The 57,671-nt window shown below is 71.2% G+C and carries 48 protein-coding genes and 1 pseudogene (1 of these 49 cut by a window edge); 24 read left to right on the top strand and 25 right to left on the bottom strand.

The features are described 5' to 3' along the window. Window positions 1-367: 367 nt before the first annotated feature. The 3 genes from murQ to O7617_RS18270 all read right to left on the bottom strand — a co-directional run bounded on the left by murQ (window position 368) and on the right by O7617_RS18270 (window position 3,328). Entirely contained in the window at window positions 368-1,324 is a 957-nt protein-coding gene (murQ, locus tag O7617_RS18280; protein ID WP_282256989.1) for an N-acetylmuramic acid 6-phosphate etherase, read from the bottom strand. Then, complete coding sequence (locus O7617_RS18275) at window positions 1,321-2,235, bottom strand: MurR/RpiR family transcriptional regulator (RefSeq protein WP_282256988.1); 915 nt, start codon at window positions 2,233-2,235, stop codon at window positions 1,321-1,323. The genes murQ and O7617_RS18275 overlap by 4 nt, the downstream gene beginning before the upstream one ends. 76 nt (window positions 2,236-2,311) lie before the next feature. Then, window positions 2,312-3,328, bottom strand: coding sequence for an NAD-dependent epimerase/dehydratase family protein (locus O7617_RS18270; protein WP_282256987.1), 1,017 nt, complete (start codon window positions 3,326-3,328; stop codon window positions 2,312-2,314). 226 nt (window positions 3,329-3,554) lie between these two features. Here O7617_RS18270 and O7617_RS18265 point away from each other — a divergent pair, with 226 nt between their 5' ends. Next, window positions 3,555-4,244, top strand: a complete 690-nt coding sequence (locus tag O7617_RS18265; protein ID WP_282256986.1) for an SDR family NAD(P)-dependent oxidoreductase — start codon at window positions 3,555-3,557, stop codon at window positions 4,242-4,244. Here O7617_RS18265 and O7617_RS18260 read toward each other — a convergent pair. Beyond that, the gene (locus O7617_RS18260; RefSeq protein ID WP_282256985.1) at window positions 4,229-4,915 is read right to left on the bottom strand and encodes a thymidylate kinase; all 687 of its coding nucleotides are present in this window, start codon (window positions 4,913-4,915) and stop codon (window positions 4,229-4,231) included. The genes O7617_RS18265 and O7617_RS18260 overlap by 16 nt on opposite strands. 164 nt (window positions 4,916-5,079) lie before the next feature. Here O7617_RS18260 and O7617_RS18255 point away from each other — a divergent pair, with 164 nt between their 5' ends. The 5 genes from O7617_RS18255 to O7617_RS18235 all read left to right on the top strand — a co-directional run bounded on the left by O7617_RS18255 (window position 5,080) and on the right by O7617_RS18235 (window position 7,512). Continuing rightward, the gene (locus tag O7617_RS18255; protein WP_282256984.1) at window positions 5,080-5,664 is read left to right on the top strand and encodes a nucleotidyltransferase; all 585 of its coding nucleotides are present in this window, start codon (window positions 5,080-5,082) and stop codon (window positions 5,662-5,664) included. Beyond that, complete coding sequence (locus tag O7617_RS18250) at window positions 5,661-5,936, top strand: hypothetical protein (RefSeq protein WP_282256983.1); 276 nt, start codon at window positions 5,661-5,663, stop codon at window positions 5,934-5,936. Before O7617_RS18255 ends, O7617_RS18250 begins: the two co-directional genes overlap by 4 nt. A gap of 10 nt (window positions 5,937-5,946) precedes the next feature. Then, complete coding sequence (locus O7617_RS18245; protein ID WP_282256982.1) at window positions 5,947-6,723, top strand: metallophosphoesterase; 777 nt, start codon at window positions 5,947-5,949, stop codon at window positions 6,721-6,723. Next, complete coding sequence (locus O7617_RS18240; RefSeq protein ID WP_282256981.1) at window positions 6,714-6,857, top strand: GPGG-motif small membrane protein; 144 nt, start codon at window positions 6,714-6,716, stop codon at window positions 6,855-6,857. Before O7617_RS18245 ends, O7617_RS18240 begins: the two co-directional genes overlap by 10 nt. 160 nt (window positions 6,858-7,017) lie before the next feature. Next, window positions 7,018-7,512: a TspO/MBR family protein gene (locus O7617_RS18235; RefSeq protein WP_282256980.1), complete on the top strand. Its 495-nt coding sequence runs from the start codon at window positions 7,018-7,020 to the stop codon at window positions 7,510-7,512. Between the two features lie 54 nt (window positions 7,513-7,566). Here the strand turns inward: O7617_RS18235 and O7617_RS18230 are convergent, their stop codons facing one another. Continuing rightward, window positions 7,567-8,340, bottom strand: a complete 774-nt coding sequence (locus O7617_RS18230) for a peptidoglycan DD-metalloendopeptidase family protein (protein WP_282256979.1) — start codon at window positions 8,338-8,340, stop codon at window positions 7,567-7,569. 251 nt (window positions 8,341-8,591) lie between these two features. Here O7617_RS18230 and O7617_RS18225 point away from each other — a divergent pair, with 251 nt between their 5' ends. From O7617_RS18225 to O7617_RS18205, 5 genes are all read left to right on the top strand, one after another. Next, the gene (locus O7617_RS18225) at window positions 8,592-9,938 is read left to right on the top strand and encodes an ABC transporter substrate-binding protein (RefSeq protein WP_282256978.1); all 1,347 of its coding nucleotides are present in this window, start codon (window positions 8,592-8,594) and stop codon (window positions 9,936-9,938) included. 70 nt (window positions 9,939-10,008) lie between these two features. After that, window positions 10,009-11,055 carry a sugar ABC transporter permease gene (locus O7617_RS18220; protein WP_278147686.1) on the top strand — a complete coding sequence of 349 codons (1,047 nt, stop codon included), beginning with the start codon at window positions 10,009-10,011 and terminating at the stop codon, window positions 11,053-11,055. Between the two features lies 1 nt (window position 11,056). Next, entirely contained in the window at window positions 11,057-12,025 is a 969-nt protein-coding gene (locus O7617_RS18215) for a carbohydrate ABC transporter permease (RefSeq protein ID WP_282256977.1), read from the top strand. A gap of 67 nt (window positions 12,026-12,092) precedes the next feature. Further along, complete coding sequence (locus O7617_RS18210) at window positions 12,093-13,139, top strand: LacI family DNA-binding transcriptional regulator (RefSeq protein ID WP_282256976.1); 1,047 nt, start codon at window positions 12,093-12,095, stop codon at window positions 13,137-13,139. Window positions 13,140-13,172: 33 nt separating this feature from the next. Further along, window positions 13,173-14,849 carry a glycoside hydrolase family 13 protein gene (locus tag O7617_RS18205; protein WP_282264780.1) on the top strand — a complete coding sequence of 559 codons (1,677 nt, stop codon included), beginning with the start codon at window positions 13,173-13,175 and terminating at the stop codon, window positions 14,847-14,849. Window positions 14,850-14,970: 121 nt separating this feature from the next. On the opposite strand, the gene O7617_RS18200 is transcribed toward O7617_RS18205, so the two are convergent. The 3 genes from O7617_RS18200 to xylA form a co-directional block, all read right to left on the bottom strand. Next, window positions 14,971-16,404, bottom strand: coding sequence for an MFS transporter (locus O7617_RS18200; protein WP_282256975.1), 1,434 nt, complete (start codon window positions 16,402-16,404; stop codon window positions 14,971-14,973). A gap of 93 nt (window positions 16,405-16,497) precedes the next feature. Then, window positions 16,498-17,925, bottom strand: a complete 1,428-nt coding sequence (gene xylB / locus O7617_RS18195) for a xylulokinase (protein WP_282256974.1) — start codon at window positions 17,923-17,925, stop codon at window positions 16,498-16,500. Window positions 17,926-17,934: 9 nt separating this feature from the next. Further along, entirely contained in the window at window positions 17,935-19,122 is a 1,188-nt protein-coding gene (gene xylA, locus O7617_RS18190; protein ID WP_282256973.1) for a xylose isomerase, read from the bottom strand. Between the two features lie 78 nt (window positions 19,123-19,200). Between xylA and O7617_RS18185 the strand changes: the two genes are divergently transcribed. Then, window positions 19,201-20,433, top strand: coding sequence for an ROK family transcriptional regulator (locus tag O7617_RS18185; RefSeq protein WP_282256972.1), 1,233 nt, complete (start codon window positions 19,201-19,203; stop codon window positions 20,431-20,433). 179 nt (window positions 20,434-20,612) lie between these two features. Further along, window positions 20,613-22,223 (top strand): PP2C family protein-serine/threonine phosphatase, encoded by a 1,611-nt coding sequence (locus O7617_RS18180; RefSeq protein ID WP_282256971.1) that lies wholly within the window; start codon window positions 20,613-20,615, stop codon window positions 22,221-22,223. Between the two features lie 60 nt (window positions 22,224-22,283). On the opposite strand, the gene O7617_RS18175 is transcribed toward O7617_RS18180, so the two are convergent. After that, window positions 22,284-22,928, bottom strand: a complete 645-nt coding sequence (locus O7617_RS18175; protein ID WP_282256970.1) for a MarR family winged helix-turn-helix transcriptional regulator — start codon at window positions 22,926-22,928, stop codon at window positions 22,284-22,286. Between the two features lie 57 nt (window positions 22,929-22,985). Between O7617_RS18175 and O7617_RS18170 the strand changes: the two genes are divergently transcribed. Next, complete coding sequence (locus tag O7617_RS18170) at window positions 22,986-24,116, top strand: PP2C family protein-serine/threonine phosphatase (RefSeq protein ID WP_282256969.1); 1,131 nt, start codon at window positions 22,986-22,988, stop codon at window positions 24,114-24,116. 9 nt (window positions 24,117-24,125) lie between these two features. On the opposite strand, the gene O7617_RS18165 is transcribed toward O7617_RS18170, so the two are convergent. The 7 genes and pseudogenes from O7617_RS18165 to O7617_RS18135 form a co-directional block, all read right to left on the bottom strand. Further along, a complete protein-coding gene (locus O7617_RS18165) occupies window positions 24,126-25,607 on the bottom strand; it encodes a sugar transferase (protein WP_282256968.1) in 1,482 nt (493 codons plus the stop codon). A gap of 210 nt (window positions 25,608-25,817) precedes the next feature. After that, complete coding sequence (locus O7617_RS18160; protein WP_282256967.1) at window positions 25,818-27,575, bottom strand: substrate-binding domain-containing protein; 1,758 nt, start codon at window positions 27,573-27,575, stop codon at window positions 25,818-25,820. A 157-nt stretch (window positions 27,576-27,732) separates the two neighbouring features. Continuing rightward, window positions 27,733-28,770, bottom strand: a complete 1,038-nt coding sequence (locus tag O7617_RS18155; protein ID WP_282256966.1) for a lactonase family protein — start codon at window positions 28,768-28,770, stop codon at window positions 27,733-27,735. An 87-nt stretch (window positions 28,771-28,857) separates the two neighbouring features. Further along, on the bottom strand, window positions 28,858-29,460 hold the full coding sequence (locus O7617_RS18150; protein ID WP_282256965.1) for an ATP/GTP-binding protein: 603 nt from the start codon (window positions 29,458-29,460) through the stop codon (window positions 28,858-28,860). Next, window positions 29,441-29,830 (bottom strand): DUF742 domain-containing protein, encoded by a 390-nt coding sequence (locus tag O7617_RS18145; protein WP_278147699.1) that lies wholly within the window; start codon window positions 29,828-29,830, stop codon window positions 29,441-29,443. Before O7617_RS18145 ends, O7617_RS18150 begins: the two co-directional genes overlap by 20 nt. Continuing rightward, window positions 29,820-30,242 carry a roadblock/LC7 domain-containing protein gene (locus tag O7617_RS18140; protein WP_282256964.1) on the bottom strand — a complete coding sequence of 141 codons (423 nt, stop codon included), beginning with the start codon at window positions 30,240-30,242 and terminating at the stop codon, window positions 29,820-29,822. Before O7617_RS18140 ends, O7617_RS18145 begins: the two co-directional genes overlap by 11 nt. Window positions 30,243-30,565: 323 nt before the next feature. After that, window positions 30,566-32,884, bottom strand: a pseudogene (locus O7617_RS18135) (nitrate- and nitrite sensing domain-containing protein); the annotation flags it as partial. 326 nt (window positions 32,885-33,210) lie between these two features. Here O7617_RS18135 and O7617_RS18130 point away from each other — a divergent pair. The 5 genes from O7617_RS18130 (at window position 33,211) to O7617_RS18110 (ending at window position 37,352) form a co-directional block, all read left to right on the top strand. Next, window positions 33,211-33,804: a hypothetical protein gene (locus O7617_RS18130; RefSeq protein ID WP_282256963.1), complete on the top strand. Its 594-nt coding sequence runs from the start codon at window positions 33,211-33,213 to the stop codon at window positions 33,802-33,804. A gap of 11 nt (window positions 33,805-33,815) precedes the next feature. Beyond that, window positions 33,816-34,730 (top strand): hypothetical protein, encoded by a 915-nt coding sequence (locus O7617_RS18125; protein ID WP_282256962.1) that lies wholly within the window; start codon window positions 33,816-33,818, stop codon window positions 34,728-34,730. Window positions 34,731-34,904: 174 nt separating this feature from the next. Continuing rightward, window positions 34,905-36,563: a sodium:solute symporter family protein gene (locus tag O7617_RS18120; protein WP_282256961.1), complete on the top strand. Its 1,659-nt coding sequence runs from the start codon at window positions 34,905-34,907 to the stop codon at window positions 36,561-36,563. Between the two features lie 15 nt (window positions 36,564-36,578). Further along, the gene (locus tag O7617_RS18115) at window positions 36,579-36,887 is read left to right on the top strand and encodes a hypothetical protein (RefSeq protein WP_282256960.1); all 309 of its coding nucleotides are present in this window, start codon (window positions 36,579-36,581) and stop codon (window positions 36,885-36,887) included. 78 nt (window positions 36,888-36,965) lie between these two features. Further along, the gene (locus O7617_RS18110) at window positions 36,966-37,352 is read left to right on the top strand and encodes a hypothetical protein (protein ID WP_282256959.1); all 387 of its coding nucleotides are present in this window, start codon (window positions 36,966-36,968) and stop codon (window positions 37,350-37,352) included. A 149-nt stretch (window positions 37,353-37,501) separates the two neighbouring features. On the opposite strand, the gene O7617_RS18105 is transcribed toward O7617_RS18110, so the two are convergent. Then, entirely contained in the window at window positions 37,502-39,283 is a 1,782-nt protein-coding gene (locus O7617_RS18105; RefSeq protein ID WP_282256958.1) for a glycoside hydrolase family 6 protein, read from the bottom strand. Window positions 39,284-39,902: 619 nt separating this feature from the next. Between O7617_RS18105 and O7617_RS18100 the strand changes: the two genes are divergently transcribed. Beyond that, a complete protein-coding gene (locus tag O7617_RS18100; RefSeq protein ID WP_282256957.1) occupies window positions 39,903-41,063 on the top strand; it encodes a hypothetical protein in 1,161 nt (386 codons plus the stop codon). Window position 41,064: 1 nt separating this feature from the next. After that, a complete protein-coding gene (locus O7617_RS18095; protein WP_282256956.1) occupies window positions 41,065-41,754 on the top strand; it encodes a class F sortase in 690 nt (229 codons plus the stop codon). Between the two features lie 73 nt (window positions 41,755-41,827). On the opposite strand, the gene O7617_RS18090 is transcribed toward O7617_RS18095, so the two are convergent. Then, a complete protein-coding gene (locus O7617_RS18090; protein WP_282256955.1) occupies window positions 41,828-46,909 on the bottom strand; it encodes an NAD-glutamate dehydrogenase in 5,082 nt (1,693 codons plus the stop codon). Window positions 46,910-47,198: 289 nt separating this feature from the next. Here O7617_RS18090 and O7617_RS18085 point away from each other — a divergent pair, with 289 nt between their 5' ends. Further along, window positions 47,199-49,163 carry a penicillin-binding transpeptidase domain-containing protein gene (locus O7617_RS18085; RefSeq protein WP_282256954.1) on the top strand — a complete coding sequence of 655 codons (1,965 nt, stop codon included), beginning with the start codon at window positions 47,199-47,201 and terminating at the stop codon, window positions 49,161-49,163. A gap of 180 nt (window positions 49,164-49,343) precedes the next feature. Here O7617_RS18085 and O7617_RS18080 read toward each other — a convergent pair whose 3' ends face one another. From O7617_RS18080 to O7617_RS18060, 5 genes are all read right to left on the bottom strand, one after another. Then, on the bottom strand, window positions 49,344-50,681 hold the full coding sequence (locus O7617_RS18080; RefSeq protein ID WP_348774139.1) for an arginase family protein: 1,338 nt from the start codon (window positions 50,679-50,681) through the stop codon (window positions 49,344-49,346). 66 nt (window positions 50,682-50,747) lie between these two features. Then, window positions 50,748-51,662, bottom strand: a complete 915-nt coding sequence (locus tag O7617_RS18075) for a tetratricopeptide repeat protein (RefSeq protein WP_282256953.1) — start codon at window positions 51,660-51,662, stop codon at window positions 50,748-50,750. A gap of 171 nt (window positions 51,663-51,833) precedes the next feature. After that, window positions 51,834-53,522 carry a methylmalonyl-CoA mutase family protein gene (locus O7617_RS18070; protein WP_282256952.1) on the bottom strand — a complete coding sequence of 563 codons (1,689 nt, stop codon included), beginning with the start codon at window positions 53,520-53,522 and terminating at the stop codon, window positions 51,834-51,836. Window positions 53,523-53,623: 101 nt separating this feature from the next. Continuing rightward, window positions 53,624-54,025: an Asp23/Gls24 family envelope stress response protein gene (locus tag O7617_RS18065; RefSeq protein WP_282256951.1), complete on the bottom strand. Its 402-nt coding sequence runs from the start codon at window positions 54,023-54,025 to the stop codon at window positions 53,624-53,626. A gap of 150 nt (window positions 54,026-54,175) precedes the next feature. Beyond that, the gene (locus O7617_RS18060) at window positions 54,176-54,592 is read right to left on the bottom strand and encodes an Asp23/Gls24 family envelope stress response protein (protein WP_282256950.1); all 417 of its coding nucleotides are present in this window, start codon (window positions 54,590-54,592) and stop codon (window positions 54,176-54,178) included. Window positions 54,593-54,823: 231 nt separating this feature from the next. Between O7617_RS18060 and O7617_RS18055 the strand changes: the two genes are divergently transcribed. Beyond that, entirely contained in the window at window positions 54,824-55,222 is a 399-nt protein-coding gene (locus O7617_RS18055) for a hypothetical protein (RefSeq protein ID WP_282256949.1), read from the top strand. Between the two features lie 103 nt (window positions 55,223-55,325). On the opposite strand, the gene meaB is transcribed toward O7617_RS18055, so the two are convergent. After that, window positions 55,326-56,330, bottom strand: a complete 1,005-nt coding sequence (gene meaB, locus O7617_RS18050) for a methylmalonyl Co-A mutase-associated GTPase MeaB (protein WP_282256948.1) — start codon at window positions 56,328-56,330, stop codon at window positions 55,326-55,328. Beyond that, a complete protein-coding gene (locus O7617_RS18045) occupies window positions 56,327-57,511 on the bottom strand; it encodes an acetyl-CoA C-acetyltransferase (RefSeq protein ID WP_282256947.1) in 1,185 nt (394 codons plus the stop codon). The genes meaB and O7617_RS18045 overlap by 4 nt, the downstream gene beginning before the upstream one ends. A gap of 62 nt (window positions 57,512-57,573) precedes the next feature. Here O7617_RS18045 and mce point away from each other — a divergent pair, with 62 nt between their 5' ends. Then, on the top strand, window positions 57,574-57,671 hold the 5' end (the start) of the coding sequence (mce, locus tag O7617_RS18040) for a methylmalonyl-CoA epimerase (protein WP_282256946.1). 379 nt of this gene lie beyond the right edge of the window; the window shows 98 of its 477 coding nt (coding positions 1-98); it begins with the start codon at window positions 57,574-57,576; the stop codon falls past the right edge of the window.

Here is a 57,671-nt window from a genome sequence, read left to right as displayed (position 1 = left end):
CCCCTGGTAACTTCTGCTGTGCCCAGCGGTGCTGACACCTACACAACAGATGAGACGTGTCGGGGATTCCGTCTCGTGAGTCGAAAGTGTCACGAATGCCTGAGTAGTAGCTGAGAGCACGGTCCATGTTTGCTGTCAGCACCCCACCGGGCGGCTCTCCGCCAGGCACCACAGGACTGGTTACCGCACCATGGCAACACCGCCAGTCGCGGGGGCACAGCGACCCGGGTCACCACCACGCTGCGATCCTGGTCACTGGCAGATACGCAGCGGCGGACCGGTCGGTTCATCCATCGGGAGTGTTATTACCCCCCGGCCAGGTGAACAATCCGCCGGCGCTTTCGCTTCCCGCCCCCTGAGGGCGGCGTCAGCGGGCGAGCAGGGCGAGGGCGCCGCGTACCTGGTGGGCGGATCGGGCCAGCGCGGCCCGGGCGGCGTCGACCTCGGCCCCGGAGACCAGGGAGACGAGCGCCGTCTTCAGATCACCGTCGGCGTCGACGAGGGCCTGCTGGGACACCTGCTCGGAGCAGCCGGTCGCCTCGACCAGAATCGAGATCATTCGCCCACGGAGCTTCGCGTTGGTGGCGACCATATCGATCATGAGGTTCGAGTAGACCCGCCCCAGTCGCACCATGACGGCGGTGGAGAACGCGTTGAGCACCAACTTCTGCGCCGTGCCCGCCTTCATCCGGGTCGAACCGGTGACCACCTCGGGTCCGGTGTCCACCCCGATGAACACGTCGACCGACCGGGCGGCCTCGGCCTCCGGATTGGCGCACAGCAGCACCGTCGAAGCACCCTTGGCGCGGGCCGCGGCGAGCGCCCCGAGGACGTACGGGGTGCGCCCGCTGGCCGCCAGACCGACCGCCAGGTCACCGGCGCGTACACAACTGGCCGCCTCGACCGCACCGCCCCGCTCGTCGTCCTCGGCGTCCTCCACGGCCCGCCACATGGCGTCCGGGCCGCCGGCGAGGTGGGCGCAGAACCAGTGCCGGGGCGAGTTGAAGGTGGGAGCGAGTTCGGCCGCGTCGAGCACACCGAGGCGGCCGGAGGTGCCGGCGCCGAAGTAGTGCACCCGGTGACCGCCGCGCAGTGCCGCGACCGCCAGGTCGACGGCGGCGGCGATCTCGTCGAGCACCGCGGCGACCGCCGCCGGCACCCGCCGGTCCGCGTCGTTGATCACGGTGAGGACGTCCCGGGTCGACATCAGGTCGAGGTCGACGCTGAGCGGGTTGCGCCGCTCGGTGGGGGCACCCACCCGGATCGTCGGGCGGGCGGGTGGCGCTGACATGTCCTTGTCCGGCTCCACCGCGCCGGCCGTCATGCCCGCCTCCGGTTGGCACCCACCCGGTGCGACTGGACCGCCTCGGCGGTCGCCTCGAGTGCCTTCCGGGCCCGGGCGCGGTTGCGGGCCGCCACCCCGACGAAGAGGCAGTCGACCACGGTGAGCTGGGCCAGCCGGCTGGCTGTCGCGCCGGAGCGGTAGGTGGTCTCACGGGCCGCCGTGGTCAACACGAAGTCCGCCACCTCGGTGATCGGCGAACGGGGGAAGTTGGTCAGCCCCACCGTGACGGCACCCCGCGTACGGGCCTGCTCCAGCACCTCGATCACGTCGGAGGTGGTGCCGGTGTGCGAGATGCCGATGGCCACGTCTCCCCGGCCGAGCAGGGCCGCCGAGGTCAGCGCGGTGTGCACGTCCGGGAAGTAGAAGGCGATCCGGCCGATCCGGTGCAGTTTCTGCTGGAAGTCCGAGGCGACGAACCCACTGGCGCCGGCACCGTAGATGTCGATCCGACCGGCGCCGCTGATCGCCTCGACCACCTGCTCGCAGACGGCGGGATCGAGTTGCTCGGCGGTCTCCTCGACGGCACGGGCGTCGTTGAACGCGATGGTGGCGATGATCTGGGCGAGGTCGGCGCCGGGCGGGATGTCACCGCCGACCACCCGGGCGTCCGGCGGCTCGATCCGGCGGGCCGCCTCGGCGGCGAGGCGGATGCGCAGTTGGGGGTAACCGTCCATGCCCACCGAACGGCAGAACCGGATGACTGTCGCCTCGGATGTCTCCGCGGCGGTGGCGAGGTCGGTGATGGTCCGCCGGGCGGCGGCGGCCGGATCGGACACGACCAGCCGGGCGACCCGCTGCTCGGCGGGCGACAACGACGGCAACAGCCCGCTGATGTGGACGATCAGCCCACCGGGCTCCTGACTCGCAGAAATCTTCGGACTCTTCGCCACGGATGAAACTTACTTTCACCAGGCGTGAGCGTCAACTACGACTGTCCGGGTGGGGGAAAGTGTTCGACTGCCGGGATCACCGGTCCCGCACAGCCTGCCACTCCCACAGGATCGCCGCCTCCTCCGCCGGGTCGAGACCACCCTGCCGTACGGCGGCCGGGTGTGCAGCCATCCAGGACGCGGTCGCCCGAACGGTGTCGGACAACGGACGGACCGCCAACCCGGCGGCCAGAGCCGGTCGGGCGTCGCGGGCCATCAGGCCACCGGACTCCGGCAGTCGCACCCAGAGCGGCAGTGCCCGCTCCCCGGACCACTCGCGCACGTCGTGGGCGGCCAGGAACTCCTGATCCACCCAGGTCAGGGCGGGGTCGGCCACGTCCAGCCCGGCGGCCACCCCGGCCAGGAAATCGGCCCGGGTCATCGCCGACCCGACGCCGTCGTACGTGCCAGCGAGGCGAGTGCCGGCGGCGTGCAGCAACCAGCCCGCCAGGTCGGCGACGTCCACGAACTGCACCCGGTCGGTGGGACGCCCGGGCGCGAGGACCTCACCACCGGCCGCCAGCCGCCGCACCCAGTACGGGAAGCGGTCGCTCGGGTCCTCGACACCGACGATCAGCCCCGCCCGGCAGATGAACGACCGGTCCACGCCGACCCGCTCCCGAACCGCCTGCTCGATGCTCACCTTGCACTCGCCGTACCAGGTGTGGTCCGGGCCCTCCGGCCCGTCCACGTCCGGCGGGGCCGCCGCCAGCACCGGTGCGTCGACAGCGGCCTGACCGGGTGTGGTGTTGTCGGCGTACACCGAGATCGTCGAGACGAACGACCAGTGGCCGACCTTATCGGCGAGCGCGGCGAGCGCGTGCCGGGCATGGCTGACCTGTCGGGTCACGTCGACCACGGCGTCGAAGCCGTCGCCGGCGAGCGGCACCAGCGCGTCGGGGTCGTCCCGGTCGACCGGCACGAACCGGACCCCGTCCGGGACGGCGCCGGAGACACCACGAGCGGCGCATGTCACGTCGTGCCCCTGCGCGACGGCGAGCTGCGCCACCGCCCGACCGAGGAACCGCGTCCCACCGAGAATCAGAATCCGCATCCGCCGATCCTGCGCCCCCGACCGCCCAAGATCCCAACCAATCTGCCCACGGCAGACCGTGATCATGACGTTGTCACCACTCAGGTCGGCGTGTCATGGCGACAACGTCATGATCAACGGGGGCGGGAGGCGGGAGGCGGGGGGCGTGGGGCGGGGGGCGTGGGGCGGGGGCGGGGCAGGGGCGGGGGCGGGGAGGGGCGCGGGGGTGGGGTTTAGCGTGGGGGGCATGGTGGGGCGGAGTGTTCTGGTTACCGGCGGAAGCGGCGGGCTCGGTGGGGCGGTCGTCTCCGCGTTCGTCGAGGCGGGCTGGCGGGTGGTCGTACCCGAGCGGAAGGCCCGGCCCGGATCGGAGCCGGCGGCGGACGTGGTCCGACTCGTCGCGGACCTGAGCGATCCGGCGGACGTCGCGCGGGCGGTCGAGGTCGCCGCCGGCGAACCGGCGGCGCCACTGCGGGCCGTGGTCAACCTGGTCGGCGGGTACGCCAGCGGTGGCCTGGTGCACGAGACGCCGGTCGAGGACTTCGAGCGGATGCTCGCCGTCAACCTGCGGCCGACCTACCTGGTCACCCAGGCCGCGCTACCCCACCTGATGTCGGCCGGTGACGGCGCGGTGGTCTGCGTCTCGGCGCGGGCGGCGGTCGCCCCGTTCGCCGGCGCGGCCGGCTACGCGACGGCCAAGGCGGCGGTGCTGGCCTTCGCCAACACGGTGGCGGTGGAGTACCGGCACCGTGGGGTGCGCTGCAACACCGTGCTGCCCAGCGTCATCGACACCCCGGCCAACCGGGCCGCCCAGCCGGATGCCGACCACTCGCGCTGGGTGACCCCGGCGGAGATCGCCCCGGTGATCCGCTTCCTCGCCTCGGCGGACTCCGCTCCGACGAGCGGCGCCACCGTGCCGGTCTACGGGCGGGCCTGAGCCGCCAACGGGCCCGCGTCCCGGGGCTCGGTGGAGGACGACGGCAGCCAGGTCTCCAGGTGCGCCTGGATCTGCTCGCTCACCTCCTCGGCCGGGCGGCCCGCGTCCACCAACACGAAGGTGGGGTATTCGGGGAGCGTCCGGTAGGCGGTGTCGGCGGCGGTCAGCCAGCCCATCGTCTCGTGGTCGGTGCCGCGTTCCTCGATCCGCCGGTACGCCTCCGCCGGGTCCACGGAGAGCAGGAAGGTCACCTGCGGCGTCGGGAAGAGCCGGTAACCGGCCCGCGCCAGCCGCTCCCAGCGTTGCCCGCCGTTCGCGCGGATGCTCGCGTACTGACAGGCCGAGTAGCGGTCCATCACCGCTGTCCGGCCGGTGAGCAGGCAACTGATCAGAGCTACGGCGATGGCGAGCCAGCGCAGCACGGACTCCACCGCCAGGACCCCGTCCCGCCCGACGAGCCGCTGGGCGTCCGGGCGTCCGAGCCGGTGGGCGAGACGGGCGAGCCAACGCCTGCCGCTGGCGTTGCGGCGGTACTTCGCCGGGCGGCCGGCCGCGGTCAAAGCGTCGGCCAGCCGGTGCGCCTGGGTGGTCTTGCCGGAGCCGTCGATGCCGATCAGGGCGACGGTGCGCAACCGGGCCTTGCGTCGACGCATCCCCGTTGATCTGGCCACCTTCCACAGGTTATCCGACCCACGCACCTCCTCCGCGTGGTTTGTGGAGGTTCATCCCTGTTGACGCCCGACCGCGACGACAGCAGGTGTGGCCGACCGGAATGCCGGGTACCGGAGTTCGAAATCCAACCGCCGGTCCACCGATACGAAGACGGGAGAACCAGATGGCTGAGCGCGGGGACGAGAGTCTGGTGCACACCCTGAAGAAGGTCGCCGCCGTGCTCAAGCAGTCCGAGATCCCGTTCGCCCTGGGCGGCAGCTTCGCCGTCTACGCCCACGGGGGCCACTCCAGCGACCACGACGTCGACTTCCTGATCCGGGAGGCCGACGTGGAGCAGGCCCTGGAGGCGTTGGTCGCCGCCGGGTTCGTGGCCGAGCGTCCGCCGGAGGACTGGCTGGTGAAGGTCTTCGACGACGACCGGATGGTGGACCTGATCCACCGCCCGATCGAGACGCCGGTGACGGAGGAGACGTTCGCCGAGACGGTCGTCCGGCCGGTGGACGCGATCCACATGCCGGTGCTGTCCGCCACCCAGCTGATGGTGCACAAGCTGCTCAGCTTCTCCCAGCACTACTGCGACTTCGCCCGCGGCCTGCCGTTGGCCCGATCGCTGCGGGAACAGATCGACTGGGAACGGGTACGCAAGGAGACGCAGCACTCGCCGTACGCGGAGGCGTTCCTGGTGCTGCTGGACCGGCTGGAGGTGGTGCCGGCCACCGGCAGCCCGACCGGAGAGGGGACATCGTGACCCACCAACGCGACATCGACGCCGGGCCGCCCGACGAGTACGTCGAAGCGGAGATCCAACGGCTCCTCGCCGAGGACCCCTCCGTCGCCGAGCAGGGGATCACCGTCGTCCGGCGGGAACGCGCCATCGTGCTCTACGGCGAGGTGGAGAGCACGCACCGGCGGGAGGAGATCCTGCGCCGGGTGTCCGAGCGCTTCCCGGACGTGCCGGTCACCAGTGACATCGGAGTGATCCGCGCCCAGGCGCCCACGGAGATCGAGCAACTGCCCTGAGGGAGGTTCCATGGTGATCCGGATCGCCGCCGTGGGCGACGTACATCTGGACGAGGACGTGGTCGGTCGGTTCCGCCCCGCGCTGGAGGAGCTACCGGACTGCGCCGACGTGTTGCTGCTGGCCGGTGACCTGACCCGGCACGGCACCGAGGCCGAGGCGCGCTGCGTGGCGGAGGAGTTCGGTGGCCTGGCCGTGCCGGTCGTGACCGTGCTCGGCAACCACGACCACCAGTGTGACCAGGTGCCACAGGTGGTCAAGGTGCTGGAGGACGCGGGCATCACCGTCCTGGAGGGCAACGGCGTCGTGCTGGACTGCGCGGGCGGCCGGCTCGGCATCGCCGGTGTGAAGGGCTTCGGTGGCGGGTTCGCCGGGCGGTGCGCGAGCGACTTCGGCGAGCCGGAGATGAAGGCGTTCGTCCGGACCACCAACGAGAGCGCCGAGAGCCTCGGTGCGGCGCTCCGTTCGCTGGAGTGCGACATGCTCGTCGCCCTCACGCACTACTCACCGGTACCGGACACGTTGGCCGGCGAACCGCTGGAGATCTACCCGTTCCTGGGGTCGTACCAGTTGGGGCAGGCGATCGACTCGGCCCCCACGGCCCTGGCGCTGCACGGGCACGCGCACGCCGGGACCGAGCGCGGCACGACCCCCGGTGGGGTACGCGTGCGCAACGTCGCGCACCCGGTGATCAAGCAGGCGTACAGCGTCTTCCACGTCGGCGATCAACTCGACACGGACCAGGTTTCCCCGATCGGCCAGTCGGGTAGTCAGAGGTCATGGAGCTGATTCTCTGGATTCTCGCAGTCATCCTCGTGGTCGCCGGCATCCTCGCGCTGTTCCGCCGGCAGATCCTGTGGGGCATCGTCCTCATCGTTGTCGGGCTGTTGGTCGGCCCGGGTGGTGTCAGCATCTTCAATTGACGCGCACACGTCGTAACACGCGCGCACGTCATAACACCGGGACCCGCCGGGGTCGCCGCGACCGGAGCTCCGTCCTCCCGACAGGAGCACCGATTGCGGCGATCCCGGCGCCTTCTTTTCCGGGCGGTTTGAGCCGGCCCCACACGGAAACATCTTGATTATGGAGACATCTCAGGACGCTCCGACGACCTCCGGGCGGCGACAGTGGTGGGCCCTCGTCGGCTTCGCGGCGGCCGTCTTCGTCGCCGCTGCCATCGGCGGGCTGGGCGTGCAGGGCACCACCGACGAGTACGCGAGCCTGCGGCAGCCCGAGTGGGCGCCGCCCTCGTGGCTGTTCGGCCCGGTCTGGTCGCTGCTGTACGCCCTGATCGCGGTGGCCGGTTGGCTGGTGTGGCGGCGGGTCGGCTTCTCCCCGGCGCTCTGGGCGTGGACCGCCCAACTGGTGCTCAACGCCGCCTGGACCCCGCTGTTCTTCGGTGCGGGGCGGTACGGGCTGGCGTTCGCCGAGATCGTGGTGATGTGGTCGGCGATCGGCCTCACCGTGGCGCTGTTCGCCCGGGTGTCCCGGGTCGCGGCCGCGCTGCTCCTGCCGTACTGGGCCTGGGTCACCTTCGCCGCCGCGCTGAACCTGTCGATCTGGCGACTCAACTCCTGATCCGGGGGTCTCCGACGGGCGGTCCGCCCGCCGGAGACCGTCGTCCGGTCGCGGTCAGCAGCGGGGTACGCCCGGGATGTAGCCGTCGTGCCCGGTGTACACGTAGGCGTCGGCGATGTACCTGCCGGAGCCGATCCGGTCCCAGATCGAGCTGGTGCCGTACGTGCCGGTGACCGTGGTGCCACTGGTCTGGCAGGCGATCGTCACCCGGGTGCCGTCGGCGACGGTGCCCACCGAGGCGTACCCGGTGCCGGGGCCGGAGCGGACGGTCAGCGGGGTGCCGCTGGTGTCGACGGTGCCGTTGCCGCTGCCCGAGGAGCACCCGTTGTCGCTGGTGTAGGTCTTGGTGCCCCAGTAGAGGGCGAGGGTGCCGTTGAAGCGCGCCTGGATGTCGCCGCCGTTGAGGCGCTGCTCGTAGTGCAGGTGCGGGCCGGTCGAGCCACCGGTGCTCCCGACCCAGCCGAGCACCTTGCCGTACCCGACGGTCTGGCCGACCGAGACGTTGAAGCCGTTCAGGTGGGCGTAGTACGTGCTGTAACCGCCCCCGTGGTTGATTCGGACATATTTGCCGTAGCTGGTGCCGCCCAGGTCGGTCACCCGGTCGACGGTGCCGGGGGCGCTGGCCACGACCGGGTCGCCGAGGTCGTCGGTGCGGTTGAAGTCGATGGCGTTCGCCGGGCTGTGGCCCGTCCGGGTCTGCCCGGACCAGGACTGACCGCACGGGAAGGGCACCTTGAAGGTCGGTGCGGCCAGCGCCGGGCTCGCCGGCGTCAACACGCCCCCGACGAGCAGACCCGTCACCAGCAGGCCGATCCACCGCTTTCGCATACAGCTCCTCCTATGTCGAAAACCTTCGATGAGGTGGCTACAGCCTGACAGATATCGTCAATCTTCGAAAGAGGTCGGGATTCCGGCCGCAACTGCGCCCACCAGGCAGCCCGCAGGTTTCCGGATTGTTACTCGCTCGTGTCTGACTGGGGGTGGACCGCGCCGGATGCAAGCGCTTACATGTGTGGCACGGCCAATCGGACCGGCGAGGGTCACCTGCAAAGACCGCGCCGGCTAGGAAGGAGGACGGCATGGCGGTCTTCACCAGACCACGCCAGGCCTTCGTGATCGCCGGCGTACTCGGGCTGGCGTTCAGCGCCACCGCCTGCGGCACCGGCGACGACAAGAAGAGCAGCAACGCGGGCTCCGCGGAGTGCGCGGCATACGAGAAGTACGAGGGTCACGACGGCAAGAAGGTCTCGATCTACGCGTCCATCCGTGACGCCGAGGCCGACCTGCTGGAGCGTTCCTGGTCGCAGTTCACCGACTGCACCGGCATCGAGATCGCGTACGAGGGCAGCGGCGAGTTCGAAGCGCAGCTCCCCGTCCGGGTCGACGGTGGCAACGCCCCCGACATCGCTTTCGTGCCGCAGCCCGGCCTCGTGAAGCGGTTCGCGGACGCCGGCAAGCTGAAGTCCCTGAGCGCCGACACCAAGGCCCTCGCCGAGCAGAACATGCCGGCCGACTGGCTGAAGTACGGCACCGTGAACGGGACGCTCTACGGCGTGCCCCTCGGTGCCAACGTGAAGTCCTTCGTCTGGTACTCGCCGAAGACGTTCAAGGAGAAGGGCTGGGAGGTCCCGACCACCTGGGATCAGCTCATCGCCCTGAGCGACACGATCGCCGCGAGCGGCATGAAGCCGTGGTGCGTGGGCGTCGAGTCCGGTGACGCCACCGGCTGGCCGGCCACCGACTGGATCGAGGACGTCATCCTGCGGACGCAGGGCCCCGAGGTCTACGACCAGTGGACCACGCACGGCATCCCGTTCAACGACCCGAAGATCGTCGACGCGGTCGACCGCGCCGGCAGCATCCTCAAGAACGAGAAGTACGTCAACGGCGGCTTCGGCGGCGTCAAGAGCATCACCACCACCTCCTTCCAGGAGGCGGGCGTGCCGGTGACCAACGGCAAGTGCGCGATGCACCGGCAGGCGTCGTTCTACGCCAACCAGTTCCCCGAGGGCACCAAGGTGGCCGCGGACGGCGACGCGTTCGCCTTCTACTTCCCGGCCATCGACCCGGCCAAGGGCAAGCCGGTGCTGGGCGCCGGCGAGTTCGTCGTCGCGTACGCCGACCGTCCCGAGGTCCAGGCGGTGCAGACCTACCTCGCCTCCGCGGAGTACGTGAACAGCCGGGCGAAGCTCGGCAACTGGGTCACGGCGAACAACAAGCTGGACATCGCCAACGTGGCCAGCCCGATCGACAAGCTCTCCGTCCAGATCCTGCAGGACAAGACCGGCACCTTCCGCTTCGACGGATCGGACCTCATGCCGGCCGCCGTCGGCGCGGGAACGTTCTGGAAGGGCATGGTCGACTGGCTGAACGGCAAGCAGACCGGCCCGGTGCTCCAGGGCATCGAGAGCAGCTGGCCTAAGTGATCCCGGCGGTGGCCCGGCCCGCGTTCGCGGGCCGGGCCACCGGCCGAGGTTGACCCGAGAGGGAGGGTTGATGGGGTTCGACTTCGCCGATGAGCAGCCGAAGCTCCTCATGCTGATGTACGGGCTGGTCGCCTTCGTGGTGGTGGTGGGCGGTCTGCTCCTGCTGCTCGACGTGGTGCCGGCCTGGTTCGCCCGGAGACGGGAGGCGCAACTCGTCGCCGCCTCGGCGAGTGGGGCTCCGCTCCCCCGCCGGACCAAGCCGCGGGAGGGCCTCTTCGCCCTGTTCTTCCTGCTGCCGACGCTGTTGTTGCTCCTCATCGGCCTGGTCGTGCCGGCCATCCGCACGATGCTGCTCTCTCTGATGGACGGGAGCAGCACCAACTGGGTGGGGCTGCGCAACTACGGCTGGATGTTCTCCGACGACTCGATCGTCCGAGTCTTGATCAACACCCTGGTCTGGGTGCTCCTGGTCCCGCTGGTCGCGACCGGGTTCGGCCTGCTCTACGCCGTGATGGTGGACAAGGCCCGGTTCGAGGCGGTGGCCAAGTCACTGATCTTCCTGCCGATGGCCATCTCCTTCGTCGGCGCCAGCATCATCTGGAAGTTCGTCTACGCCTACCGGGGCGAGGGCGACCAGATCGGTCTGCTCAACCAGATCGTGGTCAGTCTCGGTGGTGAGCCGAAGCAGTGGCTGCTGGAATCACCGCTGAACACGCTGCTGCTGATCGTCATCATGGTCTGGATCCAGGCCGGCTTCGCCATGGTGGTGCTCTCCGCCGCGATCAAGGCGATCCCCGGCGACATCGTGGAGGCCGCCCGCCTCGACGGGGTCAGCCCGTGGCAGATGTTCTGGCAGATCACCATGCCGAGCATCCGGCCGGCGCTGATCGTCGTGGTGGTGACCCTCACGATCGCCACGCTCAAGGTCTTCGACATCGTCCGGACCTCGACCAACGGCAACTACGACACCAGCGTGATCGCCAGCGAGATGTACAACCAGGCGTTCCGGTACGGCCAGAACGGGCAGGGTTCCGCACTCGCGGTCTTCCTGTTCATCCTGGTCATCCCGGTCGTGATCTACCAGATCCGCAACCTCCGTCAGCAGCGGGAGGGCTGAGATGACCACCGCAACGCCCACCGTCGCCGCCGGCACAGAGAAGACCGCCGGGACACCGTCCACCACGGCCGGCCGGGTCCGCAAACGGCTCAACAGCCGCACCGCGACGCTCGTCTCGATCGTCATCGCGGTGGTCTGGACCGTCCCGACCTTCGGTCTGTTCATCTCGTCCATCCGACCCGAGGACGAGATCAAGACCACCGGCTGGTGGACCGCGTTCACCAACCCGCAGTTCACGTTGGAGAACTACGAGCAGGTCCTGTTCGGACGGTCGTCGTCCTCGGGGCAGCTCGCCAGCTACTTCATCAACTCGCTGGCCATCACCATCCCGTCGGTGCTCTTCCCGCTCGCCTTCGCGGCCCTGGCCGCGTACGCGCTGGCGTGGATCAACTTCCGCGGCCGGGACTGGCTCTACATCGCGATCTTCGCGTTGCAGATCGTCCCGTTGCAGATGGCCCTGGTGCCGCTGCTGAAGTTCTTCTCCACCGGCGTCACCCTCGGCGGCATCACCGTGATGCCGGCCTGGGACCTGGTCGACGAACAGAAGTTCGCCCAGGTGTGGTTCGCGCACACCTGCTTCGCGCTCCCGTTCGCCGTCTTCCTGCTGCACAACTTCGTCTCGCAACTGCCCGGAGACCTGATGGAGGCGGCCCGCGTCGACGGCGCCACCCACCCGAAGATCTTCCGGACCATCGTGCTGCCGCTGATCACCCCGGCGCTGGCGGCGTTCGGCATCTTCCAGTTCCTCTGGGTCTGGAACGACCTGCTGGTGGCGCTGATCTTCGCCGGTGGCGGCAACGAGACCGCCCCGCTCACCGTCCGCCTCGCCGAGATGGCCGGCACCCGGGGCAACGAGTGGCAGCGGCTCACCGCCGGGGCGTTCGTCTCGATCGTCGTACCCCTCGTCGTCTTCCTGTCCCTACAGCGCTTCTTCGTGCGAGGTCTGCTCGCCGGCAGCGTCAAGGGCTGACCCGTTCGCCCGCCGCCGCCTGGCCCCTCGGGCGGCGGCGGGCGAACGGGCACGAGCGGGGGAAACCGTGACGAGGATTGATGATGTGGCCCGGTTGGCCGGCGTGTCCACGGCCACCGTCTCGCGGGCCCTGCGGGGGTTGCCGACGGTCTCGGCCGCCACCCGACGGCGGGTGCTCGCCGCCGCCGAGCAGCTCGACTACGAGGTCTCGCCGAGCGCGTCCCGGCTCGCGGGTGGCCGGACCGGCACCGTGGCGGTGGTGGTCCCCCGGATCACCCGCTGGTTCTTCAGCACCATCGTGGAGGCCGTCGAGGAATACCTCCACCAGTCCGGCTACGACCTGCTGCTCTACAACCTGGGTGGTCGGGAGCAGGTCCGCCAGCGAGTCCTGCGCACCGCCAACCTGCACAAACGGGTGGACGCCATCATGCTGGTCGCCACCCCGTTGCGGCCGGCCGACCTGACCGCGCTGGCCGCGCTGGAACTGCCCGGGGTGACGATCAGCTCGGGCAGCAGGGTGCCCAACTGGCCCTGCGTACGCATCGACGACGTGGCCGCGGCCCGGGCCGCCACCCGACACCTGATCGACCTCGGCCACCACCGGATCGCGCACATCTCCGGCGACCCGGACGACGAGTTGGCGTTCACCACCCACCTCGACCGCCGCCGGGGCTACCAGGCGGAGTTGCGGGCCGCGGGTCTGCGGCCCGATCCGCGCCTCGACGTCGAGTCCACCTTCACCATCGACGGCGGCACCCGGGCCACCGTCGAGTTGCTGGCCCGCGGCGACCCACCCACCGCGATCGTCGCCGCCTGCGACGAGATGGCGATGGGCGCGATGACCGCGCTGCGCGACGCCGGGCTGCGGGTGCCACACGACGTCAGTGTCATCGGCATCGACGACCATGACCTGGCCGGCATGCTCGGGCTCAGCACCATCGCCCAGCCCGCCGCCGAGCAGGGCCGACTGGCCGCCCGGATGCTGCTCGACCCCCTCGAGACCCGACCCCCGGGCCCCATCCCGGGCCAGCAGAGCGCCGACTGCGACACATCGGTGATCCTGCCCACTCGCCTGGTGGTTCGGGAGTCGACCGCACCACCCCGGGCACACTGAAAACCTGACCACAGCGCGACACGGGAGAAGACCCTGAACACCGATCCGACGCAGCAGAGCCCCTCCGGCCACCCGGCCACCGGCTGGTGGACCGAGGCGACCATCTACCAGATCTACCCCCGCTCGTTCGCCGACTCGGACGGTGACGGCATCGGTGACCTTCCCGGCATCACCGCCCGCCTCGACCACCTGGTCGAGCTGGGCGTGGACGCGGTGTGGCTCTCCCCGTTCTATCCGTCGCCGCAGGCCGACGCCGGCTACGACGTGGCTGACTACCGCGACGTCGACCCGCTGTTCGGAAGCCTCGCCGACGCGGACAAGCTGATCGCCGAGGCCCGGTCCCGCGGCCTGCGGGTGATCGTGGACCTGGTGCCGAACCACACCTCCTCGGCACACCGCTGGTTCCAGGAGGCCCTGCTCACCCCGCCCGGCAGCCCGGAACGGTCCCGGTACGTCTTCCGCGACGGCGTCGGCCCGGCCGGTGAGCAGCCGCCGAACGACTGGCAGAGCGTCTTCGGCGGCCCCGCCTGGACCCGCACCGTCGACCCGGACGGGCGGCCCGGCCAGTGGTACCTGCACCTGTTCGACACCGGCCAGCCGGACCTCAACTGGGACAACCCGGAGGTGCACGCGGAGTTCCTGGACGTGCTCCGGTTCTGGTTGGACCGTGGGGTGGACGGCTTCCGGGTCGACGTGGCGCACGGGCTGGTCAAGCAGGCCGACCTGGCCGACTGGCAGGAACCGCAGGAGATCCTCTCCGGCAACGAGATCGACAAGCCGCGCCCACCGATGTGGGACCAGGAGGGCGTGCACGAGATCTACCGGCAGTGGCGGCAGGTCCTGGACAGCTACCCCGGCGAGCGGGTGCTGGTCGCCGAGGCGTGGGTGGAGCCGGCCGAGCGGCTGGCCCGCTACGTCCGGCCGGACGAGATGCACCAGGCGTTCAACTTCGAGTACCTGCTCGCCGCGTGGACCGCACCCGCCCAGTACGCGGTGATCACCCGCTCGTTGGAGGCGACCGACTCGGTCGGCGCACCGACCACCTGGGTGCTGTCCAACCACGACGTGGTGCGGCACGCGTCCCGCCTCGGCCTGCCGATCAGCGGTGGCCGGCCCAACGGCATCGGCATCGGCGACCCGCAGCCGGACGCCGCGCTCGGCCTGCGCCGGGCCCGAGCGGCCACCCTGCTCATGCTCGCCCTGCCCGGCTCGGCGTACCTCTACCAGGGTGAGGAGCTGGGGCTACCCGAGCACACCACCCTGCCGGACGAGGCCCGCCAGGACCCGACCTGGGCGCGTACCGGGCACACCCAGCGCGGCCGGGACGGCTGCCGGGTGCCGATCCCGTGGGAGGCGGACGCCCCGTCGTACGGCTTCGGGCCCACCGACGCGAGTTGGCTGCCGCAACCGTCGCTCTGGGCGGAGTACGCGCTGGACCGCCAGCGCGACGTGCCCGGCTCGACGTACGAGCTGTACCGCACGGCGCTACGGCTGCGCCGCGCTCACGGGCTGGGTCGCGGCACCCTCGAATGGTTGTCCTCCGGCGACGAGGTGCTGACCTTCCGCAACGGTGAGCTGACCGTGTTGACCAACTTCGGTGAGGCCGCGGTGCCGGTCCCGGCCGGTGCCGAGGTGCTGACCACCAGCGCCCCGTTCGACGACGACGGCGCGGTCCCCACCGACGTCACGGTCTGGCTGCGCTCCGCCTGACCCGAGCCTGGGAGGGGCCAAGATCCGCGCAACATCAGGGATGTTGGCCCCTCCTGCTCGCCCGAGGCAGCAGTTTCCCTGATGTTGCGCGAATCTTGAGGCGCGGAGCGCGGGCGGGCTGTCAAAGGCGGTCGGCTCGGGTGTGTAGGAGGTCGTGCACGTTCTCGATGTCGGTTGGTGAGGTTCGCGACGCGAGCCAGTACATGACACCGGTGGGAATGAAGAAGAGCTGGAACGCGGCCAGCCCGACGGCGAAGTTCAACGGCGGCGGGAAGGCCGCCCGCAGGGCCTGGAACGCCACCCCGACCAGCCCGTTGCCGGCCGCGCGACCGACCCCGTTGACCAGGTTGCCCAGGCTGTAGACCGTGCCCCGGTGCTCCGGTGGGTTGACGTCGGCGATCAGCGCGAACCAGTTCGGCGAGTTGGCCGAGGTCAGCGCGAGCGCCACGATCGCGGTGAGCAGGCTCAGCCCCACCGACGGCTCGGAGAACACGCTGGCCAGCACCGCGCCGACGACCGCGCCGCCGCCCGCGCCGTCCGGCACGTCGATCGTCACCGGGACGAAGAACAACACCAGGTAGAACGGCAACGCCGCGAGGATGCCGATCGCGGCGACCAGGGCCCGGCCTCTCGGGGTACGCCGCTGCAGCGCGTCACCGACCAGCCCACCGACGATGGAGAGCACCCCGCCGAGTTGGAACAGCGTGGCGAAGACGCTGCCCACCACCACCGCCGTGGACGTCGAGTAACCCTGCGCCTCGGCCCGTTCGGCGAAGAGCACCGGCAACCACACCAGGGACCCGAAGGCGGCCTGCGCGGTGAGGCCCTGCAGGATCAACCACCGGTTGGTACGTCGGGCCAGGATGCGCGGCAGGTCGGCGCGACTGATCCGGTAGTCGTACTCGGCGCCGGCGTCCAGCCGGTCGGCCAACTCCGGCTCGCTCTGGCCGCGCCGGATGTCGTACGTGAACAGGTACGCCACGGTGGCGACCAGGCCGACACCGGTCAGGATCAGGAACGGCCGCCGCCAGTCGGTGGCACCGAGCAGCCCTCCGACGAGGGTGCCCGCCAGGGTGCCGACCCCCTGGGAGAGCCCCCAGAAGCTCATCACCAACCCGCGCCGGGTCGGTGAGATCAGGTCGGTGACCACCGAGAAGCCGACCGAGCCGACCGCACCCAGGCCGACCGCGGCGACCAACTGCCCGGTGAAGAACGTCAGGTAGCCGCCGGCGAGGGCGCTGCCGCCGGTGCCCGCCGCCCACAGCAGCGTGCCCACCATGAGCAGGGGCTTGCGGTTGGTCCGGTCGCCGACGTACGCCCAGCCGACCGCAGCCACCGCGCTGACCAGGAAGCTGACGGCGGTGACCAGACCGAGCAGTCGCCCGGACACGTCGAACGCGTCGGAGATCGGGCCGTACAGCGGCGGGACCAGCCCGATCGCCACGTTGTCCAGTGAGGCGAGCAGCACGAACACCACGACGCTGTACAACCGGTGCGCCGGGCCGCCGCCCCGGCCGTGCGGGCATCGGCCAGACCCGCCACTGGTCACCGTCATGACCGGCAGCCAACCAGACGCGGCTGAGGACGTCGTCACGCGGGTGGGTGCCGGTCAGCTGTCCCCGGCACCCACCCGCGTCGATCCCGACGGTCAGCGCCGGTCGAGAACCAGTCCGCGAGCCGCCGCGTACTGCTCACGCACGGCGGGGACGGGCTCGGCCGCGTACTCCTCGGTGCCCTCGACCGCCCAGACCGGCGGCGTGGGACCACCCAGGGCGACCCAGGCGGCCTGGCGGGCGGCCCCGTCGGCGACGTACTCCCCCGCCGGCGGGACGACGACCGGGCAGCCGAAGACCTGCGGCGCGATCCGACGCACCGCGGCGGACCGGGCCCCGCCGCCGACCAGGATGACCCGGCGGGCGGTGGCGCCCTGTGCGGTCAGCGCGTCCAGACCGTCGGCGAGCGCGCAGAGCATCCCCTCCACGGCGGCCCGGGCCAGGTGCGCTGGGGTCGACGTGCGCAGGGTCAGGCCGTGCATCGCTCCGGTGGCGAGCGGACGGTTGGGGGTCCGCTCCCCTTCCAGATAGGGCACCATGACCAGCCCGCCCGCCCCGGCCGGTGCGGAGAGCGCCAGGTCGGCCAGCTCGTCCAGGCTGACGCCGAGCATCGCGGCGGCCGCGTCCAGCACCCGGGCCGCGTTGAGCGTGGCGACCAGCGGAAGGAAACGACCGGACGCGTCGGCGAAGCCCGCCACCGCGCCGCTCTCGTCGCCGGCCGGCACGTCGGCGACGCTGAACACCGTGCCGGAGGTGCCGATGGAGACGATCACGTCACCCGGGCCGGCGCCGACGCCGAGCGCGGCGGCGGCGTTGTCACCGGTGCCCGCGCCGAGCAACGCGCCGCCCGGCCCACCCAGATCGTCGGCGAGCTTCCCCGCCGACTCCGCCGGCCCGAGCACCTCCGGAACGATCAGTCGCCGCCCGAAGCCCTGCTCCAAGAGGTCCAGCCGGTATTCGCCGGTGGCCGGCGACCAGTAGCTGGTGCCGCTGGCATCCCCCCGGTCGGTGCGCAGCGCGCCCAATCCCGGCGTGCCGGCCAACCGCCAGGTCAGCCAGTCGTGTGGCAGGCACACGGCGGCCACCCGGGCGGCCTGCTCCGGCTCGTGCCGGGCCAGCCAGCGCAGCTTCGTGAGGGTGAAGCTGGCCACCGGCACACTGCCGGTGGCCTCCGCCCAGAACCGACGCCCGGCCGCACCGCCGCCGGCCTCTTCGACGAGGTCGGCGGCGGCGTCGGCGGACCGGGTGTCGTTCCACAGCAGTGCCGGGCGCACCACCCGGCCGTCCTCGTCGAGGCACACCATGCCGTGTTGCTGGCCGGCGACGGAGATCGCGGCCACGTCGGCCAACCCGCCGGCCTCGTCGGCGGCGCTACGCAGCGCCTGCCACCAGGCTTCCGGGTCGACCTCGGTGCCATCCGGGTGCGCGGCGCGACCCTGCCGGAGCAGGGCACCGGTCTCCGCGTCCCGGATGACCACCTTGCAGGACTGGGTGGACGAGTCGACGCCCGCGACCAACGGCATGGCGGGGCCTCAGCGGGCGCCGAGCAGGTGCTCGACGGCGAGCTGGTTGAGCCGGACGAAGGCGAAGCCCCGGGCGGCCACCGCGTCGACGTCGACGTCCTCGAACGCGGACCGGTCCGCCAGGAACTCCTCGTAACCTTCGCCGTCGTTGAGCGTCGGCGTGTTCAGGTCGCCGACCTTGCTGGCGGCGAGCGCCTCGACCACCTCGGGGTCGGCGCGGAACGCCGCGGCGCGCTCCTTGAGCAGCAGGTAGGTGCTCATGTTGGCCGCCGCGGAGGCCCAGACACCGTCCATGTCCTCGGTGCGGGAGGGCTTGTAGTCGAAGTGCCGGGGCCCGTCGTAGGCCGGCCCGCCGTTGGGGCCGCCGTTCTCCAGGAGGTCCACCAGGGCGAACGCGTTCATCAGGTCGCCGTGGCCGAAGACCAGGTCCTGGTCGTACTTGATGCCGCGCTGGCCGTTGAGGTCGAGGTGGAACAGCTTGCCCTGCCAGAGCGCCTGGGCGATGCCGTGCGCGTAGTTGAGCCCGGCCATCTGCTCGTGCCCGACCTCCGGGTTGAGGCCGACCAGCTCCGGGTGCTCCAACTGGGAGATGAACCCGAGCGCGTGCCCGATGGTGGGCAGCAGGATGTCGCCCCGCGGCTCGTTGGGCTTGGGCTCCAGGGCGAAGCGCAGGTTGTAGCCCTTGTCGACGGAGTACTGGGTGAGCAGGTTGACGGCCTCGCGGTAGCGGTCCAGGGCGGCGCGGACGTCCTTGGCGAGGTCGTACTCGGAGCCCTCGCGGCCACCCCACATCACGAAGGTGCTCGCACCCAGCTCGGCGGCCAGGTCGACCTGACGCAGCACCTTGCGCAGCGCGTAGCGGCGGACGTCGCGGTCGTTGCTGGTGAAGCCGCCGTCCTTGAAGATGGGGTGGGTGAAGAGGTTGGTGGTCACCATCGGCACCACCAGGCCGGTTTCGTCGAGGGCCTTACGGAACCGGGCGATGTGCTGGTCCCGGGTGCCGGCGTCGGCCCCGAACGGGATCAGGTCGTCGTCGTGGAAGGTGATGCCGTACGCGCCCAGCTCGGCGAGCCGGTGCACTGCCTCGACCGCGTCGAGCTCGGGGCGCGTGGCGTCACCGAACGGGTCGCGGGCCTGCCACCCGACGGTCCAGAGCCCGAAGGAGAACTTGTCGGCGGGAGTGGGACGGGGTGCCATGAGCAACCTCCGGGGTGGTGTTGTCGGCTATTTGTTCAGCCATTGAATTATTTGCCCGCCCTATGGCACTGTCAAGGGGTGAGCCTCACCCACGCCCCGGCCGGCGCAGTCCGTCAGGGCAGTCTGCGCGAGCTCAACCTCGCTCTGGTGCTCGGCCGCATCGCCGCGGCCGAACGCCCCCCGTCCCGCGCCGATCTGGCGACCGCCACCGGCCTCACCAGAGCCACCGTGTCCGCGGTGGTCGAGGACCTGCTCGCCGGCCGTCTGGTCAGCGAATCCGACCCGGCTCCCCGTTCCGGCGCCGGTCGCCCGGCACGCGGGCTGGTCCTCGCCGACCAGGGGCCGGCCGGGCTCGGCCTGGAGGTCAACGTCGACTACCTGGCGGTCTGCGTGGTGGACCTCGCGGGTGAGGTCCGGCACCGCACCGTGCACCGGGCCGACCTGCGTCCGGTGGCCCCCGCCGACGCCCTGGCCCAGCTGGTCGAGATGGCCGGGGCCGCCCGCGACGACGCCGCCGACCAGGGCCTCACACTGGTCGGCGCCGCGCTCGCGGTTCCCGGCCTGGTGGACGACGCCGGCCTGGTCCGGCTCGCGCCGAACCTCGGATGGCACGACGTGCCGGTGCCCGCGCTGCTCGCCGAGCACCCCCCGCTGGTCGAGCAGGTTCCCGGCGTACCCGTCCTGGTGGTGGACAACGAGGCCAACCTCGCCGCGCTCGGCGAGCTGCACTCCCGGCCGCCCGGCCCGTCCAGCTTCCTGCACATCTCCGGAGAGGTGGGCATCGGCGCGGGCATCGTCCTGGACGGGGCGCTGTTCCGCGGTGTACGCGGTTGGAGTGGTGAGATCGGGCACCTCCCGGTCCACCCCGAGGGTCGCCCGTGCCGCTGCGGCGGGCAGGGCTGCCTGGAGCAGTACGCGGGCCAGGAGGCGATCGTGACCGCTGCCGGGCTGGCCCGGGCGGAACTCCCGGCGGACACCGCGACGGCACGGCTCGCCGAGCTGGCCGAGGCCGGCGACGCCGACGCTCTGCGGGCCCTGCACGAGGCCGGCACGGCGCTGGGTGTGGCGGTGGCGGGCGTCGTCAACCTGCTCGACCTGGACACCGTGGTGCTGGGTGGCGGTTACGCTGCCCTGGCGCCCTGGTTGTGCCCTCCGGTGCTCGCCGAGATCGCCGACCGGGTGCTGACCGCCGCCTGGTCACCGGTCACGGTGCGGCCGTCCACGCTCGGCGCGGAGGCCGCCGCGGTGGGCGCCGCCGGCTCGGTCGTCCGGCGGATCGTCGCCCAGCCCGCCGGCTGGCTGGCCCGCTAGGGCCTGGTCAAAGCCCTCGGTCGAGCCGGGGGCTTTGACACCGGCCCTTGGGTTGACCAGGCCGCGCCCTGGGTGACTGTCGGAGGGGATCGCTATCCTTGCCCCACAGCAACGATGCCGGGTGAGGAGTCGAGAAGCAGCATGCGCAGGAGTCGTCAGTCGCGAGCCGGCGTCCGGCGGTGACCACGACCCGGCAACCCCGCGACACTCCGCTGCCCGCCGACGCACCACTCGCCCGTGAGCTGCTCGACGGGCTCGCCGAGGCGGTCCTGACGACGGACGAGACCGGCCGGGTCACCCTGCTCAACGCGATGGCCGTGCGGCTGCTCCCGGAGGTCGCCGTCGGCACCGAGCTGTCCCGATGCCCGGTGGCCGCACTGGCCCACGCGGTCACCAGCGACGCCGACCGCTTCGACGCCGACCATCACGGCCGACGTCTGCGCGGCGCCCGGCGGCGGCTCGTCGGCCACCGGTTCGTGTGGTACGTCCGGGACGTCACCGAGGAGCACGACCGCTCCGACGCGCTACGCGCCGAACGCGCCCGCACCGCGTTCCTCGGCGAGGCGGGGAACCGACTCGGTACGTCCCTGCACCGGGACGAGGTGCTCCGGGCCACCACCACACTCGCCGTGCCGTACCTGGCCGATGTCGCAGTGGTCCTGCCCCGACCGGCCACCTCGGCCGAGCCGCACGGCCGCTGGACCCGGCACGCCGACGGCGAGCCCACCCCGACCAGCGGGCCGGCACCGGCGACGCTGACCAGCACCGTGCCCGTGCTGGCCGAGGCGCTGGCCGGCGACCTCACCGAACCGGTGCCGTGGCAGGACGGCGCGTTCACCGACCTGGCCACGATGCTGCCGCCCGGTTTCGGCGCCCCGGGCGCGGTGCTGGTCTGCCCGATGCCCGGCGCCGACGGGTCGGCCGGCGCCCTGCTACTCGTCCGGCGCACCGGGCGGGCCGGCTTCGACGAACGCGAGATCGAGCTCGCCCGGGAGTTCGCCGCCCGGGCGGGTGCCGCGCTGGCAACCGCGGATCTCCACGGCGAGCAGGCCCACCTGGCCCGGGTGCTACAGGCCAGCCTGCTCCCGCCCGAGCTACCCGCCGTGCCCGGCGTGACAGTGGCCGGCGGCTACCGCGCCGCCGGGGACACGTTGCGCATCGGCGGCGACTTCTACGAGGTGTTCCCGCACCCGCGTGGCGCTCTGTTCGCGCTCGGCGACGTGTGCGGTCGGGGCGTGAGCGCGGCCGTGCTGACCGGCCGGGTCCGCCAGTCCCTGCAGACGCTGCGGCTCGTCGAGCAACGCCCCCTGGAGCTGATCCACCTGCTCAACCGGGCGTTGTTCGACGCGCCGGACGCGGCGCGGCGCAGCCAGTTCACCACCCTGTTGCTCGGCTCCCTGGACCGGGGCCCCACCGGCGTGGACGTGCGGATCGCCGGCGGGGGCCACCCCGCGCCCCTGCTGGTCACCACGGACGGCACTGTCACCTCGGTCCCGGTGGGTGGCACGGCGGTCGGGGCGCTGACGGCCGCCCGGTTCGCCGAGACACGGGTGCACCTCGATCCCGGGGACCTGCTGCTCGCGTACACCGATGGGGTCACCGAGGCGCGCGGCCCGCGCGACGCGGAGATGTTCGGCGAGGCCCGGCTGCGTGCGGCGCTCGGGTCGGCGGCCGGGCAGCCGCCCGCGGCGCTGATCGATCTGGTGCTGCAGGAGGTCGACGACTGGCTCGACGGCCAGGCCCACGACGACATCGCGATGCTGGCCGTCCGCGCGTCGGTGCCCTCGTGATCGGCGACGACGCCCCGGCGGCGGCACCGTGGACGGCGACGACGAGCCGGCACCGCTCGATCAGGCGGTCCGCGCCACCGGCCCGCCGGTCGGCCATTCGCGGGGGGTGCCCACCGACCGTTCCGGGGCATCTGACGAGCCGGTCCACGGCGTATGGGTCTGCCGGCTCCGATCCGCCGGCCCACCGGGCCCGTCCGGGTCGCGCGGCCAGTCCTCCTGCTGCACCGACTCGCCCACCGGCGTGCTGTCCACCTGCTGCCGACGGGCGACCTCGTCGAACTCCCGCATCCCGCGCAGCAGCGCGTCGCGGCCCTCCGCGCCCATCCCGGCCAGCACGGCGGCGAGCTGCGCCTGACGGTCGGCCCGCAGCTCGGCGAGGAGCCGGCGGGCCTCCGGGGTGAGGTGTAGCGAGATCTCCCGCCGGTCGAAGCGGCCCGGCTCACGCTCCAGCATGCCCGCGGCGACCAACCGGTCGCAGAGGCGGCTGGCGGAGCTGAGCAGCATGTCGAGCCGGGTGGCGAGCCGACGCAGGTTGATCCCGTCGACCTGCTCCACCACCATCACCGCCCGTAGCTGCGCACCGGAGACGCGGTGCGCGGTCCCCTCCCGGGCGGATTCCCAGATGCCCAGCAAGGAAGCGGCCGCCGCGTCCAGTACGGCAGCCATACTCGTCTCGGGGTCCGTCGGACCGTTCAGTTCGGCCATGGTGGCCCGAGACTACTCCGAACCCACAGGTGGTCGAGCTTTAGCGAGGGAGCCAGCATGAACGAACCGGTCAACGAGGCACGACGTGCCCTGAACGAGACACCGGCCGACCGTGTCGTCGGTGGCGTCGGGGACGTGCTCGCCCGGTCGTACGGCATCACCGACGTCGAGCTGTACCAGGTCGACTACCGGCTCGCCGAGCTTCTCCCGCTCACCGAGGGTGACCCGATCACCAGCCCGGGGCACCCGGCCTGGCGCGCCTTCGACCACCAGTCACCGATCGTCTCCGACGGCAGCGCCTGGATCCCGGTCACCATGCGGGGGGAGCGCCGGGGCGTCCTCTACCTGTCGCCCGTCGCCGACGAGCCGGAGGTCGTCGCCGCGTTGACCGACATCGCCACCGCGCTCGCCCACGAGCTGGCGGCGGTCTCCCCCGGCACCGACGTCTACCGGGCGGCGCGACGCGCTCAGCGCCTCACCCTGGCCGCCGAGATGCAGTGGGACCTGCTCCCCGGGCGTAGCCGGATCCGACCGTCGTTCAGCCTGGCCGGTCAGTTGGAACCGGCGTACACGGTACGCGGTGACAGCTTCGACTGGTCCGACGACGGGCAGCAACTCTGGTTGTCCACGGTCAACGGCAGCGGTGAGGGCGTCGCCGCGTCCCTGCTCACCTCGTTGGCCACCCACGCGCTGCGCAACGCGCGCCGCGCCGGGCTGAACCTTGCCGACCAGGCCGCCCTCGCCGACCAGGCCCTCTACGACCTGTACCGGGGCGAGCAGCACCTCTCCGCCTTGCTGATGCAGTTGGACCTGCGCTCGGGGGTGATGACGGTCGTCGACGCCGGCTCACCACGGCTGGTCATCCTGCGCGGCGGGGACGTCATCGAGCAGCCCTTGGAGGCGCAGTTCCCGCTCGGCATGTTCGAGGCGACCGACTACCAGGAACAGAAGTTCCCACTGGAGGTCGGCGACCGGATCTTCGTCGTCGGCGACGGGGTGCTGGAGGCCACCGGGCAGCACACGCGCTACGGCGAGACGGCACTGGACCGGTTCCTGCGCCGGACGGGCCCGATGGAGCCGCTGGACGCCGTACGGTCACTGATCGGTGATCTGCGCGCGTTCGTGGCCGGTGACCTGGTCGACGACGCGGTGGTCGTCTGCCTGGACTGGCTCGGCCCGCAACCGTGACCGGCGAGGTCAGTACGCGCCGCGACCGTTCAGGACCGCACCGAAGGTCTTCCACAGGATGGTGAGATCGGCGGCGAGCGACCAGTTCTCCACGTAGTACAGGTCGAGGCGGATGCCGTCCTCCCAGCTCAGGTCGGACCGGCCGCTGACCTGCCAGAGGCCGGTCATGCCGGGCTTGACCAACAGCCGTCGGGCCACGTCGCCGTCGTAGCGGGCCACCTCGGACGGCAGCGGCGGGCGGGGCCCGACCAGGCTCATCTGACCCAGCAGGACGTTGGCCAGTTGCGGCAGCTCGTCCAGCGACCACTTGCGCAGCACCCGCCCGACGCGGGTGACCCGAGGGTCTTGACGCATCTTGAACATCAGCCCGTCGGTCTCGTTACGGGCGGTCAGCTCGGCGAGCATGGCGTCGGCGTTCACCACCATGGTGCGGAACTTGAACACGTCGAACTCCCGCCCGCCCTGACCGACACGGACCTGTCGGAACAGCACCGGACCACGGCTGTCCAGTTTGATGGCCAGGGCGATGAACGAGATCAGCGGGAGCAGCAGCGCCAGAGCCAGCGACGAGACCGACCGGTCCACGAAGCCCTTCACCAGCTTGCGCGCGCCACGGAACTCGGGGGCCTCGACGTGGATCAGCGGCAGCCCGGCAACCGGGCGGGTGTGGATGCGCGGACCGGCGACGTCGGTCAGCGCGGGGGCCACGACCAGGTCGACGCCGGTCCCCTCCAACTGCCAGCCGAGGCGACGCAGCCGGGTCGCGGTCAGCTCGCCGGACGCGGTCACCGCGACGGTGTCCGCGCCGATCGCGGTGGCGGCCTCCGGAATGCCCCGGAAGGATCCCACCACCGGCACGTCACCCAGCCGCTGCGCCACCGGTGCCAGCAGCGCGTCCGGGATGCACGCGCCGACCACCTGATAGCCGGCGTACGGCTCACGGCGCAGCGTGTGCACCAACTCCAGCACGTGGGCGGTGTCGCCGACCACCAGGACCTTGCGGGACCAGCCGGCACCCAGCGACCGGGCCCGGTGCAGGCGCTTGCGGGCGGCGAACCGGGCCACCTCCAACCCGACGGTGCCCACCGCGAAGGTGATTCCGAGGAAGCCCCGGGAGACGCCGACGTCGGCGATGTAGCCGATGATCGCGATCGCACCGGCCAGCCGCAGACTGGCGGAGCTGACCCGCCGGTACTCGTCCGCCCCGTAGCCGATGACCCGGTCGTCGTAGCAGCCGAGCGCCTTGAGCGAGATCAGCCAGGCCAGCACCAGCCCGGGCGCGACCAACACGTACGGGATCTCCGAGCCGGTCGGCTCGTCGTCACCGAAGCGGGCGGCGTATCCGATGAGCAGCGCGATGATGAGGATGGTGGTGTCCAGGACCACTAGGACCCGAACGTAGGACCGTTCGTCGGCGCGGGCCACCAGCCCGGCGGGACGGCCGTCCGGCTCCGCCGCCGTGGCGGGGGTCAACAGTGTCGCCGCGCTCACCGGCCCTCCCACTCTGCTCAGGATGGCCCCGGCTGACAGCTCGGACCGGAGGCGGACCGACCCTGCCGGAACAGTCGACATCCTGCCTTGACAACTATGACGGCCGATTGCTTCCGACGTATTGCCGTCACTTTTCCTCAACCCAGCGGCCAAAAGGGCCTGCCGCACCGATCGACGGTACGGCAGGCCCTCCGGCGTCTGAGCGTCGGATCAGCGCGGCGCTGGCGGGCGACGTGCGATGGCGCTGAGGAAGATGCTGCCGATCTCGCTCGGGTCCTTGGTGACGAAGACGTCGCCGCCGGTCACCTTCGTGATCGACTCCAGCTCGGCCTTGCTGACGCCCTCGCCGATACCGATCATGATGACCTGCACAGGTCGCTCCGGGTCGGCGAGCTGCTTGAGCTTGGCGAGCAACTGCTGCTGGTTGATGCCGTTGTCGTCCTCGTTCTTGCCGTCGGTGAACAGCACGATCGAGTTGACCCGGCCGGGCTGCCAGTTCTCCTGCACGGCCTGGTACGCGGCCAGCATCGTGTCGTAGAGGCCGGTGTCACCACTGGACGGCTTGACGGTGGCGAGCGCACCCTCCAACTGGGCCCGCTGCGCGGAGAGCGGGCCGATGGGGACCAACTCGCGGTAGTCCCGGTTGCCGACCAGCTTCGTGGAGAAGGTCCACAGGCCGATCGACCAGGAGTCGTCGAAGAGGCCGAGGCCACGGCGGGCCGCGTCGACGGTGACCTCTTCCCGGCTGCGGTTGTTGGCGCTCGGGACCTCGTCCTTCATCGAGCCGGAGACGTCGATGACGGCCAGCATCCGACCGGACTGGGTGGCGATGGACCAGCTGGAGACGACCCGTTGGATGGCCGCCGGGTCCAGCCCACCGGCCGCGGTGCCGCCGTTCGCCGGTGCGGTCGGCGCGCCGCCGGACGGGCTCGGGGCACCCTGCGGCGCCTTGAAGCCCTCACCCCAGTTGCCGTCCGGGGCGCGCAGCGACTGCGCGGCCAACCGGTTGCGGAAGGTGGGGCTGGTGAGCAGTTCGAACAGCACCCGGGCGGCCGATGCCTTGCTCGGCTCGATGCCGGGCAGCACCGCGTACGGGTAGTCCAGCGGCATCGGCGCCGGCTCCATGTAGAGCGCGGCGAGCGGCACCGGCGGCTTCTTGCTGTTGTAGGCGATCACGTCCTCTTCGGACAGGGCCGCCGCGCCGAGGCCGCTGGCGATGGACGTCGAGTCGTTGGCGGTGGGGAAACGGGCCAGCAGGTCGTTGCGCAACGACGAGCGGCCGGTGGCCAGGGCCCGGAGCGCGCCGACCGTGTTGCGCTGGGCGTCCCCGCCGGCGCCGTTGGCCGCCGCGGTCAGCGAGAGCAGCCCGGACAGACCGGCCGCGTCACGGGTCGGTTCGACGATCCCGGTCCGCAGCGGGGCGCTGGAGTTGTTCACCTGCTTGAGCAGGTCGGTCCAGTTGAACTTCTTGTCCGGCCAGCCCAGTCGCGTCGCGATCGGCTCGGGCATGGCGACGACGATCGGGCTGCGCGCGATGGACGCGCCGTTGGTCGGAGCGAACGCCGTCGCGTCCTTCTTCAACCGCAGCAACCAGGTCGAGGAGTCGGGGACCCACACGTCAGGGCTGACGGCGGTGCCGCTGGCCTGCCCCACACCGGCCAGGACCGCACCGTGCTTCGCCGCCACCACGGCAGCCACGTCGACCGGGTCGGACGCCGAGACGTCGACCCGGATGCAGGTCGGGCCCACCGCCGCGCCGTCCTTGACCCACTGGGAGGCGGCGGCGTCCACCGCGGGCGCGAGCTCGGAGGCGACCGCCACAGCGAGTCGGATCTCCCCGGAGCAGCTCGGTTTGATCAACTCCTGATAGCCGAACCACGCGCCCGTCGTCACGACGAGCACACCCGCCGTCGCGGCGGCGGCTGCTAGGTGGAGTTTCGAACGCATGCGATGGCGGCCTGCTGACACGGTGACCATCTTGCGTACAAGGTGCCGTCTCTGCCACATCCGTTCGGACTAAAGTTACGGAGGAGAAACAGTTGACCACTTTTTAGCAACAGAGAGTGACGCGACAGCCTCGTGGCGTTGCCGAACTCGTGCCGCGCTCACGTCCCGGCTCGGTCGCTCACGCCAGGACACACGTCGGGCTCGGCACCGGCACCGGCTCTCCGACCGCCTCCGGGACACCGGTGTCGGCGTCACGCCGGAAGACCCGCACCATGTCCGCCCGCTCGTCGGCGACGTAGAGGTGCGTCCCGATCAGCGCGAAGTGCCGGGGCCACTCACCACCGGTATCCACCTCGGCCACCAACTCGGGCAGCTCGCCGGCCAGGGCGAAGACCGCAACCGTCCCCACGCCACGGTTGCCGACGTAGAGGAACCGACCGTCCGGGGAGACCGAGACCTCGGACGGCTGGACATGACCCGACCGTCCACTCGCCTCGACCCGACCGTGCTGGTGCAACGCGCCGTCCTCGGTCAGCTCGTACGCGGTCACCGAGGCGTCCAGCTCACCGACGAGGTAACAACGCCGTCCGTCCGGGTGCCGGGCCAGGTGCCGGGGCCCGCTGCCGGGCGTCGTACGGATCCTCGGCGCGCGGGGCACCAGTCGTCCGCTCGCGTCGTCCAGGTCGTAGCGGTAGACCGAGTCCGTGCCGAGGTCGACAGCGAAGATCGGCCCCCGCCCGGAACCCGGGGAGACCATGTGGGCGTGGGCGTGGTCCTGCCGGTCCGGGTCGGGGCCGTGCCCCTCGTGCACCACCAGGTCGGTGCGCTCGCCGGGCACACCCTCCGCGTCCAGCGGGAAGACCGCGACGCTGCCGCCGCCGTAGTTCGCCGCCAGCAGATGGCCGCCGTCGGGCAGCACCGCCAGGTGGCACGGCTCGGCGCCACCGGTGGATCGACTGCCGAGCGGAGTCAGCCCGCCCTCCGACCCGACCCGCCAGGCGCTGATCTCGCCGTCGGACAACTCGTTGACCGCGTAGAGCACCGGTCGGCTGGGATGCCGCGCCAGGAACGAGGGGGAGGCGGTGACCGCCACCGTGCCCAGCGGGGTCAGCTCCCCGGTCGCCGGGTCACGGCGAGCGGCGACGATGCCGCTGCCCCGCCCGCCACTCTGGGCGGTGTAACCCCCGATGTGGACGACCTCAACCTGACCACTCACGTCCGACTCCTCCGCTGGCATCCTCCGCTGATCCAACCAGAGGCTGCCCGCAGAGCCCGGCCGTTAACCGGCTTTCCCGCCCGGTTCTCAGGCCGCAGGCACCGGCTCCCCCCGCTGCCGGGCCACGTGCTCCACCAGTGAGATCAACACCATCTTCCCGGACTGCCGGTCCCGGGCGTCGCAGAGCACCATCGGCACGTCCGGGTCCAGGTCGAGCGCTCGGCGTACGGTCTCCAGGTTGAACCGCCGGGAGTCGTCGAAGCAGTTCACGCCCACCACGAACGGGATACCCCGCTGCTCGAAGTAGTCGATGGAGGGGAAACAGTCGGCCAGTCGACGGGTGTCGGCGAGCACCACCGCGCCGAGGGCGCCGAAGGCCAACTCGTCCCACAGGAACCAGAACCGGTCCTGACCCGGGGTGCCGAACAGGTAGACCTGAAGGTCGTCGTTGATGGTGATCCGGCCGAAGTCCATCGCCACCGTGGTGGTCGACTTGCCCTCCACCCCGGAGATGTCGTCGGTGCCGATCCCGGCGCCGGTCAGCACCTCCTCGGTCTGCAACGGACGGACCTCGCTCAGGGCGCTCACCAACGTCGTCTTACCGGCCCCGAAGCCTCCCGCGATGAGGATCTTCAGTGCCAGCGGGATGGTGGTGCTGGTGCCCACATGGTCATAGCGCACGGAGTCCACTGACCACCGCCTTGAGAATGTCGTCGTTGGGAAGGATGCCGGCGGCCGGCGGCTCGTGCACCGCTACCAGGCCCTCGGCCAGGAGATCACCGAGCAGGACCCGGACCACACCGACCGCGAGGTCCAGCTCGGCTGCCAGCTCGGCCACCGACACCGGCCGGCGGGACAGCGCGACCAGCCGTCGATGCTCCGGGAGCAGGTGCGGGTGACTCGCCGCGTCGACGTCCGATCCGGCCAGCACGAACGCGACCAGGTTGAAGCCGTCGACGGCGGAGCGTACCCGTCCCCCGGTGAGGGTGTACGGGCGCACTACCGGACCGGCGTCACCATCCAGCCACTCGTGCTGCGGCCCGGGCGGCTCAGTCCGCATCACCGGCTCCCGCCGACGACCGGGCCGGCGCGGAGAGGCTCTCCCCCACCCGGATGACGAGCATCGCCATCTCGTAGGCGACCAGCCCGATGTCCGCGTCGGCGTCGCTCACCACCGCCAGGCAGGCACCCTGACCGGCGGCGGTGACGAAGAGGTACGCCGACTCCATCTCCACCACGGTCTGCCGGACCGGACCGCCGTCCACGTGTCGGCTCGCGCCCCGCGCCAGGCTGGAGAAGCCGGCAGCGAGCGCGCAGAGGTGCTCCGCGTCGGCCCGCTCCAGGTCGGCCGAACAGCCGAGGAGCAGGCCGTCGGCGGAGAGCACCACCGCCTGCCGGGCAGCCGGAACCCGTTGCACCAGTTCGTCGAGCAGCCAGTCGAGGCCGGCGCTCTGCTTCGTCGAATGCCGCACTAGGCGTCCCTCTCAGTAGCGGTCGGGTCGGGGGTGGTCTTCGGGCCTGCGGGAGCAGCCGGGATCGCCGGGCCGCCTGGCACCGTCGGTGCCGTTCCTGCCGGCGGCGTCGCCGCTGCCGGGTTCGGCGCCGGTCCCGGGTTCGGTGCCGGTGCCCGGTGCGGTGCCGGTGCCCGGTGCGGTGCCGGTGCCGGGCTCGGTGCCGCCGGTGCCGCCTGCGATGCCGGTGCCGGTGCCGAGGTAGGTGCCGGTGCCGAGGTAGGTGCCGGTGCCGACTGCGATGCCGGTGCCGAGGTCGGTGCCGGTGGGGTGATCACGGTGGCGCGTCCGCGCGCGGTTCCGGCCTGGAGGGCGGCCATCACCCGGCGGACCTCCTCCGGGGACCGGGGCGACGGGGTGTCGGCGACGGTTGACCGCGGTCGTGCGGTGGGCGTACGGCGTCGCACCCGGCGGGGCAGGCCGTCGAGCTCGTCGTCGACCGTCTCGGCCGACCCGGCGTCGCCAGGCCCGTTCGGCGGCGACGTGTCCGAGGTCGACACTCCGGACGCGGGTGCGCCGAGAGCGGCCGAACCCGGCGCAGCCGGTGCGGTGGCCGAACCCGGCGCGGTCACGACAGCCGTCCGGCCCGACGCGGTGGACGAGGCCGTCGGCGGGCGGGTGCGGGCACGGGGCACGGTGTCCCGGCGCGTCGGGCGGACCAGTCGACGGCCGGAGTCGGCCGGGTCGGCACCCAGCGTGGCAGGGTCGGGACCGGCCGGGGGTTCGGCTGTGACGAGGTCGGTGGGGACCAGCACCACAGCGGTCACCCCGCCGTCGCCGGAGGGCCGCAGCCGCACCCGTACGTTGTGCCGGGCCGCGAGCCGGGCCACCACGAACAAGCCGAGTCGTGCGCTCTGGGCGGGGTCGAACTCGGGCGAGCTGGCCAGCCTGGCGTTGGCGGTCTCCAGCGCCGCGACGGACATGCCCAGCCCCTGGTCGGTGATCTCCAGGGCGTACCCGTTGGCCACCTGTTCCCCGACGATTGTGACGCGGGTGTCCGGCGGGGAGAAGGCGGTGGCGTTCTCGACCAGCTCGGCGAGCAGGTGGATGATGTCGCCGACCGCCCGGCCCAGAACTCCGGCCGGCTGTACGCCGGCGATGTCCACCCGGTCGTACGCCTCGACCTCGGAGATCGCCCCGCGGATCAGGTCGACCATCGCGACGGGGTTGCGCCAACCGCGGCCGGGCGCGGAACCGGCGAGGATGACCAGGTCCTCGGCGTGCCGACGGAGCCGGGTGGCCAGGTGGTCGACCTGGAACAGCTCGGACAGCTCGTCCGGGTCCTCCGCGCGGCGCTCCATCCGGTCCAGTAGGTGCAGCTGACGATGGACGAGGCTCTGGCTGCGACGGGCGATGTTGAGGAAGACCTCGTTGAGCCCGCGACGCAGGGTGACCTCGTCCACCGCGGCTTGGACGGCGGTGCGCTGCACCTCGGTGAAGGCGCGCCCGACCTCCCCGATCTCGTCGTGGCCGTACTCCAGCGGCGGCGCCTCTCGGGCGACGTCCACCTGCTCACCGCGACGCAGCCGGGTCACCACGTCCGGCAGACGGTGCTCGGCCAGGTCGAGTGCGGCGGTGCGGACGCCGCTGAGCCGCCGGACCAGGGTGCGGCCGACCCGCAACGCCACCAGCACCGAGACCACCACGGCGACGAGCCCGAGCACCCCGGCCGCGGCCAGCCGGGCCAGGATCCCGACGGCCATCGGCACGGAGCGGTCGGTGAGGTCGTCGGCCTCGTCCAGCTCGAAGTCGCGGAGTTGCTGCTGGACGGCGTCGTGCCCGGCCTGCCAGGTCGCCGCGTCCACCGGCGGTCGACCTGATCTGTTGGCCCCGATCAGCGCGTCCTGCATGGCGCGCACGCTGGTGAAGTCAGGGCTCTCGCTCAGCCGCTGGTACGCGGTACGCCCCGCCGCGGGCAGGTCGGCGACCGCGCTCTCGGTGAGCCACCGCTGGTTGCCGATCATCTGGACGAGTTGGGCGTGCTCACCAGCGGCGAACCGACCGGTGGTCAGCACTCCGGCCAGCATGGCGTCGGTCTGGCCGAGCAGCTCTCGGGATCGGCCCAGCGCGGTGAGCGCCAGAGCCTGCCGGTTGAGGCCGGGGTCGGTCAGGTTCGCCATCGCGGAGAACGCCTGGAAGGCCGCCGAGACCATCCCGCTGTAGAGGCCGATCACGCCGGTGCGGTCCATCAATCGACCGTCGATGAAGCCGCGACCGGTCGGCAGCGCCGACAGGGCGGTGACCAGCCGGTCGACCCGGTCCTCCAACAGGTCGTCGGCGGCGTCGCGCAGCGCCTCACCGTCGATCCGGCGGCGCAGCTCGGCGATCGCCCGATCGGTGCGCTGACGCTGCTCGGTCAGTGCCGGCAGTTCGGTGGTCCCGGCGAGCTGCACCACCGAGAGCCGGCGTTCGCGTTGCAGCTCGGTGACCACGGCCTCGCCGGGACGACCCAGGTCGTACAGCAGTGTGCGCGCGGAGAGCAGGTTCAGCGCGGGGCCGAAGGTCAGCGTCGTAGCGAAGATCCACAGGGCCAGCAGCGCGGTCACCGGCGCGACGACCAGTGCGGTCAGCTTCGAGCGGATCGGCCAGTCGCGGGTTCTCATCAGACCTCGCCCGTGCAGGGGGTGGCAGGAGGGGCGCCGGCACCGCCGGGCAACGCGCCGGCCGGGTGTCTGCCCGGCGTCGAAGCCGGGCACCGGCGCGGGCGCCTTGGGCAGGATACGTAATCGGGGGCGGTTGCACTACCGCCCGTCGCGCCGACATCGACGCTCCGGTATTCGGCCGACCGGGCGACGACGAACGTCCATTTTTCTGGAACAGGTCCAGTTTTCGGCCGCGCAGCGAGTCGCGTCGCTCGTCAGGAAAGTCTCCCGGATCGGGATTGGCGATCAGTGTCCGGAGGGAATACCAGACGACGAAGGAGGAGCCCATGTCGCCCACTCAGGTAATCGTCATCGTGCTCGTCGTGCTGGTGGTCGTCGCGGCGCTGGCCGTGGCCGCCCGGTCGCTCAGCCGCCGTCGCGCGCTGCGCTCCCGGTTCGGACCGGAGTACGACCGGGTGGTGGCCGAGCAGGACAGCCGGTCCGCCGCGGAGCGCGAGCTGCGCGACCGGGAACGCCGGCACGCCGAGCTTTCGCTCACCCCGCTCACCCCGGAATCCCGGGCCCGCTACAGCGCCGCCTGGGAGGAACTACAGGTCCGCTTCATCGACTCGCCCGGCGAGACGGTGGGCGACGCCGACGAACTGGTCACCCGGCTCATCGAGGAGCAGGGCTACCCGACCGGGGACTTCTCCGACCAGATCGCGCACCTCTCCGTCGAACACGCCCGCACGCTGACCAACTACCGGGACGCGCACGACATCCACCTGCGCAACACCCGGGGCGAGGCGAGCACCGAGGAGCTTCGGCAGGCAGTCGTGCACTACCGGGCGCTCTTCACCGACCTGCTCGGCGAGGAACCGCTCGGCCACCGCACGCCCGAACAACGCCACCACCCGGACCACGACGCCACGAGCCGCTGAGGAGGCCACCGATGCGCCAGGAAGAGCAGCAGGTGAGCAACGACCATCCGGAGGCGGTCCGCTCCGCGCCCGTGCCGGTACCCCCGGCCGGTGATCGGGCCGGCCGTTCCGACGTCCCGGAGGACGCCCTCGACGAGCGGGGCACCTTCGACGACCAGAGCACCGACCGCGATCCGTCGACCGACTCGGAGCGGACGGCCGGCAGCGAACGGGACGCCGCGGACGACCTGGCCGGCGACGAGCGGGACCAGCGCCACCGGCGCGACGACCGGTCCACCGACGAGGGCGGTTTCCACGAGCCGGGGCCGTTGCCGACGACGTTCGGCGCCACCACGGTGGCCGACGCGGTGGCCGCGTCCGCGCTGGCCAGCCCGCGCCCCGAGGACCAGCCGGACCCCCGGGCGGAACGGACGGCCCAGCCCGGCGACGGTGCCGAGGACGGCGAGCGGGAGGGTCTGCGCGCCGACCCCACCGCCGAGCTGCACCGCCGCCACACCGACGTCGACGACGAGCGGCCCGACGGCGCCGGCTACGGCAGCGCGACGCCGGAGATGGTCGACCCCGACGCGGACGGCGACCCCGCCCACACCGAGGACACCGGCACCTCGCTGGAGTCCGCCGGGACGTCGCGGCCCGCCGGCTCGACGGTCGCGACCGCGGCGGCCACACTCCTGGACACCGACACCGCCCAGGGCTTCCGGGACCGCTGGCGCGACGTGCAGTTGCGTTTCGTCGACGATCCGCACGCGGCGGCCGGCGAGGCGCAGTCGCTGGTGGAGGAGGCCATCCAGGCCCTCTCCTCAGCGTTGGCGGCGCAGAAGACCACGCTCGGTGGGTGGCAGGACGCCGGCTCGGCCGACACCGAGCAACTGCGGATGGCGGTACGCAACTACCGGGACTTCCTGGACCGCGTACTGGGCCGCTGAGTCACACGACTGACAGGGGCGCCTCGGCCGACCGGCCGAGGCGCCCCTGCGTTGTCGAAGCGCCCCGACCCGGGCGGAAAGCGCCGGATTCCTGCAACGGGAATGAAACCACCCTTCCCGGGTAATAGGGCGCGCGCGGTCAATCGCGTGGAGGTCGGGACGAGGGGTGACGGCATGGACGGCGGCGGTCTTCGACTGAACATGAACGGGCTGGACTACCTGATTCTCGCCCTCTACTTCGTGACCGTCCTCGGCGTCGGCTTCGCCGCCCGCCGGGCGATCCGGACCAGCGTCGACTTCTTCCTCTCCGGTCGGTCCCTCCCGGCCTGGGTGACCGGTCTCGCCTTCGTCTCGGCCAACCTGGGCGCGCTGGAGATCATCGGAATGGCCGCGAACGGCGCCCAGTACGGCGTGATGACGGTCCACTACTACTGGATCGGCGCCGTGCCGGCGATGGTCTTCCTGGGCATCGTGATGATGCCCTTCTACTACGGCTCGAAGGTCCGCAGCGTCCCGGAGTACCTGCGGCTGCGGTTCAACCGCCCCACCCACCTGCTGAACGCGCTCAGCTTCGCCGTCGCCCAGGTGTTGATCGCCGGGGTGAACCTCTACGCGTTGGCCCTGGTCATGCAGGCGCTGCTCGGCTGGCCGCTCTGGACGGCGATCGTGGTCGGCGCGGCGATCGTGCTGGCGTACATCACGATCGGCGGTCTGTCCGGGGCGATCTACAACGAGGTGCTCCAGTTCTTCGTCATCCTCGCCGGTCTCATCCCGGTCACCGTGATCGGCCTGGTCAAGGTCGGCGGTTGGAACGGCCTGATGGACGCGGTGGGCGACTCCAAGCTCGGCGAGGCGGGGCTGCACGCGTGGCAGGACACCGGCAGCACGGCGAACCCCCTGGGCGCCCACTGGATCGGCATCGTCTTCGGCCTCGGCTTCGTGCTGTCGTTCGGCTACTGGACGACGAACTTCGCCGAGGTGCAGCGCGCCCTCTCGGCGAAGAACATGAGCGCCGCCCGGCGTACGCCGATCATCGCCGCGTACCCGAAGCTGTTCATCCCCCTGGTCACGGTGATCCCCGGCCTGGTGGCCCTGGTGACGGTGAAGGGTCTGGGTGCCGAGAGCGGCGATCTGCAGTACAACAACGCCATCCCGCTGCTGATGCGCGACCTGCTCCCCAACGGCGTGCTCGGGGTCGCGGTCACCGGCCTGCTCGCCTCGTTCATGGCGGGGATGGCGGCCAACGTGAGCGGCTTCAACACCGTCTTCACCTACGACATCTGGCAGGCGTACCTCCGTCCCGGCCGCTCGGACGAGTACTACCTGCGGGTCGGCCGGTGGGCGACGGTCGCCGCCGTGGTGATCGGCATCGGCACCGCGTTCATCGCGGCCGGGTTCAGCAACATCATGAACTACATCCAGGCTCTCTTCTCGCTGTTCAACGCCCCGTTGTTCGCCACCTTCATCATCGGCATGTTCTGGAAGCGGATGACCGCGCTGGCCGGCTTCTGGTCACTGCTGCTGGGCACCCTGGCGTCGCTGGCGACCTACCTGCTCTACAAGGGCGGCGTGATCGACTTCAACTCCGACCTGGAGGAGAGCTTCTGGGGCGCGGGCATCGCGTTCGTCACGGTGGCGATCGTCGCCGTGGTCCTCACCCCGCTCACCGCCCCCAAGCGCGACGAGGAACTGCGCGGGCTGGTGTACGGCCTGGGCGGCGTCGACCTGAAGGGTGACGTCCTCGCCGGGGACGCCGCCTGGTACCGCTCCCCGGTGCTGCTCGGCGTGATCGCCGTCGCGCTGGCCGCCCTCTTCTACATCCCGGTCTTCTAGAAAGGGGTTGGACAGATGAGCAACGACGGCCAGCCGGCGAAGGACCCGCTGATCGACGAGACCCAGGCGGAACAGCGGCGCTCTGCCGCCGCCCGACTGTTCGACATCCGCCGGGTGATCGGTGGCCTCTTCGTCGCGTACGGGGTCATCGTGACGCTGATCGGGGTCTTCGACAGTCGGGCCGAGATCGACAAGGCCGAGGGTGTCCGGATCAACCTGTGGGCCGGGCTGGTGATGCTCGCCTTCGGCCTGCTCATGCTGCTCTGGCAGTGGCTGCGCCCGGCGGAGCCGCCGGCCCCGAACGAGCAGCAGCCCGGCAGCTGACCGCCGGGCCGGGCGGCATGAGCGCGGCACAAGGGGGTACGCGAGGGGATCAGCGTGTCGGACACAGGAGGCAGCACCATGACCGATCGCGATCGCCAACCGCCGTTGGAGGACAGCCCGGAGGTGGCCTCGGCGGTGGACGATGACGCCACCGTGCCGCAACTGCGGACCGGGGGTGGCCCCGACCGGGACACTCCGACCTTCGCCGAACCCCGCAGCCGACCGGGCGACCTCGCCCCGGACACCGACGAGCTGATCGGCGACCCGTACGGCGCCGGCACCGGGGCGACCGGGACCGGCACCGGCGCCGGCGGGGACAACATCCGCACCGGGGCCGAGCAACAGTGGGAACCGGAGGACCTGGTGCTGGCCCGCGGCCAGGACCTCACCCCGGAGAACCTGGACAGGGCACGCCGCGACCTGGCCGAGCAGGGCCGGGCGGCGATCGAACGCACCGTGCCCTGACGACGTGGGAGTCGACCAGCGGCCCCAGCCCGGAGCACGAGGGGGGTCCCCGACCCGACCAGAGCGGTCGGGCCGGGGACCCGGGGGGAACCTGCCGCCGGCAGTGCCTCACCTACTGCCGGAAGCGGGTTGGTGCGGGAGCGTTCCGGTCAGAGCGCCGGGTACGCGTTGCGCATGAGCTCCTGGAACTGGGCGGAGAACCACGCACCGGAGATCGGCGCGTCGGCCAGGGCGCCCGACGGGTTGTTGCCGTTGCGGGCGTTACCGCCGTACGTCGGGTCGCACATCCGGTCGAAGCCCTTGCCCTCGTTGTTCGGGATCTCCTTGCTGGAGCCGTCCGACTCGCCCGGAGGCTTCACCCAGACGTAGGCGTCGATACCCGTCGCCGGGGCCACCCGAGGCCGCTCACCGAGACCGGCACCGGCCTGGTTGCACCAGTTGCCGAGGTGCAGCCGTCGGTCGACGCGGCCACCGTTGACGTACGTGTCGACGCTGGTCGTCGCGCCCGGGCCGGTGGGCCGGGCGGAGCCGCCCCAACCGTTGCGGGAGGTGTCGATCAGCATGCCGATGTTGGAGTTGAAGCCCAACGAGACCAGCTTGCTCCGGAACGCCTGGGCGAACGACAGCTCGTCGACGTAGTAGTTCCAGTCGATCCACTTGGACTGCCGCACCGTCTGGCCGTTCACGTTGTCGGTGACCTTGAAGTACGGCTCCTGCAGCGCCGAGTAGTTGGCGGTGTTGGTGATGAAGCCGTGCACGTTGTTGACCGTGCTGCCGGAGGCGACCGCGGCGGTCTTCAGGATCTCGGCGGAGGGGTTGAAGTTGCTGTCCCACCCGAGCCAGCCGTGGTGCCCGGCGTCGATGTAGTTGTAGACGTTGCCGATCGAGCCCAGCTTGGCCAGGGCGTAGCCGACGCCGTTGACGTAGGCGCCGTTGGCCTTGACCGTGTCGCACATGACCGTGCCGCCGGGCTGGCCGGAGGTGTTGGTCACCAGGTTCGGCAGCGAGTCGATCTCGATGATGTTGATGATCCGGATGCTGCTGTACTTCGGGTCGCCCTGGATCGCGGCGATCGGGTCGATGTACTCGGCCTTGTACTTCGGCAGCTCGTCCGGGCCCAGCTCACCGTTGGAGGCGAGCGCCGAGCAGTCCCGGCCGGGCAGGTTGTAGATCACGAACTGGATGTAGCCGGCGCCCTGGCGCAGCGCCTCGTCCAGGTGGTCCTTCACCCCGAAGGCGCCGTTGGAGCTGCTGTCCGGCGTGCCGTTGATCGCGGCGATCCGGTCCAGCCAGACGGCCGTCGGGTTGTTGGAGATCCGGCTGCCGCCGGCCTCGGCGTCCGCCTTGGCCTTCCACTCCGGGTTCACGTAGCCGCGCACCCCGGCGTACGGGTTGTCGACCTTCGTGCCGGGCGGCGGGTTGGTCGTGGGTGGCGGGTCGGTCGGCGGAGGCGTGGTGGTGGGCGGCGGGTCGGTCGGCGGGGGCGTGGTGGTGGGCGGGGTGCCACCGTTGCAGACGACGCCGTTCAGGGTGAACGAGGTCGGCTTCGGGTTGCTGCCGCTCCACGCGCCGTTGAAGCCGAGGGTCGTCGACGCACCGGTGCCGAGGGTGCCGTTGTAGGACATGCTCCGGGCGGTGACCTGGCTGCCGGACTGGGTGTACGTAGCCGACCAGCCCTGCTGCACCCGCTGGCTGGAGTTGGGGAAGGTCCAGCCCAACGTCCAGCCGTTGACCGGGTCGCCGAGGTTCTTGATGGTGATGTTCGCGGTGAAGCCGCCCTGCCAGTCGTTGGTCGTGTAGGCGATGTCGCACTGCGTCGCGGCCTGCGCCGCGCTAACCGGAATCGTCACCAGCCCACCGGCGACCAGGGCGCCCGCGCCGGCGAGCGCTAGGGCCCGGCGTGGGCCGGTAAGCCTTCTCCACACATTCATGCCACTGATCTCCTTGGGCGAGACCGGGCTCGCGTACGGCCCGGCGAGACGGCCCGGTGAGCGTCCTGTGACGGACGGCCGCCGGCGCCAACGGGATTTCGGGGGTGCCCGGCCCGGACGGGCGAGGGTGGTGGTGGTGCGTGACCGACCGGTGCAGCGGTCGATCGATCGGCGGAACGTCGCCCGGTGAACCGGTGCCCTCGACTCCCAGCCTGCGCGGTATGGCTCCCCGAACCGCGTTCGCCGATTCTTGCATGGGAGCGCTTCCATGGCAATGGCTCGATGCGCGGGGGCGGCGGAGATCAGCCCGGCGCTCGTTTCGGACGATACCCCCGGACGTGCTCACCAGGCACCTGGCGGAACGACGCACGGCAGCAGCGGACGATCCGGCGATGCCGACGACGCGGAGGCCGAGACCGCCGTGGACCACCCGGACGGGCGGCTGGATGCCTGAGGCGGCACTCAGAGCGGCGAAAGCCGCTTAACTCACCTTCAGTGCCTAGCCGGAGCAAAGGTCAAAACGCGAATCTTTCACTTCATAAGTCATGAAACCGTCTAACGTCGGTCTTAGCTCGGTTGTCGCCGGGCACAGGACAACAGGGATGGAGTGACGCAGGTCATGGCTAAGAAGATGCTCGGGAAGGTCGTAGCGGGTGCCGCGCTCGGCGGTGCATCGCTCCTGGTGTTCGCGCCGGGGATCGCGTTCGCTGAGGGTCACCACGACGGCGGCAAGGACCGTGACGGCAAGGTCTACGCCAAGCCGCACGTGGTCAAGGCCGGCGAAGAGGTCAAGCTCCTCGAGATCTGCCCGGATCGCCAGGAGCACGCGTACGTGTGGTCCAAGGTCACCGGCAAGGTCGATCTCAAGCCGGTGCGTGACGACCGGGGTGAGGACCGCAAGTGGGGCGAGGAGGAGAACTCCGGCGACCACGAGAACGGCAAGGACGAGCACGGCAAGGACGAGCACGGCAAGGACGACAAGGGCAAGGACGACAAGGGCAAGGACCACGAGGGCAAGGACGAGAACGGCAAGGACGACAAGGGCAAGGACGAGAACGGCAAGGACGACAAGGGCAAGGACGACAAGGGCGGCCAGGGTGGCGGCGCTGCCGCCGACGCCGCCGCCGACGAGGGTGGCAAGGACTGGAAGGGCGAGGAGCACGGCCAGGACGCGGACGACAGCCGCGACAAGAAGGACTGGGACTCCAAGGACGAAGGCAAGAAGGACTGGGAGTCCCACGGCCGTGGCTCGGACGAGCGCGAGTCGGACAAGGGCTGGGAGAACAAGGGCCACGGCTCCGACGAGTACGGCTCGGACGAGCGCGGCGGCTACGGCTCGGACGAGCGCGGCTCCGACGAGTACGGCTCGGACAAGGGCTGGGAGAACAAGGGCCACGGCTCCGACGAGTACGGCTCCGACGAGCGCGGCGGCTACGGCTCCGACGAGCGCGGCTCCGACGAGTACGGCTCGGACAAGGGCTGGGAGTCCGAGGACCGCGGCTCGGACGAGCGCGACTGGGACAAGGAGCGCGAGTTCGTCTACTACGGCGAGGCCAAGGTCGACAAGGACGCGAAGCCGGGTCGCTACGAGCTCAAGGGCTCGTGCGGCGAGGGCGAGCTCGTCGTGCTGCCGCACGGCGGTGTCGACGGTGGTGACGGCGGCGTCGGCGCCGGCACCGACCGGGGCCTGGCCACCGGCGGGGCGGGCCTGCTCGGCGCTGCCGCGCTGGGCGGGATCGTGCTGATGCGTCGTCGGCGGACCGATGGTTCGCTCGTCTGACGTGTCGGCGACACGGGCCGGCGGCCGTCACGGGAAACCGTGGCGTGCCGCCGGCGCGGCCGTCGTCGTCACCATGGCCATGATCGGCGCCGGCATGATCGGCGCCTCGCTGAAGACCACGCCCGCTCCCCGACCGCCGCAGCCGTTGGCCCAGGCCGGACCCGAGGCCACCCGCACCCCCGACGACACCCGCCCGATCGATGGTCAGCAGGTCGGGGAAGCGCCCGCCGGCCTGGCTCGTTCCGCGCCGACGAGCATCGAGATCCCCCGGATCGGTGTCGCCGCGACGATCATGTCGCTGGGCACCAACCCGGACGGCACCGTCCAGGTCCCCCCGCTGGACCAGGCCGACAAAGCCGGTTGGTACGAGCCGGGCGCGAGCCCCGGCGAGACGGGCAACGCGGTGATCGTCGGGCACGTCGACTCGGCGGTGCTCGGCCCGGCCGTCTTCTTCGACCTGGGCGCCCTCGTCCCGGGCGACACCATCACCGTGCGACGGACCGACGGGGTGGCCGCCACCTTCACCGTCGACTCGGTGAAGTCGTACCCGAAGACGGCCTTCCCCACCGAGTTGGTGTACGGACCCAGCGACCGGCCCGGCCTGCGGGTGGTCACCTGCGGCGGCCAGTTCGACGAGGTCGCCAAGAGCTACCCGGACAACATCGTCGTCTTCGCCACCCTGGCGGCGTGACCGGCGACGAACGAGAGCGGTCCGGCCGATCGGGTCATCCCCGATCGGCCGGACCGCGTCCGGCGTACCCGACTCAGGCGGCTGCGGAGGTCCGCACCAGGGTACGGATCTGGCGCAGCAGCACCGACAGGGCGGCGAGATCCGCCCGCGACTCGTCGAACTCACCCATCGCGCGCCGAGCGCGGTGGATGGAGGTCGCGTTCGACTGCTCCCACTGCTGCACCCGCTCGTGCGGCGGCAGGTCGTCAGGTGTGGAGTCGAGCACCTCGGCGGTGAGCGCGGCCAGCGCGGCGTACAGGTCGTAGCGCAGCGCCATCCGGGCAAGGGTCTGCCAGCGGTCCTCCCGAGGCAGCAGGGAGATCTTCGACAGCAGCGAGTCCACCCGGAACAGGTCGGACAGCACGAAGTAGACCGAGGCCACCTCGCTGACGTCCCGCCCGGTGGCGTTGGCGGTCTCCACCACGTCCATCAGACCGAAGCTGTACATCAGCCGGGTCGCCCGCTCGGCCAGCTCGCGGGGCAGCCCACGCTCGGTCATCGAATCCATGTGCGCCGCGATGCCCTGCCGCTCGTTGCCGTAGAACAGCTCCTCGAGCCCCGGCAACAGCCGCGTGACACCGTCGCGCAGCCGGGCGATCTCAGCCGGCACGTCGATCGGCGAGCGCCGGTTGGAGACCAACCACCGCACCGCACGGTCGAGCAAACGACGGGTGTCCAGGTAGACGCTCGTCTGCAACTCGGGCGCCACCTTGTTGTCCAGCGCCTCGACCGCGTCCCACAGGTCGCGCAGACCGAACACCTCGCTGACCACCACGTAGGCCCGGATCACGTCAGCGGCGCTGGCCGCGGTCTCCTCGACCACCCGGAAGATGAACGAGATGCCGCCCCGGTTGATCGCCTCGTTGACGAGCACCGTGGTGACGATGTCCCGGCGCAGCCGGTGCCGGCCCATCCGGTCGGCGAACCGCTCACGCATCGGCGTCGGGAAGTAGTTGACCAGGACGTCGGTCGTCCACTCCTCGTCCGCCAGCCCCTCGGTGAGGATCTCCCGCTCCAGGACGATCTTCACGTACGCGAGCAGCACCGCGAACTCCGGCGCGGTCAGCCCGGACTCGCTGCGTACCGCCAGCTCCTCGTCCGGCGGCAGGGCCTCCAACGCCCGGTCCAACCCGCCCGAACGCTCCAACTCGTTGATCATCCGGCGGTGCACCGGAAGCAGCGAAGCGGCCTGGGCCTGGGCGTTGTTGATCGCCCGAGCCTGGTCGTAGTTGTCCCGCAGCACCAGCTCCGCGACCTCGTCGGTCATCCCGGCGAGCAGCTCGTCGCGGTCGGCCATGGTCAACTCGCCGTCGGCCACCGCGGTGTTCAGCAGGATCTTGATGTTCACCTCGTGGTCGGAGGTGTCCACCCCGGCCGCGTTGTCGATGAAGTCCGTGTAGATCCGGCCACCCGTCAACGCGTACTCGATCCGGCCGAGCTGGGTCCAGCCCAGGTTGCCGCCCTCGCCCGCCACCCGACACCGCAGGTCGCGCCCGTCCACCCGGATCGCGTCGTTGGACTTGTCGCCCACCTCCGCGTTGGTCTGGCTGGACGCCTTGACGTAGGTGCCGATGCCGCCGTTCCAGAAGAGGTCCACCGGAGCGGTGACGATCGCCTTCATCAGGTCCTGCGGCGACATCTGCGTGACGTCGTCGCCGAGGCCGATCGCCGCCCGGACCTGCGGCGTGATCGGGATCGACTTCGCGGTACGCGGGAAGATGCCACCACCGGCCGAGATCAGCTCCGGGTTGTAGTCCTCCCAGGAGGAACGGGGCAGGTCGAACAGCCGCCGACGCTCCGCGTAGGAGGTGGCCGCGTCCGGCTCCGGGTCGAGGAAGATGTGCCGGTGGTCGAAGGCGGCCACCAACCGGATGTGCTCGGACAGCAGCATCCCGTTTCCGAACACGTCGCCCGACATGTCGCCGACGCCGACCACGGTGAAGTCCTGGGTCTGCGTGTCCAGGCCCAGCTCCCGGAAGTGCCGCTTGACCGACTCCCAGGCGCCCCGGGCGGTGATGCCCATCTTCTTGTGGTCGTAGCCGGCCGACCCGCCGGAGGCGAACGCGTCGCCCATCCAGAAGTTGTGGGCCTTGGAGATCTCGTTGGCGATGTCGGAGAACGTCGCGGTGCCCTTGTCGGCCGCCACCACCAGGTACGGGTCGTCGCCGTCGTGCCGGACCACGTCCTCGGGCGGCACGATCTGCCCGCTGACGATGTTGTCGGTGACGTCGAGCATCGCTCCGACGAACTCCTGGTAGCAGGCGACCGCCTCGTCCCGGTCGCCCGGCTTCTGCTTCAACACGAAGCCGCCCTTGGCGCCCACCGGCACGATCACGGTGTTCTTCACCATCTGCGCCTTGACCAGGCCGAGCACCTCGGTCCGGAAGTCCTCCCGACGGTCGGACCAGCGCAACCCGCCCCGGGCCACCGGCCCGAACCGCAGGTGCACACCCTCGAACCGGGGCGAGTAGACGAAGATCTCGAACTTCGGTCGCGGCGCCGGCAGGTCCGGAATGGCCTGCGGGTCGAGCTTGAACGCCACGTACGCCTTCGGTCGCCCGTCGGCGCGCTTCTGGTAGAAGCTGGTCCGCAGGGTCGCCTCGATCAGCGTCAGGTACGAGCGCAGGATCCGATCCTGGTCGAGGCTGGCCACGTCGTCCAACGCGCCCCGGATCGTCTCCACCAGCTCACCGCTGCGCTTCCGGCGCTGCTCGTTCGTCTGCTCGCCCGGCGCGAACCGGGTCTCGAACAGCTCCACCAGCAGAGCGGCGATCTTCGGGTACGCGACGAAGGTCTGCTCCATGTAGTCCTGCGAGAAGACCGTGCCGGCCTGCCGCAGGTACTTCGCGTACGCCCGCAGCACCACCACCTGCCGCCAGGTCAGACCGCCGCGCAGCACCAGCTCGTTGAACCGGTCCACCTCGGCCTCGCCCCGCCACGCCGCCGCGAACGCGTTCTCCACGTGCGGGCGGACCTCGGCCAGCTCGTGGTGCCCCTCGGGCAGCATGAGGCCGAAGTCGTACAGGTAGACCCGACCGTCGATCCGGTCCACCTCGTACGGGTGCTCGTCGACCACCCGCACGCCGAGCGAGTGCAGCACCGGCAGCACGGCGGAGAGCATCATCGGCTCGCCGTACCGGTAGACCTTGAACCGGACGTCCATCGCCTCGGCCAGGTCCGCACCGGGCACCCGGGTGCCCGGCCGGGGCGCGAGCTGCTTGCGGAACAGGTGCATCTCCAGCTGGCCGGGCTCCTCCAGCAGCTCCAGCTTCGCCAGGTCCTTCATCGCCTCGTACGGCGTGTGCCCGTCCTTGTAGCCCTCCGGGAACGCGTCGGCGTACCTGGTGAACAGGTGCTTTGCCTGCTCGTCGCCGAGCTTGCGCTCCAGCACCAGCCGGTAGTCGTCGTCCCAGAGCCGGGTCGCGTCGGCCAGCTCCTCGGCCAGCAGGTCGGCGTCGATGTCGCCGGGCGGCCGGGTCGGGTCGGTGCGGACGATGAAGTGCACCCGCGCGAGCATCGACTCGGTGACCCGGGTGGTGTAGTCCACCCCGACACCGTTCAGCTCGCGCAGCAGGATGTCCTGCATGCGCAGGCGGTTCTGCGTGGTGAACCGGTCCCGGGGCAGGTAGATCAGGCAGGAGATGAACCGCCCGTACGCGTCCCGACGCAGGAAGACCCGCAACTGCCGACGGCCGGCCATGCGCAGCACGCCGATCACCGCGTGGTACAGGTCGTCGGTCTTGATCTGGAACAGCTCGTCGCGCGGGTAGGTCTCCAGGATCTGGATCAGATCCTTGCCGGAGTGGCTGCGCTGGCTCAGGCCGGAGCGGTCCAGCACCTCGGCCACCTTACGGCGGACCACCGGCAACTCCCGGACGCTGGTCCGGTACGCGGCCGTGGAGAACAGGCCCAGGAAACGCCGCTCGCCGATCACCTCACCGGACGAGTCGAAGACCTTGAAGCCGATGTAGTCGAGGTAGGCCGACCGGTGCACCGTGGCCCGTGAGTTGGCCTTGGTGATGATCAGCAGGCGCTTCTCCAGCACCTTCTCGTGCGCCTCGGGCGTCATCGACGACAGCGACCGCGCGTCCGGCGAATCCGAGCGAAGGATGCCGAGGCCGGTGCCGAGCACCGCTTCGAGGGCCTTGCCGTCGACCGGGTCGGCCGCGTCGCCCCCGGGGGCGTCCACCAACCGGTACTCCCGGTAGCCGAGGAAGGTGAAGTGGTCGTGGGCGAGCCAGCGCAGCAACTCCACCGAGTCGGTGATGTCCTTCTCCGGCACCGGTGGGCGGTTGTCGGAGGTGCGGGTCGAGGCCAGTTCGTCGGCGAGCGCGAGGGCACGCTGACGCATCTTCGGCCAGTCCTCGACCGCCTCCCGCACGTCGGTGAGCACCCGCTGCAACTCGCGGCGCAGCCGGTCCCGCTCGGCCACGTCCCGGACCGGGTCGATCTCGATCCGCATCCAGCTCTCGACGATGTCGCCGCTGATCGCGTCGTCCGGCTCCACGTCCGCGGAGACCTCGGTGAGGCGGCCCAGCGGCTCCCGCCGGACCACCACGAGCGGGTGCACCAGCAGGTGCACGTCGAGGTGGTACGAGTTGAGCAGCGCGGTGACCGAGTCGACCAGGAACGGCATGTCGTCGGTGACGATCTCGACGACGGTGTGGTGCTGGTCGGCGTGCGGTTCGTGGATCCGCAGCTTCAACTCGCCCGGAACCCGCTGCTGGGCGAGATCCCGGTGCGCCCGGGCCGCGTCGAGCATCTCCTCGGCCGTGAAGCCGACCAACTCCTCGTCCGGCGCGAACCGCCAGAAACGGCCGACGAGTGTCGCCGCGTCGTGGTCGTCCCCTGCGAGCGCGACGGCCTGGGCCACCAGGCGCTCCGCGTTGGGAACGGGCTCGTCGAGCTCGGCGTCCTCCACGTCGTCGGCCAACGCCTCAGTCGGCAGGCCCAGATCGTAAAGGGTGTCGATGCTCGACCCGGTCAGCCCGGTGACGCCCGTGTCGAGGCGGCCGTAGCCGTCTCCGTCGGTCGCCGAATCGAAGTTGTCGTCGTCCCGGCCGGAGTCATCCTGCCGGAGGTCGGGTTCCGGTTTGATCGCCGGACGCCGGTCCATCGGTGCCACTCCCCTCGACCCACCGCGTTGTGGGTCACTCTGCCGCCCAGCCTAGGCCCTGCCGTTCTGCGCCTTCGTCGGCGGACCACTGGCCAGACGTCCGGATCGGGACTTCGTCCTTTCACCCGTTGCGGGTCCGAGGTTGGCCGGCTGCGGGATACCCCGCCACGCGATGTTCATCACACGGGCTCGGCCCGTCTTTGGCCGCGCTCGCGCTCGCGGGGGACGTTGGGGACGGCGTTCGCGTATTACCGTGCGAGGGCACTCTGAGATCGGAAGGACCAGCTCCATGCCGTTGTCGTACCCTCGGCCCCACCGGCCGAACCACGCCCGCCGCCGGACCGCCGCCCTCACCGCGGCGGTGCTCACGGCCGGCGTTCTGGCCGGCTGCTCGGGTGACGACGGGCCGGAACGCACCGTCGACGCGTTCCTGTCCGGCTGGCGCAGCGGTGACCTCCAGGCGGTCGGCCTGATCGACCCGACCGGCAGCAAGCTGCCGTCGGCCGACGTGACACGCGAGATCAAGGAGCTGTCCGGTGAGCTGGCGGCCACTCCCCCGAAACTGACGCGTCGGGGCGAGCCGAAGGTCACGGCGGACATCGCGACCACGACGGTCCAGGTGGAGTGGTCCCTGCCGGGTGAGACCCGTTGGACGTACGACCGGGAGGTACGCCTCGCCCAGGGCGACGGCGACCAGTGGCAGGTGATCTGGGAGCCACGGGTGGTGCACGAGCAGCTCACCAAGGGTGACCGGATGGCGTTGCGCCGCGACGCCGGTGCCCGGGCCGGTGTGCTGGACAGCGCCGGCAACCCGATCGTGACTCCCCGCCCGGTGGTGCGGGTCGGTGTGCAGCCCGACGGGGTCGCCGACATCAAGGACCTCGTCAAGGATCTCGACGCCGCGTTCAAGGCGATCCGTCCGGCGCTGGTCCCCGCCGTCGACCTGGGCGACCTGCCCAAGCGGGTGGCCGAGGCCGAGCCGGGGGCCTTCGTCGAGGTGGTGTCGCTGCGCGAGGAGGCGTACCGGCAGATCAAGCCCCGGATCTACGACCTACCCGGGACCAAGTTCATCTCCGGCAAGGTCGACCTGGCGCCGACCCGGGAGTTCGCCCGGGCGGTGCTCGGCACCGTCGACCCGGCGCAGGCGGACGACCTCGCCGCCCACCCGGACCGGTACGTCGCCGGTGACCTGGTCGGGCACGGCGGGTTGCAGGGCCGCTACGACGAGCGGCTGCGCGGCGGCCCCGGGCTGACCGTGGTGGTCGAGCGTCCCGTCGAGGGCGGCAAGCTGGAGCCGACCGGCACGGAGCTGTTCCGTCGGGAGCCGCAGCCCGGCCAGCCGCTGAAGACCACGCTCGACATCGCCGTCCAGAACGCGGCCGACGGGGCTCTGCGTGCCGAGTCCCGCCGGTCCTCCCTGGTGGCGCTGCGGATCAGCGACGGTGCGGTGCTCGCCGCGGCCAACGGCCCCGGTCCGGCCGGTGAGAACCTCGCCTTCAACGCCCAGGTGCCGCCGGGCTCCACGTTCAAGATGGTCAGCACACTCGGCCTGCTGGACCGGGGCGCGGTCACCCTGGACGGGCCGGTGGCGTGCCCGAAGACCTTCACCGTGGACGGTCGGTCCTTCAAGAACTCCGACGACTTCGAGCTCGGCTCGGTGCCGTTCCGCACCGACTTCGCCAAGTCCTGCAACACCGCGTTCGCGGCCCTGGCACCGAAGTTGGGCGGCGACGGGCTGGCCGCCGCCGGCCGCTCGCTGGGCCTGGAGGGCCAGTGGGACCTCGGCACGGACGCCTTCACCGGCAAGGTGTCGACCGGCGGGAGCCTGGCCGAGCAGGCCGCCGCCTCGTTCGGGCAGGGCACCACGCTGGTCAGTCCGCTGGCCATGGCCGGTGCCACCGCGGCCGTCGCCCGAGGCCGCTTCGAACAGCCGAAGCTGGTGCTCGACCCGGCGCCGGGCAAGCCCGCCCCGGCCGGCGAGCAGCTCAAGCCGGAATCGGTCACCGCGCTGAAGTCGATGATGCGCGAGGTGGTCACGTCCGGCACCGGCAGCGCCCTCAAGGATGTGCCGGGTGAGGTCTACGGCAAGACCGGCACCGCCGAGTACGACGACAACCCGGCCCACACCCACGCCTGGTTCGTCGGTTGGCGGGGCGACGTGGCGTTCGCCGTGTTCGTGGAGAAGGGTGGCGCCAGCACGGCTTCGGCCGTCCCGATCGCCGAGCGCTTCCTCCGCGCCCTCCCGGCCACCTGAACCACCGACCCCGCCCTCGACCCGCGGCCACCGCGCGTCGCCGGGACACCCCAACGCGGCGCGCACCGCCGGGGCCGCGTTGATCGACTCGCGTTCTGGGAAACCGCGCTATCCGACGCGATCAGACACCCCGACTTCAGGGAACGCGAGTCGATCTGCGGCCGGTGACCCGCGAGCGACTCAGGCGGTGTCTGCTTTGTGCAGATCTACGCCGTTTTCGCTGGCGGAGTTCGACCCCGAAGAGTCCTCGGCCGGCGGCGAGGTTCGCCGGAGCAGGCCCGGGCCGGCCGAAGCGGGCGGGCCGACCGGTTCGCGCTCGACCGCAACCGCAATCACGGCCGCCACCCCCGACGGCTCGGCGTAGGCGGGTCCGGGAATGCCCGACTGCTCCGCCTCGACCGCGCCGTCCCGGCCGGCATCAGCCATCCCGCCACCGGAACCGTCCACGCCGACGAGACCCACAGCGTCGAACCCGTTCACCCCGCCGGGACGCCCCGCGTCGAGCCGCTCCACCCCGGCGGACCGCTCCACACGGTCGGCGGGAGCGCCGCGCCGAGGGGCGGGGGTCGGCCGGGGCGACAGCAGTCGGGGCGGGACCGCCTCCGGGGCGGTGACCGGGGCCAGGCCGGCGACGACGGTGTTGACGATCTCAGCCGCGTACGAGCCGTCCGGGTCGTAGTCCGGGTCGAAGACGGTCAGCTCGACGCCGAGGCAGTGTGGGGTGTCGACCAGACCGGCGAGCAGGATCTCCAACTCGGCGAAGGCGATCCCACCCGGGTCGGGGGCGTCCACGGCGGGCATCACCGCCGGGTCGAGCACGTCCACGTCGATGTGCACCCAGTAGCCCGCGCAGTCGGCGAGTTGCTCGTGCGCCCACTGGGCCGTCCGGGCGGCACCTTCGGCCCGCAGCGCGGGGACCGGGCGGGTGGTGATCCCGGCGGCCTGCAGGTCGAGCCGGTACTCGTCCTGGGCGCGGATGCCGAGCACCACCACGTCGATGTCCCGGAAGTACGGGCGGCGTCCCTCCAGTGCGGCCAGGTCGGCCTGCCCCCGCCCGGTGACCAGGGCCAGGTCCTCACCGGCGGCAGCACCGACGTAGGAGGCGTTGCCGGGGTGCCGGAAATCGGAGTGCCCGTCCACGAAGACCAGCCCGATCCGTCCGCCGACGGCCTCGCCGAGGCGGTGCATGGCCAACGCCGAGCCGAGCAGCACCGAGCAGTCGCCGCCCAGCACCACCGGGAACTCGCCCCGATCGATGATCGAGCCGATCCGCTCGGCGAGCGCCAGTGAGTAGTCGGCGATCTCCCGGGCGTGGCACACCCCGTCGCCGGGCCGCCAGTCGCCGGGGTCGTACCGGGGCGGGGTGACACAGCCGGCGTCGCGGGCGCGTAGCCGGGCCAGCAGGTCGTGGTCGCGCAGTGCACCGGGGGCCTTGGCGCAACCCGGCACCGACGTGGGCGTCGGCGGTCGCAGACCCAGGTTCGTCGGCGCGTCGAGGACGGCGATCCGGCGCATCATGAGCTCCCGTCCTCGGTGGTCGGGCGGGCCGGCCGGAACGCCGGCCCGCGCTGGCGTGCTACGAACTCAGAACAGGGCGCTGGCCAGGGCCCGACGCGCCGTGGCGACCGCCGGATCGTCCGGGCCGGCGATGGAGAAGAGCGAGACCAGGTGCTGGCGTACCGTCTCGCGGTCTTCACCGGCGGTGCGCCGGACCAGACCGACGAGCCGGGAGTATGCCTGCTCGGCCAGGCCGCTGAGCACCTCGATGTCGGCGGCCAGCAGTTGCGCGGCCACGTCGTCGGGGGCACTCTCGGCGGCGGCCAACGCGGCCGCCGGGTCCGCTCCGGCCACCCGGCGGGCCACCCCGACCTGGGCCAGCCCCGCCGTCGCCGCCGCGTCCGCCGGGGCATCGGCAAGGATCTTGCGGTACGCCTGCTCGGCCGCGTCCAGATCACCGCTCATCAGCGCGTCGTCCGCCTCGTCGAGGCGGGGGTCCTCCGGTTCGGCGACTGTCACTCCGCCGGCCTTGAGCACGGCCTGGAGCCACTGCCGCAACTGCGGCTCGGGCACCACGCCGGAGAAGGCGTCGACCGGCTGCCCGCCGACGACCGCGTAGACCATGGGGATGCCCTGGACCCGGAACATCTGGGCGATTCGCGGATTTTCCTGCACGTCGACACGTGCCAGCACCCAGCTGCCGCCGCCCTCGGCGTTCAGCCGCTCCAACACCGGGGCGAACTCGTCGCTCTCCGGGAAGCCGGCGGCGCCGAAGAACACGACGACGGGCATGGCCATCGACCGTTCGAGGACGTCGGACTGGATGGTCGCCTCGGTGACGTCGACGATGGCGGTGTCACCGCCGGCGGCGGGTGCGCCGGTGGACGGACCGCCCTGCGGGGGCGTGCCGGGGCGGGAGCTGGTTGGTGCGGGGCCGCGCAGTGTGCTGAGGTCGACCGCGCCGCGGGTGAAGATCGACGAGGTGATCCGTGGGTCGCTCATGGTTACCTAGTCTCGCACGTGAGCCCGGATTCTCAGCTCACCCGCAACCCCGACGTTGCAACTCTCACGCCCCGCCGCACACCCCCGCGATCGTGCGTCTCAGGAAGGGGAATAAGCACCGTTCGCCGTATTCATCCCCACCCGAAACGCTCGATCGACGGAGTGTGTCGGTCAGAAGCGCGCCGGCTCGCGGTAGGTGCCCCACTCGGCGCGCAGCGCGTCGCAGATCTCGCCCAGGGTCGCCTCGGCGCGGACCGCGTCCAGCATCGCGGGGATCATGTTCCCGTCGGTCCGGCTGACCTCGACCATCCGGGCCACCTCCGCGCGGACCGCGTCCTCGTTCCGCGCGCTCTTCCGTTCGGCGAGCACCCGGCGCTGCTCCAGCTCCACCTCGTGCGAGATGCGCAGGATCTCCAGCTCCTTGGCGACGGTGCCGGTGTGACAGTTGACCCCGACGATCTTCTTGTCACCCTTCTCCAGCGCCTGCTGGTAGACGAAGGCCGACTCGGCGATGTGCCCGGTGAACCAGCCGTCCTCGATGCCCCGCAGGATGCCCGAGGTCATCGGGCCGATCTGGTGCGGCCCCTCCCCGCCGAGCTGCCGGATCCGGGCGAAGATCTCCTCCGCCTCGGCCTCGATCTTGTCGGTCAGCGCCTCGACGTACCAGGAGCCGCCGAGCGGGTCGGCCACGTTGACCACACCCGTCTCCTCCATCAGCACCTGCTGCGTCCGCAGGGCGATCTCCGCGGACTCGTCGGTGGGCAGCGCCAGCGTCTCGTCCAAGGCGTTGGTGTGCAGCGAGTTGGTGCCACCGAGCACCGCGGCGAGGGCCTCGACAGCCGTCCGTACGACGTTGTTGACCGGCTGCTGCGCGGTCAGCGACACGCCTGCGGTCTGCGTGTGGAACCGCAGCCAGAGCGCCTTCTCGCTGGTCGCGCCGTAGACGTCGCGCAGCCAGCGGGCCCAGATCCGGCGGGCGGCACGGAACTTGGCGATCTCCTCGAAGAAGTCGACGTGCGAGTCGAAGAAGAAGCTCAGCCCCGGTGCGAACACGTTGACGTCCAGCCCGCGCGAGAGGCCCAGCTCCACGTAGCCGAAACCGTCGGCCAGGGTGTACGCCAACTCCTGCGCGGCGGTCGAACCGGCCTCGCGGATGTGGTAGCCGGAGACCGACAGCGGCTTGTAGCGCGGGATCTCGGCGGCGCAGTATTCCATCAGGTCGCCGATCAGGCGCAGGTGCGGCTCTGGGTCGAAGAGCCACTCCTTCTGCGCGATGTATTCCTTGAAGATGTCGGTCTGCAGCGTGCCGTCCAGCGCGGACAGGTCGGCGCCCTGCCGCTCGGCGGCGACCAGGTACATGCAGAACACCGGCACGGCCGGACCGGAGATGGTCATCGAGGTGGTGACACCGGCCAGGTCGATGCCGTCGAAGAGCGCCTGCATGTCGCTGGCGCTGTCGATGGCGACGCCACAGTGCCCGACCTCACCGAGTGCCTGCGGGTCGTCCGAGTCGCGGCCCATCAGCGTGGGCATGTCGAACGCGACCGAGAGACCACCCCCGCCCGCGCCGAGAATCATCTTGTAGCGCTCGTTGGTCTGCCGGGCGTTGCCGAAGCCGGCGAACTGCCTGATCGTCCAGGTCCGCCCGCGGTAGCCGGTCGGATACAGACCCCGGGTGTACGGGTACTCGCCCGGCCAGCCGATCCGCTCGAAGCCCGGGTACGTGGCACCCTCCGGCGGCCCGTAGACCGGGTCGACCGGCATCCCGGAGAGCGTGGTGAAGTCGGCGTCCCGCTTGCGCGCGGCGTCGTAACGGGCCTGCCAGCGCGCCCGTCCGGCGTCGATCTCGTCGGCGTCCATGAGCAGGGCTCCTCCTCGGGTCCTCGACTGCACGTCGAGTGTAGAGCCCTCACCTGAACGATCGCTAAGTCACCGCCTACCGGCGGGTAATCGGCTGCCGCCTACGCGGTGGAGTCACCCATCGCCACGTCGTCGACTCGGATGTTGACCTCGTCGACCCGCAACCCGTACGCCTCGACCGCCGCCGTCACCTGGGCGCGCACCTCGCCGGTGACCTCCGGCACCGGGCGACCGCCCTCGATCACCAGCACCAGGTTGATCACGGCGGCGTCCCCGGTCAGATAGGCGGAGCAGCCCCGCCGGGCGTCGCCCAACTGGTCCAGCCCGACCCGGTCGAACACCGCGTTGAAGAACCGGGCGACGTCCCCGCCCAGCTCGACCACGCCGGGCACCGCCCTGGCCGCCGCGACGGCGATCTTCTCGACCACCTCGTCCGCGACCTTCGTCGTCCCGCCGACCGGCACCGACGCCACGGTCAGCTCCTGCGTCGCCTCGTGGTCCACCACCGCTCCCCTTCCTCGCATCACCGCGCCGAGACACCCGGCCTCCACCTCGGTGGGGCGGTGCGAGCCTACAAGCCCGACGTGCCGTCGGAGTGTCTTCGGTGGACCGGGTTACGGGCGGCTCGGGATGCGCCGCCCAACCGCTACGCCTCAGGCCCCGGCCGCCCCGGGCGGGTTCAGCTCGATGTCGTCGACAGTGACGTTGACCTGGGTGACCGTCAGGCCGTACTTCTCCACCGCCTCGATCACGGCGACCCGCACGGCCTCGGTCACGTCCGCGACGACGTGCCCGGCGTCGATCACCAGGACCACGTTGATGACGGCGGATCCACCCTTCACCTCGGCCGAGACACCCCGGCTGGCGTCGCCCACCTCGTCCAGGCCGACCTTGTCCAGCACACTGTTGAAGAACCGGGCCACGTCACCACCGAGATCGGCGACACCGGGCACCGCACGGGCGGCGGTTCCGGCGATCTTCTCCACGACCTCGTCGGAAACCGACGTGACGCCCCGCGCCGCACCCGTCGCGGGCGGCACCGTACCGGCGTTCTCCACCGCGTCCGTCATGATCACATCTCCCCTGGTGCGACCCATTGTGGACCGACCGTCTTGTCAGCCCGCCGCGCGCCAGCCTCGCCGCCGACCACGCGCCGCGAGCCTACTAAAACCGGAGCGACCTTCGCCTCCGGGCGCGCGACGCGCCGCCGAGGGACCACGCAGGCTGATCTTGGCGACTAGGCTGCGACCCCGATGTGTCCACGTTGGACGCCCCTAGGCGCCATGATTGAGGTCTGTTTAATGCGCAGGAAGTTGTTGAGTTTCGCCACGGCAGTCACCCTGTCGGTCGGCGCGCTGCTCGGCGCGGCCAGCCCGGCCCAGGCGGCCGAGTCGCCCAGCGCCCTCTGCGGCTCCGGGTACTACGTCATCGACAGTCACGGGCTGCCCGGCGCGACGGTGTACCTGCTCTACAAGTCCAACGGCTACAACTGCGTGGTCACCATCAAGACCGCGGACCGGGGCAAGGCCACCATGGTCGGCGCATACCTGATCCTGTCGAACGATCTCGGCGCCTTCGACGAGGACCCCTACAAGTACTACGCGGGACCGGTGCGGGCCGCGGCCGCCGGAAAGTGCGTCCAGTTCGGCGGACTCAGCCGGGGCACCGTGTGGACCAGCCCCTGGGGCCACTGCGGCTGAAGCCTGTTCCACAAGAACTAGCCGGCCTTATGAAACAGGCCTCAGACCCAGCTGACGCGGGGCCGTCGCCGGTGATCGGCGTCGGCCCCGTCGCGTTACCGGCTCAGCGAGCGAGCTGGGCGAGCAGGTCGTCCGCCGCCGTGTACGGGTCGGTCGCGCCCTCGGCGACCTTCGTCGCGAGCGTGGCCAACTCCGTACCGTCGCGCAGTGAGCCGATCCGGGCGCGGAGGGCGCCGAGCGCGATGGCCTCGATCTCGGCGGCGGCCCGCGCCTCCTGCCGGCGGCGCAGCTCGCCGTGCTCGACCAACCAGCCGCGGTGCTTGTCGATCGCGGCCGCGATGTCGTCGATGCCCTCGCCACGGGCCGCGATCGCGCGGACCACCTGCGGTCGCCACTGCCCCGGACCGCGTTCACCGAGGGCGATCATGCCCTGGATGTCGCGCACCGTGGCGTCGGCGCCGTCCCGGTCGGCCTTGTTGACCACGAAGACGTCGGCGATCTCCAGGATGCCCGCCTTGACCGCCTGGATCGCGTCGCCCATCCCCGGCGCGAGCAGCACCAGCGTGGTGTCGGCGAGCGAGGCGACCTCGACCTCGGCCTGCCCGACGCCGACGGTCTCCACCAGCACCACGTCACAACCGGCGCCCTCCAGCACCCGGACCGCCTGCGGCGTCGCCGCCGCCAGACCGCCGAGGTGCCCCCGGCTGGACATGGACCGGATGTAGACGCCCGGATCGGTGGCGTGGTCCTGCATCCGCACCCGGTCGCCGAGGATCGCGCCGCCGGTGAACGGGCTGGACGGGTCGACCGCCAGCACGCCGACCCGGTGCCCGCGTGCCCGCAGGGCGCGTACCAACTCGTTCGTGGTGGTCGACTTGCCCACCCCGGGCGAGCCGGTCAACCCGACCACCTGGGCCTGCCCGGCGTACGGGGCCAGCGCCGCGGCGATCTCCGGCAGCAGCGTGTCGCCGTTCTCCACCAACGTGATCAGCCGGGCCACCGCGCGGGGGTCACCTGCGCGGGCCCGTTCCACCAGCAGCGGTACGTCCCGACTGCGGCGTACCGACGTGGCGCCCGCCGCCGGCACCTGCTCGGCCGTTCCGCTCACTGGCCCGGCACGTGAATGATCAGCGCGTCACCCTGGCCACCGCCGCCGCAGAGCGCCGCCGCGCCGGTGCCACCACCGCGCCGCTTGAGCTCCAGCGCGAGCGTGAGTACGAGACGAGCGCCGGACATGCCGATCGGGTGCCCGAGCGCGATCGCGCCGCCGTTGACGTTGACCTTGTCCGGGCTGACTCCGAGGTCACGGGTGGACTGGATGCCGACCTGGGCGAACGCCTCGTTGATCTCGATGAGGTCGAGGTCCGCGACGCTCAGGCCACCCTTCTTCAGGGCGTGGTTGATCGCGTTGGACGGCTGCGAGTGCAGGGAGTTGTCCGGGCCCGCCACGTTGCCGTGCGCGCCGACCTCGGCCAACCAGGTCAGCCCCAGCTCGGTGGCCTTGGCCTTGCTCATCACGAGCACCGCGGCCGCGCCGTCGGAGATCGGCGACGAGCTGCCGGCGGTGATGGTGCCGTCCTTGGTGAAGGCCGGGCGCAGCTTGGCCAGCGACTCGACGGTGGTGTCCGGGCGGATGCCCTCGTCCTCGCTGATCACCAGCGGGTCACCCTTGCGCTGCGGGATGACCACCGGGGTGATCTCGTCGGCGAAGTGGCCGTTCTTCTGCGCGGCGGCGGCCCGCTGGTGGCTGGCGGCGGCGAAGGCGTCCTGCTCCGTGCGGGAGATGTCGTGCTTGACGCCGAGCCGCTCGGTCGACTCGCCCATCGAGCAGCAGTCCCAGGCGTCACTCAGCCCGTCGTGCGCCATGTGGTCCTTGACCACCACGTCGCCGTACTTGTAGCCGGTGCGCTGGCCCATCAGCAGGTGCGGGGCGTTGGTCATCGACTCCATGCCGCCGGCCACCACGATGTCGAACTCACCGGCGCGGATCAGCTGGTCGGCCAGGGCGATGGCGTCCAGGCCGGAGAGGCAGACCTTGTTGATGGTCAGCGCCGGCACCGACATCGGCACGCCAGCCTCGACCGCCGCCTGCCGCGCCGGGATCTGACCGGCGCCGGCCTGCAACACCTGCCCCATGATCACGTACTGGACCTGGTCCGGGCTGACGCCGGCACGCTCCAGCGCCGCCTTGATGGCGATACCGCCGAGCTTCGTGGCCGGAAGGTCCTTGAGGTTGCCCAGCAGCCGCCCCATCGGGGTCCGCGCGCCGCTGACGATCACCGAAGCCATGCCTGCCTCCGAAGGGGGTGCCTAGCTGTACGCCTTAACGATTGTTCGGTCAGACTAGCGCCATGGCTGAGAACTCCCCCGCCGAGCCCGGTGCGGACTACGTCACAGACATCGGGCTTCGCAAGATCGACCATGTCGGGATCGCCGTCGCCGACCTGGA

Source organism: Micromonospora sp. WMMD1155 (assembly GCF_029581275.1).
Taxonomy (GTDB): Bacteria; Actinomycetota; Actinomycetes; order Mycobacteriales; family Micromonosporaceae; genus Micromonospora.
This window is presented reverse-complemented; position numbering and strand designations above follow the sequence as displayed.

What these genes read in the sequence shown, in the direction of transcription:
- O7617_RS18175 (WP_282256970.1), bottom strand. Translation starts at nt 22,928, where the DNA reads ATGGCCGAACTGAACGGTCCGACGGACCCCGAGACGAGTATGGCTGCC.
- O7617_RS18245 (WP_282256982.1), top strand. Translation starts at nt 5,947, where the DNA reads ATGGTGATCCGGATCGCCGCCGTGGGCGACGTACATCTGGACGAGGAC.
- O7617_RS18270 (WP_282256987.1), bottom strand. Translation starts at nt 3,328, where the DNA reads ATGCGGATTCTGATTCTCGGTGGGACGCGGTTCCTCGGTCGGGCGGTG.
- O7617_RS18125 (WP_282256962.1), top strand. Translation starts at nt 33,816, where the DNA reads ATGCGCCAGGAAGAGCAGCAGGTGAGCAACGACCATCCGGAGGCGGTC.
- O7617_RS18255 (WP_282256984.1), top strand. Translation starts at nt 5,080, where the DNA reads ATGGCTGAGCGCGGGGACGAGAGTCTGGTGCACACCCTGAAGAAGGTC.
- O7617_RS18170 (WP_282256969.1), top strand. Translation starts at nt 22,986, where the DNA reads ATGAACGAACCGGTCAACGAGGCACGACGTGCCCTGAACGAGACACCG.
- O7617_RS18055 (WP_282256949.1), top strand. Translation starts at nt 54,824, where the DNA reads ATGCGCAGGAAGTTGTTGAGTTTCGCCACGGCAGTCACCCTGTCGGTC.
- O7617_RS18080 (WP_348774139.1), bottom strand. Translation starts at nt 50,681, where the DNA reads ATGATGCGCCGGATCGCCGTCCTCGACGCGCCGACGAACCTGGGTCTG.
- O7617_RS18110 (WP_282256959.1), top strand. Translation starts at nt 36,966, where the DNA reads ATGACCGATCGCGATCGCCAACCGCCGTTGGAGGACAGCCCGGAGGTG.
- O7617_RS18120 (WP_282256961.1), top strand. Translation starts at nt 34,905, where the DNA reads ATGGACGGCGGCGGTCTTCGACTGAACATGAACGGGCTGGACTACCTG.
- O7617_RS18215 (WP_282256977.1), top strand. Translation starts at nt 11,057, where the DNA reads ATGACCACCGCAACGCCCACCGTCGCCGCCGGCACAGAGAAGACCGCC.
- O7617_RS18100 (WP_282256957.1), top strand. Translation starts at nt 39,903, where the DNA reads ATGGCTAAGAAGATGCTCGGGAAGGTCGTAGCGGGTGCCGCGCTCGGC.
- O7617_RS18060 (WP_282256950.1), bottom strand. Translation starts at nt 54,592, where the DNA reads ATGACGGACGCGGTGGAGAACGCCGGTACGGTGCCGCCCGCGACGGGT.
- xylB (WP_282256974.1), bottom strand. Translation starts at nt 17,925, where the DNA reads ATGCCGTTGGTCGCGGGCGTCGACTCGTCCACCCAGTCCTGCAAGGTG.
- O7617_RS18265 (WP_282256986.1), top strand. Translation starts at nt 3,555, where the DNA reads ATGGTGGGGCGGAGTGTTCTGGTTACCGGCGGAAGCGGCGGGCTCGGT.
- O7617_RS18225 (WP_282256978.1), top strand. Translation starts at nt 8,592, where the DNA reads ATGGCGGTCTTCACCAGACCACGCCAGGCCTTCGTGATCGCCGGCGTA.
- O7617_RS18115 (WP_282256960.1), top strand. Translation starts at nt 36,579, where the DNA reads ATGAGCAACGACGGCCAGCCGGCGAAGGACCCGCTGATCGACGAGACC.
- O7617_RS18220 (WP_278147686.1), top strand. Translation starts at nt 10,009, where the DNA reads ATGGGGTTCGACTTCGCCGATGAGCAGCCGAAGCTCCTCATGCTGATG.
- murQ (WP_282256989.1), bottom strand. Translation starts at nt 1,324, where the DNA reads ATGACGGCCGGCGCGGTGGAGCCGGACAAGGACATGTCAGCGCCACCC.
- O7617_RS18090 (WP_282256955.1), bottom strand. Translation starts at nt 46,909, where the DNA reads ATGGACCGGCGTCCGGCGATCAAACCGGAACCCGACCTCCGGCAGGAT.
- O7617_RS18105 (WP_282256958.1), bottom strand. Translation starts at nt 39,283, where the DNA reads ATGAATGTGTGGAGAAGGCTTACCGGCCCACGCCGGGCCCTAGCGCTC.
- O7617_RS18085 (WP_282256954.1), top strand. Translation starts at nt 47,199, where the DNA reads ATGCCGTTGTCGTACCCTCGGCCCCACCGGCCGAACCACGCCCGCCGC.
- xylA (WP_282256973.1), bottom strand. Translation starts at nt 19,122, where the DNA reads ATGGCACCCCGTCCCACTCCCGCCGACAAGTTCTCCTTCGGGCTCTGG.
- O7617_RS18130 (WP_282256963.1), top strand. Translation starts at nt 33,211, where the DNA reads ATGTCGCCCACTCAGGTAATCGTCATCGTGCTCGTCGTGCTGGTGGTC.
- O7617_RS18075 (WP_282256953.1), bottom strand. Translation starts at nt 51,662, where the DNA reads ATGAGCGACCCACGGATCACCTCGTCGATCTTCACCCGCGGCGCGGTC.
- O7617_RS18145 (WP_278147699.1), bottom strand. Translation starts at nt 29,830, where the DNA reads ATGCGGACTGAGCCGCCCGGGCCGCAGCACGAGTGGCTGGATGGTGAC.
- O7617_RS18235 (WP_282256980.1), top strand. Translation starts at nt 7,018, where the DNA reads ATGGAGACATCTCAGGACGCTCCGACGACCTCCGGGCGGCGACAGTGG.
- O7617_RS18230 (WP_282256979.1), bottom strand. Translation starts at nt 8,340, where the DNA reads ATGCGAAAGCGGTGGATCGGCCTGCTGGTGACGGGTCTGCTCGTCGGG.
- O7617_RS18240 (WP_282256981.1), top strand. Translation starts at nt 6,714, where the DNA reads ATGGAGCTGATTCTCTGGATTCTCGCAGTCATCCTCGTGGTCGCCGGC.
- O7617_RS18045 (WP_282256947.1), bottom strand. Translation starts at nt 57,511, where the DNA reads ATGGCTTCGGTGATCGTCAGCGGCGCGCGGACCCCGATGGGGCGGCTG.
- O7617_RS18070 (WP_282256952.1), bottom strand. Translation starts at nt 53,522, where the DNA reads ATGGACGCCGACGAGATCGACGCCGGACGGGCGCGCTGGCAGGCCCGT.
- O7617_RS18200 (WP_282256975.1), bottom strand. Translation starts at nt 16,404, where the DNA reads ATGACGGTGACCAGTGGCGGGTCTGGCCGATGCCCGCACGGCCGGGGC.